The 57,671-nt window shown below is 53.3% G+C and carries 48 protein-coding genes (2 of these 48 running past the window's edge); 29 read left to right on the top strand and 19 right to left on the bottom strand.

What is annotated here, in order from left to right:
• Positions 1–372, bottom strand: partial view of a peptidylprolyl isomerase SurA gene (gene surA / locus ACO0U8_RS07705; protein ID WP_056776857.1) — the 5' portion only. It extends 924 nt beyond the left edge of the window; 372 of the gene's 1,296 nt are visible here — the first part of the coding sequence; its start codon is at positions 370–372; the stop codon falls past the left edge of the window.
• A 67-nt stretch (positions 373–439) separates the two neighbouring features.
• Positions 440–2,815, bottom strand: a complete 2,376-nt coding sequence (gene lptD / locus ACO0U8_RS07700; protein WP_136376934.1) for an LPS assembly protein LptD — start codon at positions 2,813–2,815, stop codon at positions 440–442.
• 181 nt (positions 2,816–2,996) lie between these two features.
• Between lptD and djlA the strand changes: the two genes are divergently transcribed.
• Complete coding sequence (gene djlA, locus ACO0U8_RS07695) at positions 2,997–3,818, top strand: co-chaperone DjlA (RefSeq protein ID WP_056776863.1); 822 nt, start codon at positions 2,997–2,999, stop codon at positions 3,816–3,818.
• A gap of 63 nt (positions 3,819–3,881) precedes the next feature.
• On the opposite strand, the gene rluA is transcribed toward djlA, so the two are convergent.
• The 3 genes from rluA to ACO0U8_RS07680 form a co-directional block, all read right to left on the bottom strand.
• Positions 3,882–4,583 (bottom strand): bifunctional tRNA pseudouridine(32) synthase/23S rRNA pseudouridine(746) synthase RluA, encoded by a 702-nt coding sequence (gene rluA / locus ACO0U8_RS07690; protein WP_056776867.1) that lies wholly within the window; start codon positions 4,581–4,583, stop codon positions 3,882–3,884.
• A gap of 61 nt (positions 4,584–4,644) precedes the next feature.
• Positions 4,645–7,542, bottom strand: a complete 2,898-nt coding sequence (rapA, locus tag ACO0U8_RS07685) for an RNA polymerase-associated protein RapA (RefSeq protein ID WP_122094201.1) — start codon at positions 7,540–7,542, stop codon at positions 4,645–4,647.
• Between the two features lie 223 nt (positions 7,543–7,765).
• Positions 7,766–10,171 carry a DNA polymerase II gene (locus ACO0U8_RS07680; protein WP_338019854.1) on the bottom strand — a complete coding sequence of 802 codons (2,406 nt, stop codon included), beginning with the start codon at positions 10,169–10,171 and terminating at the stop codon, positions 7,766–7,768.
• A gap of 244 nt (positions 10,172–10,415) precedes the next feature.
• Between ACO0U8_RS07680 and ACO0U8_RS07675 the strand changes: the two genes are divergently transcribed.
• The gene (locus tag ACO0U8_RS07675) at positions 10,416–11,183 is read left to right on the top strand and encodes a DedA family protein (RefSeq protein ID WP_183848560.1); all 768 of its coding nucleotides are present in this window, start codon (positions 10,416–10,418) and stop codon (positions 11,181–11,183) included.
• Here ACO0U8_RS07675 and thiQ read toward each other — a convergent pair.
• From thiQ to sgrR, 4 genes are all read right to left on the bottom strand, one after another.
• Entirely contained in the window at positions 11,173–11,898 is a 726-nt protein-coding gene (thiQ, locus tag ACO0U8_RS07670) for a thiamine ABC transporter ATP-binding protein ThiQ (protein ID WP_421670562.1), read from the bottom strand. The two genes, ACO0U8_RS07675 and thiQ, sit on opposite strands and share 11 nt — an antisense overlap.
• Positions 11,882–13,492: a thiamine/thiamine pyrophosphate ABC transporter permease ThiP gene (gene thiP / locus ACO0U8_RS07665; RefSeq protein ID WP_421670561.1), complete on the bottom strand. Its 1,611-nt coding sequence runs from the start codon at positions 13,490–13,492 to the stop codon at positions 11,882–11,884. Before thiP ends, thiQ begins: the two co-directional genes overlap by 17 nt.
• Complete coding sequence (gene thiB, locus ACO0U8_RS07660; protein WP_421670560.1) at positions 13,468–14,451, bottom strand: thiamine ABC transporter substrate binding subunit; 984 nt, start codon at positions 14,449–14,451, stop codon at positions 13,468–13,470. The genes thiP and thiB overlap by 25 nt, the downstream gene beginning before the upstream one ends.
• Before the next feature lie 336 nt (positions 14,452–14,787).
• On the bottom strand, positions 14,788–16,449 hold the full coding sequence (gene sgrR, locus ACO0U8_RS07655) for an HTH-type transcriptional regulator SgrR (RefSeq protein WP_421670559.1): 1,662 nt from the start codon (positions 16,447–16,449) through the stop codon (positions 14,788–14,790).
• A 102-nt stretch (positions 16,450–16,551) separates the two neighbouring features.
• Here sgrR and sgrT point away from each other — a divergent pair, with 102 nt between their 5' ends.
• Together sgrT and ACO0U8_RS07645 are read left to right on the top strand one after the other, a co-directional pair.
• On the top strand, positions 16,552–16,737 hold the full coding sequence (sgrT, locus tag ACO0U8_RS07650; protein ID WP_056776895.1) for a glucose uptake inhibitor SgrT: 186 nt from the start codon (positions 16,552–16,554) through the stop codon (positions 16,735–16,737).
• 169 nt (positions 16,738–16,906) lie between these two features.
• Entirely contained in the window at positions 16,907–18,070 is a 1,164-nt protein-coding gene (locus tag ACO0U8_RS07645) for an MFS transporter (protein WP_056776898.1), read from the top strand.
• A 62-nt stretch (positions 18,071–18,132) separates the two neighbouring features.
• Here the strand turns inward: ACO0U8_RS07645 and leuD are convergent, their stop codons facing one another.
• From leuD to leuA, 4 genes are read right to left on the bottom strand one after another with little or no spacing between them, the layout of a single operon-like run.
• A complete protein-coding gene (gene leuD, locus ACO0U8_RS07640; RefSeq protein ID WP_056776901.1) occupies positions 18,133–18,735 on the bottom strand; it encodes a 3-isopropylmalate dehydratase small subunit in 603 nt (200 codons plus the stop codon).
• Between the two features lie 10 nt (positions 18,736–18,745).
• Positions 18,746–20,146, bottom strand: coding sequence for a 3-isopropylmalate dehydratase large subunit (leuC, locus tag ACO0U8_RS07635; RefSeq protein ID WP_122094189.1), 1,401 nt, complete (start codon positions 20,144–20,146; stop codon positions 18,746–18,748).
• Between the two features lies 1 nt (position 20,147).
• Positions 20,148–21,239: a 3-isopropylmalate dehydrogenase gene (leuB, locus tag ACO0U8_RS07630; RefSeq protein ID WP_056776907.1), complete on the bottom strand. Its 1,092-nt coding sequence runs from the start codon at positions 21,237–21,239 to the stop codon at positions 20,148–20,150.
• Between the two features lie 2 nt (positions 21,240–21,241).
• Complete coding sequence (leuA, locus tag ACO0U8_RS07625) at positions 21,242–22,828, bottom strand: 2-isopropylmalate synthase (protein WP_056776911.1); 1,587 nt, start codon at positions 22,826–22,828, stop codon at positions 21,242–21,244.
• 750 nt (positions 22,829–23,578) lie between these two features.
• Here leuA and leuO point away from each other — a divergent pair.
• The 21 genes from leuO (at position 23,579) to lpxC (ending at position 48,925) form a co-directional block, all read left to right on the top strand.
• Positions 23,579–24,526: a transcriptional regulator LeuO gene (gene leuO / locus ACO0U8_RS07620; RefSeq protein WP_122094185.1), complete on the top strand. Its 948-nt coding sequence runs from the start codon at positions 23,579–23,581 to the stop codon at positions 24,524–24,526.
• 288 nt (positions 24,527–24,814) lie between these two features.
• Entirely contained in the window at positions 24,815–26,611 is a 1,797-nt protein-coding gene (locus ACO0U8_RS07615) for an AMP-dependent synthetase/ligase (RefSeq protein WP_421670558.1), read from the top strand.
• A gap of 408 nt (positions 26,612–27,019) precedes the next feature.
• A complete protein-coding gene (ilvI, locus tag ACO0U8_RS07610; protein ID WP_056776924.1) occupies positions 27,020–28,738 on the top strand; it encodes an acetolactate synthase 3 large subunit in 1,719 nt (572 codons plus the stop codon).
• 2 nt (positions 28,739–28,740) lie between these two features.
• The gene (gene ilvN / locus ACO0U8_RS07605) at positions 28,741–29,232 is read left to right on the top strand and encodes an acetolactate synthase small subunit (protein WP_013577020.1); all 492 of its coding nucleotides are present in this window, start codon (positions 28,741–28,743) and stop codon (positions 29,230–29,232) included.
• A gap of 167 nt (positions 29,233–29,399) precedes the next feature.
• Entirely contained in the window at positions 29,400–30,404 is a 1,005-nt protein-coding gene (cra, locus tag ACO0U8_RS07600; protein WP_056776928.1) for a catabolite repressor/activator, read from the top strand.
• A 698-nt stretch (positions 30,405–31,102) separates the two neighbouring features.
• Complete coding sequence (gene mraZ / locus ACO0U8_RS07595; RefSeq protein WP_056776931.1) at positions 31,103–31,561, top strand: division/cell wall cluster transcriptional repressor MraZ; 459 nt, start codon at positions 31,103–31,105, stop codon at positions 31,559–31,561.
• 2 nt (positions 31,562–31,563) lie between these two features.
• The gene (gene rsmH, locus ACO0U8_RS07590; RefSeq protein ID WP_217203565.1) at positions 31,564–32,505 is read left to right on the top strand and encodes a 16S rRNA (cytosine(1402)-N(4))-methyltransferase RsmH; all 942 of its coding nucleotides are present in this window, start codon (positions 31,564–31,566) and stop codon (positions 32,503–32,505) included.
• The gene (ftsL, locus tag ACO0U8_RS07585; protein ID WP_056776937.1) at positions 32,502–32,822 is read left to right on the top strand and encodes a cell division protein FtsL; all 321 of its coding nucleotides are present in this window, start codon (positions 32,502–32,504) and stop codon (positions 32,820–32,822) included. The genes rsmH and ftsL overlap by 4 nt, the downstream gene beginning before the upstream one ends.
• A 27-nt stretch (positions 32,823–32,849) precedes the next feature.
• Positions 32,850–34,613 carry a peptidoglycan glycosyltransferase FtsI gene (locus ACO0U8_RS07580; protein WP_056776939.1) on the top strand — a complete coding sequence of 588 codons (1,764 nt, stop codon included), beginning with the start codon at positions 32,850–32,852 and terminating at the stop codon, positions 34,611–34,613.
• Positions 34,600–36,087 (top strand): UDP-N-acetylmuramoyl-L-alanyl-D-glutamate--2,6-diaminopimelate ligase, encoded by a 1,488-nt coding sequence (gene murE / locus ACO0U8_RS07575; RefSeq protein ID WP_136375822.1) that lies wholly within the window; start codon positions 34,600–34,602, stop codon positions 36,085–36,087. Before ACO0U8_RS07580 ends, murE begins: the two co-directional genes overlap by 14 nt.
• On the top strand, positions 36,084–37,445 hold the full coding sequence (gene murF, locus ACO0U8_RS07570) for a UDP-N-acetylmuramoyl-tripeptide--D-alanyl-D-alanine ligase (protein WP_217203563.1): 1,362 nt from the start codon (positions 36,084–36,086) through the stop codon (positions 37,443–37,445). Before murE ends, murF begins: the two co-directional genes overlap by 4 nt.
• Complete coding sequence (mraY, locus tag ACO0U8_RS07565; protein WP_056776950.1) at positions 37,439–38,521, top strand: phospho-N-acetylmuramoyl-pentapeptide-transferase; 1,083 nt, start codon at positions 37,439–37,441, stop codon at positions 38,519–38,521. Before murF ends, mraY begins: the two co-directional genes overlap by 7 nt.
• A 2-nt stretch (positions 38,522–38,523) precedes the next feature.
• Positions 38,524–39,840: a UDP-N-acetylmuramoyl-L-alanine--D-glutamate ligase gene (murD, locus tag ACO0U8_RS07560; protein WP_183848581.1), complete on the top strand. Its 1,317-nt coding sequence runs from the start codon at positions 38,524–38,526 to the stop codon at positions 39,838–39,840.
• Between the two features lie 5 nt (positions 39,841–39,845).
• Positions 39,846–41,048 carry a cell division protein FtsW gene (ftsW, locus tag ACO0U8_RS07555; protein WP_122094590.1) on the top strand — a complete coding sequence of 401 codons (1,203 nt, stop codon included), beginning with the start codon at positions 39,846–39,848 and terminating at the stop codon, positions 41,046–41,048.
• A complete protein-coding gene (gene murG, locus ACO0U8_RS07550) occupies positions 41,045–42,112 on the top strand; it encodes an undecaprenyldiphospho-muramoylpentapeptide beta-N-acetylglucosaminyltransferase (protein WP_421670557.1) in 1,068 nt (355 codons plus the stop codon). The genes ftsW and murG overlap by 4 nt, the downstream gene beginning before the upstream one ends.
• Before the next feature lie 78 nt (positions 42,113–42,190).
• Entirely contained in the window at positions 42,191–43,666 is a 1,476-nt protein-coding gene (gene murC / locus ACO0U8_RS07545) for a UDP-N-acetylmuramate--L-alanine ligase (protein WP_056777225.1), read from the top strand.
• A complete protein-coding gene (locus ACO0U8_RS07540) occupies positions 43,659–44,579 on the top strand; it encodes a D-alanine--D-alanine ligase (RefSeq protein WP_421670556.1) in 921 nt (306 codons plus the stop codon). Before murC ends, ACO0U8_RS07540 begins: the two co-directional genes overlap by 8 nt.
• Position 44,580: 1 nt before the next feature.
• Positions 44,581–45,423 carry a cell division protein FtsQ gene (ftsQ, locus tag ACO0U8_RS07535; protein WP_056776967.1) on the top strand — a complete coding sequence of 281 codons (843 nt, stop codon included), beginning with the start codon at positions 44,581–44,583 and terminating at the stop codon, positions 45,421–45,423.
• Positions 45,420–46,676, top strand: coding sequence for a cell division protein FtsA (gene ftsA, locus ACO0U8_RS07530; protein ID WP_056776972.1), 1,257 nt, complete (start codon positions 45,420–45,422; stop codon positions 46,674–46,676). Before ftsQ ends, ftsA begins: the two co-directional genes overlap by 4 nt.
• 71 nt (positions 46,677–46,747) lie before the next feature.
• Positions 46,748–47,902, top strand: a complete 1,155-nt coding sequence (gene ftsZ / locus ACO0U8_RS07525) for a cell division protein FtsZ (RefSeq protein WP_013577005.1) — start codon at positions 46,748–46,750, stop codon at positions 47,900–47,902.
• 105 nt (positions 47,903–48,007) lie between these two features.
• Entirely contained in the window at positions 48,008–48,925 is a 918-nt protein-coding gene (lpxC, locus tag ACO0U8_RS07520; RefSeq protein WP_056776976.1) for a UDP-3-O-acyl-N-acetylglucosamine deacetylase, read from the top strand.
• 20 nt (positions 48,926–48,945) lie between these two features.
• Here the strand turns inward: lpxC and ACO0U8_RS07515 are convergent, their stop codons facing one another.
• The gene (locus ACO0U8_RS07515) at positions 48,946–49,470 is read right to left on the bottom strand and encodes a DUF721 domain-containing protein (protein ID WP_056776980.1); all 525 of its coding nucleotides are present in this window, start codon (positions 49,468–49,470) and stop codon (positions 48,946–48,948) included.
• Positions 49,471–49,496: 26 nt separating this feature from the next.
• Between ACO0U8_RS07515 and secM the strand changes: the two genes are divergently transcribed.
• The 3 genes from secM to mutT all read left to right on the top strand — a co-directional run bounded on the left by secM (position 49,497) and on the right by mutT (position 53,336).
• Positions 49,497–50,021 carry a secA translation cis-regulator SecM gene (gene secM, locus ACO0U8_RS07510; RefSeq protein ID WP_056776984.1) on the top strand — a complete coding sequence of 175 codons (525 nt, stop codon included), beginning with the start codon at positions 49,497–49,499 and terminating at the stop codon, positions 50,019–50,021.
• An 80-nt stretch (positions 50,022–50,101) separates the two neighbouring features.
• On the top strand, positions 50,102–52,819 hold the full coding sequence (secA, locus tag ACO0U8_RS07505; protein WP_056776988.1) for a preprotein translocase subunit SecA: 2,718 nt from the start codon (positions 50,102–50,104) through the stop codon (positions 52,817–52,819).
• A 121-nt stretch (positions 52,820–52,940) separates the two neighbouring features.
• Entirely contained in the window at positions 52,941–53,336 is a 396-nt protein-coding gene (gene mutT / locus ACO0U8_RS07500; protein ID WP_217203586.1) for an 8-oxo-dGTP diphosphatase MutT, read from the top strand.
• Positions 53,337–53,407: 71 nt separating this feature from the next.
• Here mutT and yacG read toward each other — a convergent pair whose 3' ends face one another.
• The 3 genes from yacG to coaE are packed head-to-tail and all read right to left on the bottom strand — an operon-like array spanning position 53,408 to position 55,023.
• Entirely contained in the window at positions 53,408–53,605 is a 198-nt protein-coding gene (gene yacG, locus ACO0U8_RS07495; protein WP_056776990.1) for a DNA gyrase inhibitor YacG, read from the bottom strand.
• Between the two features lie 9 nt (positions 53,606–53,614).
• The gene (gene zapD / locus ACO0U8_RS07490; protein WP_183848583.1) at positions 53,615–54,367 is read right to left on the bottom strand and encodes a cell division protein ZapD; all 753 of its coding nucleotides are present in this window, start codon (positions 54,365–54,367) and stop codon (positions 53,615–53,617) included.
• A gap of 44 nt (positions 54,368–54,411) precedes the next feature.
• Entirely contained in the window at positions 54,412–55,023 is a 612-nt protein-coding gene (gene coaE, locus ACO0U8_RS07485) for a dephospho-CoA kinase (RefSeq protein WP_217203560.1), read from the bottom strand.
• Positions 55,024–55,265: 242 nt separating this feature from the next.
• Here coaE and ACO0U8_RS07480 point away from each other — a divergent pair, with 242 nt between their 5' ends.
• Entirely contained in the window at positions 55,266–56,309 is a 1,044-nt protein-coding gene (locus ACO0U8_RS07480; protein WP_056777001.1) for a GMP reductase, read from the top strand.
• Between the two features lie 79 nt (positions 56,310–56,388).
• Here the strand turns inward: ACO0U8_RS07480 and hofC are convergent, their stop codons facing one another.
• Both hofC and gspE read right to left on the bottom strand, forming a co-directional pair.
• Positions 56,389–57,609, bottom strand: coding sequence for a protein transport protein HofC (gene hofC, locus ACO0U8_RS07475; protein ID WP_217203559.1), 1,221 nt, complete (start codon positions 57,607–57,609; stop codon positions 56,389–56,391).
• Positions 57,606–57,671: the end of a type II secretion system protein GspE gene (gspE, locus tag ACO0U8_RS07470; RefSeq protein ID WP_421670689.1), read on the bottom strand. The gene runs 1,419 nt beyond the window's last position; the window shows 66 of its 1,485 coding nt (coding positions 1,420–1,485); its start codon lies off the right edge, out of view — the gene reads right to left on this strand; its stop codon occupies positions 57,606–57,608. The genes hofC and gspE overlap by 4 nt, the downstream gene beginning before the upstream one ends.

The raw sequence follows: 57,671 nt of genomic DNA, 5'->3' as shown, positions 1-57,671 counted from the left end.
GTTCAGACCGTCATAGGCCAGACGACTGCGCAGTTGATCGACGGTGATGTTGTTCTGCTGAGCAATACCGGCGATGGCTTTATCCACGTCCTGATCGGTCAGTGTGATGCCCATCTTCGACGCCATCTGGAGTTGGATCTGATCCATGATCAGACGGTCGAGGATCTGGTGGCGCAACGTTGCATCATCGGGCAACTGCTGTTTAGCCTGGGCTGCCTGCTGTTTAACAGACTGCATTAAGCCATCGACATCACTTTGTAACACGACGCCGTTGTTCACAACGGCGGCGACTTTATCAACTTCCTGAGGGGCTGCAAACGCAGTGCTGGCACAAAGCGTCACGCCGAGGAGAAGTGTTCTCCAGTTCTTCATACTTTTTCCATTTGTCTAATCCGCAAGCGCGGGTTTCAAGTTCACTGAGTTAATCGTGTCGTCTGGCTTAGAAAGCGCGTTGATAAGGCAGTATGCCACTGGCCAACATTTCTTTCGTTCCGAGAGTTTGATTACTTCCCAGGCCTCTAAGTTCAATGTTGAAACCAATCTTATTGTCATACTTACTTTCAGACTTAACGGAGTCGTAGTTGGTGATCTTGCGTTCGTAACCGACATTGATTGCCCAGCAGCAGGTGTTGTATTGCAGGCCGATCAACTGATCTGCAGGCTGCTGTGCTTTGGTGTCGTAATAGTAAGCACCGACAATCGCCCAGCGATCGGCGATTGGCCAGCTGGCGATACCACCGACCTGAGAAATCCCATCCTGATAACCCGGGTTTGTCACGCTAGGTAAGGTAGCCTGAATATATTCCGGGCTGGCGTAACGGTAGCTCAACTGAATCATTCTTTCTGAATCAGCTTTGTACTCGAGAACGGCATCGCCCACGGCCAGCGAATCCAGACGCGTGTCGTACTGCACACCGCCACGAATACCCCAGAAGTTGTTGATTTTATAATAAGTGTCACCCGCCCAAACCAGGCTGCCGGTGTCATCATTTTTATCCAGTGCGCTGTTCTGGTCGCCCGTACGTGGCGGCTGGAAGTAATAAATCTGACCAGCGGACGCATTAAAGCGCTCAACCAAACCATCATCATAAATACGGGTTGTTAAACCACTTGCGACCTGGTTGGCGGAGGCAATGCGGTCAAGGCCACTGTAGCTCTTATCGCGGAACAGGCCGGTATAGTCGGACTGCAACAGCGTTGAGTCATAGGTGTTAATGGAGCTTTGATTACGGTATGGGATGTACAGATACTGCACGCGCGGTTCAAGCGTTTGCGTGTAATCACTGTTCCAGTCCATCGTGCGGTCGAAGACCATTTTGCCGTCGCTTTTAAACTCAGGCATGACACGGTTTACCGAGGAGCGCAGCTTGGTATTCGGATTGGCCTCGTAATAGTTATCCGAAATGTCCTGCTGATAGTGGGTCGCCATCAGCTTCACTTCGTTATCCAGGCTTCCCCAACCGTTACTGAGCGGCAGGCTGATGGTTGGCTCAATGTGCGTACGAATGGCTTCCGGGTTATCCGGGTTTACGCTGGTAAATTTGGCTGCCTGACCGTAAATGTGCAGATCGAACGGGCCGACGTCATTTTGGTAATAGTTGACATCAAGCTGTGGCTGAGCACGGTAGGCATTGGTATTTCCGTAATCGGAGAACACCTGGAACTGCTTGCTGGCCAGGGTGGCATTCCAGTTTTCGTTGAAATAACCGACGCTGAATTTTTGGGTAGCATAGCCATCTGTACTTGAACCGTATTTCGAATCGAAATCGGTGAAGTAGTAAGGATCGCTAACTTTGGTGTAATCGACATTGAAGCGCCACACCTGATCATACACACCCGAATGCACCCAATAGTACATCCAGCGCTTCGTCTTATCGCTGATGCGGTTTTCATCTGCGACATACTGATCGTCAATTTTCTTGTCATTACCCAGGAAGTCAAACTCCATCAAACCTGCACCGGCAACGGTCAGATAACGGAATTCGTTCTGCAATTGCAGACCACGGGTACTCATGTAATTTGGCGTGATAGTGGCATCGTAGTTTGGTGCGATGTTCCAGTAATAAGGAACCGTGACACCAAAGCCATTGTTGCTGCTGTATTTCGCGTTCGGGATAAGGAAACCGGAACGGCGGCGGTCACCGATAGGCAACTGCATATACGGGCTGTAGAACACCGGCACCGGGCCGATGTGGAAGCGGGCATTCCAGATTTCAGCCACTTCTTCCTGACGGTCCTGAATCACCTCAGAACCCACTACGCTCCAGCTGTTATCGCCGGGCAGACAGGTCGTGAAGGTGCCGTTGTCCATGATGGTGTAGCGGTTATTATCACGCTGCTTCATCTTGTCGGCATCACCACGGCCCTGACGGCCTACCATCTGGTAATCACCGTTCTCAACATCCGTATCTTTGGTGGTCAGGTTGGCGAAACCTTTCGGCCCGTTCAGCTTGATTTGGTTATCGTTATAACGCACGTTGCCGGTCGCCGTGGCGGTACGGGTCGGTGTGGGCTGATTGGGATTGGCGATTTGGTTCAGCTGAACCTGATCGGCATCCAGCGTGCTGTTGCCCTGTACGACGTTAACGTTTCCGCTAAACAGCGCGCTATCAGGATAGTTACCGGTGGCTTTATCGGCATTGATGGTGACAGGCAGTGAGTTTGGGTCACCCTGTACCAGAGGTTTGTCATAGGTCGGAACGCCGAGCATACATTGTGCAGCAAGGTCGGCCATTGCGCCGTGACTGTACAATGCTGACCAGATTGTGGCGGCCAGCATTGTGGGTAAGCGTGTATTCAGACGTCTGTTTTTCATACGTAAAATGGTGTTCCGTCATCAGAGGCATCATGCCGGCAAACGGTCAGAGACTATCTCACTCATCATGGTTGCGCTAGTGTTAAATCCCACCTGTTACGTTGCCGCCGTTAGGCACAACGATAAATGCCGGTTATGATAAAGCAATTTTTAAGCGACGGCATGGCGAATTGAGGAGTATATGCAGTATTGGGGAAAACTGCTCGGACTTATCCTTGGCTATATGTCAGGGACGGGATTCTGGGGGATCGTATCAGGTCTGCTGATTGGACATATGTTTGACACGGCGCGCGCTGCAAAACGCCGGGGTTATTTTGCCGATCAACAGACGCGTCAAACCATCTTCTTCCGCACCACGTTTGAGGTGATGGGGAATCTGACTAAATCAAAAGGCAGAGTAACAGAGGCGGATATCCAGATCGCCAGCCTCTATATGGATCGTATGCAGTTGCATGGTGAGCAGCGTGAAGCCGCGCAGCGCGCCTTCCGCGACGGGAAAGAGGCAAACTATCCCCTGCGTGAGAAAATGCGTGAGTTACGCAGTGCGTGTTTTGGTCGTTTCGACCTGATACGGACTTTTCTGGAAATTCAAATCCAGGCTGCGTATGCCGACGGTTCATTGCATCCTAACGAACGCGAAGTGCTGTATGTGATTGCCGAAGGGCTTGGCATCTCACGGATGCAGTTCGATCAGTTCCTGCGCATGATGGAAGGCGGCCAGCAGTTTGGCGGCGGTCAGCAGGGCGGTCGTTCTTATGGCGGCGGTTATCAGCAGGCACAGCAGGGCCCGACCCTGGCCGACGCCTGCAAAGTGTTGGGCGTCAATGCGACTGATGATGCGACCACCATCAAACGCGCCTACCGCAAGCTGATGAGTGAGCACCATCCGGATAAACTGGTGGCAAAAGGCTTACCGCCAGAAATGATGCAAATGGCGAAAGAGAAAGCGCAGTCGATTCAGGCCGCGTATGACCTCATCAAACGAGAGAAAGGCTTTAAATAAGTCTGGTTGATGCAAAAGCAAAAGGCGCTGAATTCAGCGCCTTTTTTGTTTTTAGCCGCCGCATTAAAAATCCGGCTCGCAGTTAAAGACCAGCGGCTCATCGGTGAGCGGATGGTAAAACGACAATTCCTGCGCATGCAGTTGCAGGCGATCCACGGCGGCCAGCGCGGCGGGGTGGGCGTAAAACTTATCCCCCAGAATCGGATGTCCGAGCGCCAGAAGATGCACGCGTAACTGATGTGAACGTCCGGTGATTGGTCGCAGCCGGACGCGGGTCGTGCCATCGTCGTCCCACGACATCACTTCGTATTGCGTCAGCGCCTTTTTGCCCGTCTCATGACAAACCTTCTGCTTGGGCCGGTTCGGGTAATCGCAAATCAGCGGTAAATCGATAATGCCGTAATCTTCTTCCATCCGTCCCCAGACCCGCGCGATATACACTTTCTTGGTTTCGCGTTCGCGGAACTGGCGTTTGAGCTCGCGCTCGGCGTCTTTGGTCAGTGCCACCACAATCACGCCGCTGGTCGACATATCCAGACGATGTACGGATTCCGCCTCAGGAAATGCCTGCTGAATACGGGTCATCAGGCTGTCCTGATGTTCAGCTAACTTGCCCGGCACCGAAAGCAGACCGCTTGGCTTATTGACCACCATGATGTGTTCATCCTGAAAAATCACCTGCAACCAGGGATCGGTCGGCGGATTATAGTTTTCCAGCGGCCGGGTGTTTGAAGGGACAGGCATGTTCGGTTGATGTTCGCTCATAGCGGTTTCAGTCTGTGTCGGGGTTAAAAGAGGGGTGCAGACCGGCTGCACCCCGTCGGGCTTACTGATGGCTGACCACCACCAGGCGGATCGCATCCAGACGCCAGCTGGCATCGTTCAGGTTCGCCAGCACTTGCTTACGGTTAGAGTCTACCGATTCCAGTTCGTCATCACGAATGTTCGGGTTCACTTCCTTCAGCGCTTTCAGTCGGGCGAGTTCCTGCGTCAGTTGCGCGTCGGCTTCTACCTTAGCCGCTTCAATCAGCGCACGCGCCTGTTCTGCAATCTGCGGTTCGGCCTGCTGCAACATGTTATGCACATCCTGCTGCACTGCGTTCACCAGTTTGCTGGAATTATGACGATTGATGGCATTTAACTGACGGTTAAAGCTCTCGAACTCTACCTGAGCGGCCAGATTGGTGCCTTTGCTATCCATCAGCATGCGCACCGGCGTTGGTGGCAGGAAGCGGGTCAGCTGGAGATGCTTAGGCGCCTGACACTCGACCACGTAGATAAGCTCGGCCAGCATGGTGCCCACCGGCAGCGCTTTGTTTTTCAGGATAGACACCGCACAGCTGCCGGTATCGCCGGACAGGATCAGATCCAGACCGTTACGCACGATCGGGTGTTCCCAGCTAATGAACTGTGCATCTTCACGCGACAGCGCCTGCTCACGATCGAAGGTCACGGTACAACCCTCTTCCGGCAGACCTGGGAAATCCGGTACCAGCATGTGATCGGACGGCGTCAGAACGATCAGGTTATCACTGCGATCTTCCTGATTAATCCCCACGATATCGAACAGATTGAGCGCGAAGTTAACCAGATTCACGTCGTTATCCTGCTCGCCGATCTCTTTTGCCAGCTGCTGCGCACGCTCGCCACCGTTGGAGTGCATCTCCAGCAGACGGTCGCGGCCATTTTCCAGCTTCTCTTTCAGCGCATCATGTTCCGCGCGGCATTCGAGAATAAAGTCGTCCAGACCTTCCTGTTCAGCCGGCGTGGCGAGGAACGCGATCAACTGCTCATAGGCGCTGTCATAAATGGTGCGTCCGGTCGGGCAGGTGTGTTCGAACGCGTCCAGCCCCTCATGGAACCAGCGAACCAGCACCGACTGCGCGGTCTGTTCGAGGTAAGGCACCATAATGTCGATGTTGTTTTGCTGGCCGATACGATCCAGACGGCCAATACGTTGTTCCAGCAGATCCGGGTTGAACGGCAGATCGAACATCACCATTTTGCTGGCGAACTGGAAGTTACGGCCTTCGGAGCCGATTTCAGAACACAGCAGAACCTGTGCGCCATCTTCCTGCGAGGCGAAATAGGCGGCAGCGCGGTCACGCTCGATGATCGACAAACCTTCATGGAACACAGCGGCGCGGATCGCTTCACGTTCACGCAGTACCTGCTCCAGCTGTAATGCGGTGGCCGCTTTGGCGCAGATCACCAGCACTTTTTCGTCGCGGTTGGCGGTCAGATAACCGAGCAGCCATTCAACGCGCGGATCAAAGTTCCACCAGGTGGCGTTCTCGCCTTCGAATTCCTGATAAATCTGCTCCGGGTACAGCATGTCATGTGCACGGGCTTCGGCGGATTTCTTCGCGCCCATAATGCCCGAGACTTTAATGGCGGTCTGATACTGCGTCGGCAGCGGCAGTTTCACCGCCTGCAGATGACGCTCAGGGAAACCTTTCACGCCGTGGCGGGTGTTACGGAACAGCACGCGGCTGGTGCCGTGGCGGTCCATCAGCATGGAAACCAGCTGTTTGGCTGCGGCTTCATCACCTTTATTGGCGGCGGCCAGCAGGGCATCGGTATCGGCGTTGCCGACACTTTCACCCAGCAACGCCAGGGCTTGTGGCGTCAGCGGCTCTTTATTCAGTAACAGCGTGACGGCATCTGCCACCGGCTGATACTGCTGTTGCTCTTCGATGAATTCTTCGTAATCGTGGAAACGATCCGGATCCAGCAGGCGCAGACGCGCAAAGTGGCTTTCCTGACCGAGCTGCTCAGGCGTAGCGGTCAGCAACAGAACGCTGGGGATTTGCTGAGAAAGTTGTTCGATAACCTGATATTCACGGCTTGGCGCGTCTTCGCTCCACACCAGATGGTGCGCTTCATCGACCACCAGCATGTCCCACGCCGCATCTGAAAGCTGCTCAAGGCGGGATTTATTGCGGCGCACGAAATCGAGGGAGCAGATCACCAGCTGTTCAGTTTCAAACGGGTTGGTCGCCTCATGTACAGATTCGGCGTAGCGGTCATCATCAAACAGAGAGAAACGCAGGTTGAAGCGGCGCAGCATTTCCACCAGCCACTGGTGTTGCAGGGTTTCCGGCACCACAATCAGCACGCGTTCGGCGCGGCCTGACAGCAGTTGCTGATGAATGATCATGCCTGCTTCGATGGTTTTACCCAGACCCACTTCATCGGCCAGCAATACTCGCGGAGCATGACGCTGACCGACTTCATAAGCGATGTGCAACTGGTGCGGGATCAGGCTGGCGCGCATACCGCGCAGGCCGCCGAACTCCAGGCGGAACTGCTCGCGCTGATATTTACGGGCGCGAAAGCGCAGGGCGAAACGATCCATACGGTCGATCTGGCCGGCGAACAGGCGATCCTGCGGTTTGCTGAAGGTCAGCTTGCTGTCGAGCAGCACTTCACGCATGGCGACGCCGGTTTCTTCTGTATCAAGACGGATGCCGATGTAGGTCAACAGACCTTTGTCTTCAACGACCTCTTCGACCTGCAACTGCCAGCCTTCGTGGCAACTGATGGTATCACCGGGATTGAACATCACACGGGTGATCGGGGAATCATTTCGGGCATACAAACGGTTTTCACCGGTGGCGGGGAAAAGCAAAGTCACCATGCGTACATCCACTGCTACCACGGTTCCTAATCCTAATTCGCTTTCCGTATCGCTTATCCAGCGTTGACCCAATGTAAACGGCATAATCTCTCTCTGTGTTGTGTGTTCCAGATATTGCAACTGTGACGCCAACTGCGCAATGCTTGCTATGCCTCTGATGAAGCGTGGGCAATAGTCTTCTTTCCCCGCCCGAAGGGACGGAGTGATTCACTGTGTGAGGATGATTCAGAAATGGGAAAGGGCGCTATGGTAATGGAAGGTAAACGATTCGTCACCTGCGAATCACCGGGCGCGCATCAACTTTTGCTTAAAATAGCCCCATCTGACCCGTAATGAGTGTAGCAAAATCATCGTGAAGGAAAGGCAGAATGCCATCGGCCACCGGTTCAAGCTGGCGCTCAATGTAGTGGTCATAATCGACAGGTGACTGGCGGTTTTCCAGCGGTTCCGGCCCGGACGTGGTCATGACGTAGCTGATCCAACCGCCGTTCTGGTACTGCTTCGCACGGCCGTGCAGGGCGTTATATTCATCGGCAAGCCTCGCGGCGCGCACGTGCGGCGGCACATTTTTCTCATAATCGCTGAGTTTACGGCGCAGGCGTTTGCGATACACCAGTTTGTCATCGAATTCGCCCGCCAGCGTGCGCGCGACATAATCACGGACGTAATCCTGATAAGGCTGGCGGTGGAACACGCGCTGATACAGTTCCTGCTGGAACTCCTGCGCCAGTTTCGTCCAGTCGGTGCGCACGGTTTCCAGCCCTTTATAGACGATGTGCTCGCCATCGGCATCTTTCACCAGACCGGCATAACGTTTTTTACTGCCTGTCTCTGAGCCGCGAATGGTCGGCATCAGGAAGCGCTGGTAGTGCGTTTCGAACTCCAGCTCCAGCGCACTCTCCAACCCGTACACCTGCCGGATATGGTTTTTCCACCAGGCATTCACCTGTTCCACCAGATGGCGGCCAATGACGTTCGCGTCTTCCTGCGAATGGGCCTTGTTCAGCCAGACAAAGGTGGAATCGGTATCGCCGTAAATCACCTGATAGCCTTCGGCTTCAATCAGTTCGCGGGTCTGACGCATGATGTCGTGTCCGCGCAGGGTAATCGACGAGGCGAGACGCGGATCAAAGAACCGGCAGCCGCTTGACCCCAGCACGCCGTAAAAGGCGTTCATGATGATTTTCAGCGCCTGAGACAGCGGTTTGTTTTTCTGCTTTTTGGCTTCTTCCCGACCCATCCAGATTTGACGGACGATCTCCGGCAGGCAATGTTTTTCCCGCGAGAAGCGGGCGTTGCGGTAACCGGGAACCGAATGCTCATCGTCCGGTTGTTGCAGCCCGGCGACCAGCCCGACCGGGTCGATCAGGAAGGTGCGGATAATTGACGGATACAGACTTTTATAATCAAGCACCAGCACCGAATCATACAGGCCGGGCCGTGAATCCATCACAAATCCGCCAGGGCTCATTTCCCCTTCCAGTTCGCCCATGTTGGGTGCGACATAACCCGCGCGGTGCATACGTGGTAAATAAAGGTGAGTAAATGCCGCCACCGATCCCCCGCTGCGATCTACCGCCAGGCCGGTGACCGAGGCGCGCTCGAGCAGGAAGGGCATCAGTTCGGTTTTGGCGAAAATACGCGTCACCAGCTCGCAGTCTTTCAGGTTGTAGCGCGCCAGCATCGGTTTATCTTCACGAAAACGCTGCTCGATTTCTGCCAGCCGCTGATAGGGATTGTCGCTGGCCTTGCCTTCGCCCAGTAAACTTTGCGAGACGAATTCCAGGCTGAATGAATTGAAATTCCAGAACGCCGATTTCAGTGCTTCTATGCCGTCAATAATCAGACGGCCCGCCGCAGCGGCAAAAAAGTGCCCCTGCTTAAAGCCGTGCTCGCGCCACTCCAGCTCCCCGCCGCCGCGCCCGAATTTTAGCGGGATTTTGTAGCGGTCAGCGTGTTTTTGTAAAACCCGCAGATCAAACTGCACCACGCTCCAGCCGATAATGGCGTCGGGATCGTAGGTTTCCAGCCACTCATTGAGTTTTTCCAGCAACTGCGGACGGCTGTCGACATACACCAGATTGAAATCAAACTGCGCGTGCGGATCGCCATTGGGCGGCCCGAGCATATACACGTGGCGCTGCCCGCAGCCTTCCAGCCCGATGCAGTAAAGCTCGCCGTTACCGCTGGTTTCGATATCCAGGGAGCAGAGCTTCATGGGCGGGCGGTAGCCTTCGGCAGGCTTCATTTTAGTGTCGAGCAGAAGATTTCCTGCTCCCGGTTTCCCGCTGAACCAGACGGGCGCGGTGATATACCGCTCCATCAGAAAGCGCTCCGGCGGGCGGATATCCGCCTCATAAACCTGAACGCCGCCTTCTTTTAGCAATTTCTCGATGCGCATCAGCTGACGGTGTTGCGGGCAATACAGCCCGAGAACCGGGCGGGAATGGAAATCCTGCATCGGTAATTCGCGCAAACTGACATTTTTTTCATCGGCCAGCAGGCGTTCTGCGGCGTGGCGCTGTTCCGCCGGAATAAACGCGACGGATTCCTGCAATGGCAGACGGATTTTCTGTGCGCCTTCGTCGGTTGCCAGCCACAGTTCCACCTCGGTGCCGCGCGGCGTGTCGCGCCAGTGGCGGGTCAGCACAAATCCCTGACGCGGCGGGGTATCAGTGGCAGCAGGAGCGGGACGAACAAAGGTGGAAGTAATAAGCGCCTCGAAACGGTACAGATGAAGATATCGGGATCCAATACAGAGTATGGTTATTTATACAGTCTTTGTCTATGGCTCAGGTTTCTGCCAAATACGCATACAATTACCCGGTTGACTGTGATAGTTCATGCACTGACAATTCAGCCGCTTAATGTATTTACTACAATGAGAAGGCAGAAAACTCACACTTGTCTCATTTATCTGCGCAATTGGCGCAGGCGAAACTGAATTCTGGGAATATATGGAAGCCTATCTACAACATCTGGTCGCTCAGTCGGTGGGCTTCGCGTTAATTATTGTCGCCGTGGTGGCTTTCTTCGAGTCGCTGGCGCTGGTGGGGCTGATCCTGCCGGGTACCGTCATGATGGCGACGCTCGGCACGCTGATTGGCAGTGGTCAGGTGGGATTATACGAAGCCTGGCTGGCCGCCGGTCTGGGGTGTTTCCTGGGAGACTGGGCCTCGTATTTCATTGGCCGTGGTTTCAAGGAGCCGCTGCATCGCTGGCGCTTCCTCAAACGTTACCAGTCATTACTGGATAAAACCGGTTATGCGCTGGATCGTCACAGTTTTGCCACGGTGATTTTAGGCCGTTTTATCGGTCCGACGCGTCCGCTGGTGCCGCTTGTCGCCGGTATGCTCAATCTGCCGCCGTATAAATTCGCCCCGCCAAATATTGTCGGCTGCATCACCTGGCCGCCGGTGTATTTCCTGCCGGGGATCCTGGCGGGTGTGGCGATCGACATTCCTGCCAGTCACAACAGCGGCGTTTTCAAGTGGATGTTGTTTATCAGCGTGATGCTTATCTGGCTCAGTGCGTGGCTGGGGTGGCGCTGGTTCCGTGCCGGTAAAAGCTCACCTGACTTCATGAGCAAATGGCTGACGCTGCCAAGATTACGCATTGTCTGCATCCTGAGCGTGGTGGCGACGGTGGTCAGTCTGGTGATGCTCAGCAAGCAACCGATGATGCCGGTTTACGGCCATCTGCTGTGGAACGTCATTACGCGCTGATATCAGGTTTACTTCCTGAAGCGTTGATTCCTAATACTCTGGCCTCCGGCGCACTGCCGTTTACCAGCGCCTGCGTCGGGCCATCGTAGAAAATCCTGCCATCGACAATCAGCAACGTGCGCGGCGCAATCCGCGCTGCGTCATCCAGATTATGCGACACCATCAGCAACGTGAGATGACGTTGCCCGCAGACCTTATCCAGCAAACTCAGCATTTCACTGCGCAGCGCCGGATCGAGCGCCGAAAACGGCTCGTCGAGCAGTAAAATCGGCTGGCTGCGCAACAGGCAACGTGCCAGGGCGACACGCTGACGCTGACCGCCGGAAAGCTGCGACGGCAACCGCGCCAGACAATCACTCAACCCCACCTGCCGGGCGATCTCCTCCAGTTCCTGCTTTTGTTGTGCCGTCAGTTTCAGCCCCGGATGCAGCCCCAGCCCCATGTTCTGACGCACGGTCAGATGTGAGAACAGATTGTTTTCCTGAAACAGCATCGATACCGGGCGCTTAGCCGGTGGCGTTGCGCTGTGATCGGCGCCGTTAAGCAGGATCTGCCCGCTGACCGGCGACAGAAAACCGGCGGTCAGGCTGAGCAGGGTACTTTTCCCCGCGCCGCTTGGGCCGAGGATGGCCACGCGCTCACCGGCGTCGATCTGTAAATCGAAGCGCATCGGCAGATGTTCGTACAAATACGTCAGTTTATTCAGCGTCAGCATGGCGGCCCGGCAGTTTCTCAATCAGGGTGAATAACAGGAAGCATAACAACAGAAGTAACAGCGCCGTCACCGCACCGTCCTGGCTGCGATAGGCACCGATCTGCTGATACAGATAAAACGGCAGGGTGCGGAAATTCTCATTGCCGAACAAGGCGATCACGCCGAAATCTCCCAGCGACAGCACGCAGGCAAACGCCAGCGCCTGCGCAATAGGGCGTTTCAGCGCGCGGAGTTCCACCCAACGCAGGCGCTGCCAGCCGCGCATATCCAGCGAAAGGCACAGCGGGTTATAGCGCTCGGCGACGTCGCGCATCGGGTTATCCAGCACTTTTAATGCGTAAGGCACTGCCATCAGCGCATTGGTCATGATCACCAGAGGCCACGGCGATTGCGGCAACCCGGTAGTATCGCCGAGCAGCAGGAAAAAACCGGTCGCCAGCACGATACCGGGCATCGCGAGGATCAGCATGCCGCTCAGATCCATCGCCTGCGCCCAGCCGTTTCGCTGACGTAAACGCAGCTCGCGGCTGCTCCACAACAGCATCATGGTCAGCAAGACGCACACGACTCCGCTGCCGAGCGCGATGCGCACTGAGGTCCATAATGCCTGCCAGAGCGCGGTTTGTTGCAGTACGCTGACCGCCGCGCGGTTGACACCATCAAACATCACGGCCAGCAGCGGCGGCAGGATCAGCAACAATGCCAGACCAATCAGTACGCCATCGGCGATACGGCGCAGCAGAGAATCATCGGGATTTCGCCAGCGTTGAGCATGCGTCTGCCCGACCGGCAATGCCTGACTGAGTTTCTGACTGAGCAACACCAGCGCCAGACAACAGAACAGCTGCACCAGCGCCAGCGTGGCGGCACGGCTTAAATCGTAGTCGTAGCTCAGCGCCTGATAAATGGCCAGCTCAATGGTGGTCGCCTGCGGGCCGCCGCCCAGTGAAAGCACGGTGGCGAAGCTGGCAAAACACAGCATGAAGATTAACGCAGCCGCGGGGAAAATCTGCCGGCGCAGGGCAGGCCATTCAACAAAACGGAATTGCTGCCAGACGTTCATCCCGAGCTGTGCGGCAAGCTGGCGCTGTTCCACGGCGATATTTTCCAGCGCCTGCACTAACAGACGCGTCGCCAGCGGCAGATTGAAAAATACGTGCGCCAGCAAAATGCCCTGTAAACCATACGGTGAGAAACGGTAATCCACGCCCAGCCAGCCGCATATCTGTGCCAGCCAGCCCTGTCGCCCGTAGACGCTGAGAATGCCAAACACGGCGACCAGAACCGGCAGCACCAGCGTCATTGCGCACAAACGTAATAACAGCTGACGGCCGGGGAAACGGCGGCGAAACAGCGCACGCGCCAGTAAAATCGCGGGCAGCACGGAGCAGAGCGCCGAAAGCAGCGCCTGCCAGAAGGTAAAGCGGATCACGTGCCAGAGATAGGGATCCTGCCAGAGTGAGGTGCCGCTCATCTGCGGCGCATGACGCCACAGAGAACCTAACGCCAGTGCCGCCACCAGCAACATAGCCAGCGAGGCGACGGCACCCGGCCACAGCCAGCGCGGGATCAACGGCTGACGGCGTTCTGCCATGCCTGGATCCATTGTGAACGGTGGGTGGCAACATCCTGTGCGCTGTATTGCAGGGATTTGGCCGGTACGGTCAGTTGTTTAAAGGCGTCAGGCAGCGGCGTGTTAATCACCGGATACATCCAGTTGCCGGACGGGATCACTTTCTGGAAATCTTCCGTAGTGACGAATTTCATGAACGCTTCAGCCAGTTTAGGTTGCTTGCTGTTGGCCAGCTGGCCCGCCACTTCAACCTGCATGTAATGGCCTTCGGTGAAATCCGCTGCCGCGTAATTGTCTTTCTTCTCTTCCACGATGTGGTACGCCGGAGAGGTGGTGTAGCTCAGCACCAGATCGCTTTCGCCTTTGAGGAATAACCCGTAGGCCTCGCTCCAGCCTTTGGTCACGGTGACGGTTTTCTTCGCCAGTTTTTCCCACGCTTCTGGCGCTTTATCACCATAGACTTTTTGCATCCACAGCATCAGGCCCAGACCCGGCGTACTGGTGCGCGGATCTTCATAAATCACTTTCCAGTTCTGATTGCTGTTGATCAGTTCATCGAGGCTTTTTGGCGGATTCTTCAGTTTGTTTTTGTCATAGACGAACGCGAAATAGCCGTAATCGTAAGGCACGAAAGTGGGGTCTTTCCAGCCGCCCGGCACGGTCAGTTTGGCGTCGGTTTTCGGTGCTTTGGCGAATAAACCGGTTTGCTCAGCGGCCTGCAACAGGTTGTTGTCCAGCCCGAGCACCACGTCCGCCTTGCTGTTCTTGCCTTCCATCCGCAGACGGTTCAGTAAAGACACGCCATCTTCCAGCGCAACGTATTTCAGCTCGCAGCCGCATTGCGCCTCAAAGGCTTTTTTGATCGCCGGGCCAGGGCCCCAGTCGGCAGAGAAAGAGTCGTAGGTGTAAACGGTCAGAACAGGTTTTGCAGCCAGGGCGGGTGCAGAAAGTAACAGCAGACAGGACAATATTTTTTTCAACTTTGCGCTCCAAAAAAATGAAAGGGCAAAGGATTTTGAGTAAGCATCGCGCAGTCTCAAATCCCTCCGCCGGGATTAACCGGATCAGGTTCGACGGGTTTCAAATCTCAGCCTTTTAAACTTGCTGTGCGTGTGTTGATCGGGCGTCGTGCAGTGCTCGAAATGCTCACGTACTGTGTGTACGCTCTGCTTTCTGTGCGCTGGACTTCACCCGCTGAACACGCGCTCGCGGCGTTTAAAGATCGAGCTCATTCTTTATTAAAAAAGAACGCACTCGGGCACCCCGTTGAGAACGGATGTCATTCTAGAGATTAACGGCGCGATGCGATAGTCCGATTAACTGTCCGGTGGCGCAAACCAGGCGGATTTGAAGTCGAACCAGCCGAGGGTGTTCATGCGCACGCCGCGCATACTGCGCTGCCCCTGCAAGACCAGCCAGTGGTGAAACAGCGGATGGATCTGATGGCTGACCGTTTTTTTCTGGCTCCAATTGGCGATGGATAAATTCCCCGCGTGCCACTGCGCGGCGTCCTGACTCATGTCTTCGCTAAAGCAATGTTTTGCCAGCGGTAATTCGTAGAAATGCGCGAACAGCGAAAACTCCAGCGGCAGGGTGAAGTTGGCGCTGCCGAGCCACACATCGCTGTTGGCGTCGCCGCGATGCCAGACCGCGTAATCCACCACCTGAATGATCAGTTCGATACCTTCCGCCGTCAGCAGCGGGCGCAGCGCATTGCAGATGGCGTGATGCTCGGAGTGCTCACCGTAGAACGTCAGCGTCACCTCCGTCAGATTTTGCGGTTTGGGCGGTCGCGGCTGTGGCGCCTTATGGTGCCAGCGCGGCAGCAGGCCGTAAGCCGGGGACCAGTAGCGCTGAAAAATCGGCTCTGCATTACTGAGCAGTGCGATGGGGTTGAGTAAGTCGCACAGCCACCGGCGCGTTTCCTCTGACTGGCCGACCGGCGAACGCTGGTCAAATAACAGGAAATAGCAGCCTTCCTCGAGGCGGCTTTCCAGCTCGCTTTTACCGGATTCATCCGCCTGTAGCTGAACACCGGAATGCACCAGTTCTTCACTCAGCTCCGGCAACACCCAGATATTCACTTCGTCGATCAGCGCCCGGAACCCGAAATAATCATCAAAGGCGCGAATACGCAGCTGCGTTTTCAGATTACGCACCACGGCGTAAGGGCCGGTGCCAACCGGATGACGGGCGAAATCGGGCAGTGATTGCCATTCCTGCGGCAAAATCATTGCGTGAACATTGCCGAACAACCACGGCAGCCAGCGGTCAGGCTCATTCAGATGGACATCAATGACATTCGGCGTGGGCGTGGTGACGGATTTCAGGTTGCTGAACAGCGGATGCGAGGTCAGGCGGGTAAAGGTGGCGATGATATCGGCCATCTCCAGCTCCCGGCCATGATGAAAATGGATGGCAGGCCGCAGATAGAAACGCCAGTGCAGCGGTGAAATTTCCTGCCAGTGGTGGGCTAAATCACCTTCCACTTCCCCTTTTTCCTCATTTATGCGTGTCAGACCGCTGAAGATTTGCCGGGCGATGTGTGTTTCTGAACGGCGCAGCATGGTGCCGGGCAGCAGGTTAAACAGCGGACGGTAGTAGAGCACCCGCAGGATATGTTTACCCTGTCGAAAGCTGCGGCCGAGCTGTGATAACAGCATCTGGCGCACCTGCGTTTTATCGCCGACCAGTTGCACCAGTTGATCAATATGATCCTGCTCCAGCAGTTCTTCGGCCCGCTGTTGCCGCAGTGCCAGCCCGGTATACAGAAAACGCAGCGTGGATCGTTTGCCGCGCCCGGCCTCGGCGTCCCACGTCAACCAGCCCTGTTCCTGCATGGTGCTGAGCAGCGAGCGCATGTGCCTGCGCGAACAATTCAGGACTTCCGATAACGCCTGTAATGTCGTGTCGGTTTCTTCACCGTGGCAGCTTTGCCATAAACGAATGAACTGTTGTTGCAGTCGGGGCGAGGACATAAAAGAGGAACTCCGTGGGCGATCTTCATCAATTTATCTTTCCTCATATTACTCCGATACTGTTTCTCAACGAAAGCCTGTTGTGAACACCCGGAGGTCAGCATGAAACGCAGTCTGAACGCCCGTTTTTACCAGCGTTATTTTGAAGCCATAAAGAGGAACGCCTCTAAAAATCATGCAGACTGGCTTTCCTGGGTTCCGGTGCAATATCGTCTGGATATTCTGTCCCGTCTCACCCAGTGGGATATCGACTCCGTGGATGAAAAAGAGTATCGCCAGCGTCTGTAATCTTTTCACGGCAGGTTTGATCCGAATTCGATTTTCTGAGTAATGGTGTAATTTCACCAGCCAGTGGGGCGACTCACTGGTTTTTTTATGCTCATTTTCCAGAACCGCCTGAAACTTCGCTACACTGTCTGTCTTGCTTTATCTGCTTTCATTTCTCAGGGACGACGTTATGTCAAAACCTCGTATTAATGCCATTTATGTCACCTTTCTGGTGGTTTCCTTACTGTGTGGTATTGCAGGCGCACTGCAGGCGCCGACGCTCAGTCTGTTTCTGACCAACGAAGTGAAAGTGCGGCCGCTGTGGGTCGGCTTCTTTTATACCGTCAATGCGATTGCCGGAATCGCGATTAGCTTTCTGCTGGCTAACCGCTCGGATAACAAAGGCGACCGGCGCAAGCTGTTGATTTTCTGCTGCCTGATGGCGCTCGGTAACAGCCTGGTGTTTGCTTTCAGCCGTGATTATCTGGTGCTGATCACCGTCGGCGTGCTGCTGGCGGCGATCGGGAATGCCTCGATGCCGCAGCTGTTTGCGCTGGCGCGTGAACATGCCGATCGCTCATCGAGCGAAGTGGTGATGTTCAGCTCGATGATGCGTGCGATGTTGTCGCTGGCCTGGGTGCTCGGCCCGCCGCTCTCGTTTATGCTGGCGCTCAATTATGGCTTCACCCCGATGTACCTGAGTGCCGCGGCGGTGTTTGTCGGCAGCATTCTGATGATCATTTTCTTCCTGCCTTCTGTGCCGCGCGTCGAGCAACCGGTGGACGAAAAAGTGGTGCCGGTCAGCGCGTGGCGCAACAGAGACGTACGGCTGCTGTTCTTTTCATCCCTGCTGATGTGGACCTGCAACATCATGTACGTCATTGATATGCCGCTTTATATCACCAGCGATCTGGGATTGCCGGAAGGGCTGGCAGGGTTGCTGATGGGAACGGCCGCCGGGCTGGAGATCCCGGCGATGCTGCTGGCCGGCTATCTGGTCAGGCGCACTGGCAAACGCAAGCTGATGCTGTATGCCGTGGCGAGCGGGGTGGTTTTCTATGCCGGACTGGTGGCGTTTCAGTTCAAAGCGGCGCTGATGATCCTGCAACTGTTCAACGCGATTTTCATCGGTATCGTGGCCGGGATCGGCATGCTCTATTTTCAGGATCTGATGCCGGGGCGCGCAGGTTCAGCGACCACGTTGTTCACCAACAGTATCTCGACCGGCGTCATTTGCGCGGGTTTGTTACAGGGTTTCATCGTGGAAAACTTCGGGCATTATCCGGTGTACTGGGCGGCGACGGTGCTCGCGGTTCTGGCACTGGGGCTGATGTATAAAGTGAAGGATGTCTGAATCTTGCTGATAAGAAAAAACCCGCGAATGTCGCGGGTTTTTTTATAGCGGCGAAACCGTCATCACTGCATAAAGGCAGGCTGATTCTTTTCGTAGCTGGAGATATTGGTTTCGTGTTGCAGCGTCAGGCCGATGCTGTCCAGACCGTTGATCATGCAATGACGGCGGAAACTGTCAATCACAAACGGATAGCTTTTATCGCCCGCTTTCACGGTCTGCGCTTCCAGATCCACCACAAACGTGATGCCCTCGTTCGCTTCAACCAGCGCAAATAATTCGTCTATTTCTGCATCGCTCAGGGTAATCGGCAGCAGCTGATTGTTGAACGAGTTGCCATAAAAGATATCGGCAAAACTCGGCGCAATCACTGCGTGAAAACCGTAATCGGTCAATGCCCACGGCGCATGTTCGCGGGAAGAACCGCAGCCGAAGTTTTCGCGTGCCAGCAAAATACTTGCGCCTTTATAACGCGGTTTGTTCAGCACGAAATCAGGATTAGGTACCTGACCGGCATCGTCCAGAAAACGCCAGTCGTTGAACAGGTGCTGACCGAAACCGGTACGCGTCACTTTCTGTAAAAACTGTTTTGGGATAATGGCATCGGTATCGACGTTTGCTGCATCCAGCGGAACCACCAGACCGATGTGTTGGGTAAATTTAGCCATGGTGTTTTCCTCAGTTCAAATCACGAATGTCAGCGAAACGACCGGTCACCGCGGCAGCCGCAGCCATCGCCGGGCTGACCAGATGCGTGCGTCCGCCACGGCCCTGACGGCCTTCGAAGTTACGGTTGCTGGTGGACGCGCAACGTTCGCCCGGTTCCAGACGGTCGTTGTTCATCGCCAGACACATTGAGCAGCCTGGCAAGCGCCATTCAAAGCCGGCTTCGATGAAGATCTTATCCAGACCTTCTTCTTCCGCCTGAGCTTTTACCGGGCCGGAGCCTGGCACCACAATCGCCTGTACGCCGGTGGCGACTTTGCGACCTTTGGCAACGGCGGCGGCGGCGCGTAAATCTTCAATACGCGAGTTGGTGCAGGAACCGATAAACACTTTGTCGATCGCGACGTCGGTCAGTTTTATGCCCGGTTGCAGATCCATATAGGCCAGTGCTTTTTCCGCGGAAGCGCGCTCAACCGGATCGGCGAAGGAAGAAGGATTTGGGATCACCTGATTAACGCCCATCACCTGACCCGGATTCGTTCCCCAGGTGACTTGCGGTGCGATGTCTGCGGCATCCAGCGTTACGATGCTGTCGAACTGAGCCGTTTCGTCGGTTTTCAGGGTCTTCCAGTATTCTACTGCGGCATCCCAGTTCTGGTTTTTCGGGGCAAACTGACGGCCTTTCAGATAGGCAAAAGTCGTTTCGTCCGGTGCAACCAGACCGGCCTTAGCCCCCATCTCAATCGCCATGTTGCACAGGGTCATACGACCTTCCATGCTCAGCGCTTCAATGGCTTTACCGCAGAATTCCACCACATGGCCGGTACCGCCGGCGCTGCCGGTTTTGCCGATGATCGCCAGCACGATATCTTTTGCGGTGATACCGGCAGGCGCATCGCCGGTGACTTCGATTTTCATGGTTTTGGCGCGGCCCTGTTTCAGGGTTTGCGTCGCCAGCACGTGTTCCACTTCTGATGTCCCGATACCGAACGCCAGTGAACCAAATGCGCCGTGGGTGGCGGTGTGTGAATCGCCGCACACGATGGTCATGCCCGGCAAGGTCATGCCTTGTTCAGGGCCAATGACGTGAACGATGCCCTGGAACGGGTGGTTCAGGTCATACAACTGCACGCCGAATTCTGCGCAGTTCTTGATCAGTTCCTGCATCTGAATGCGCGCCATCTCGCCGCTCGCATTGATGTCTTTGGTTTGCGTGGACACGTTATGGTCCATGGTCGCGAAGGTTTTACCCGGCTGACGCACCGGACGCCCCATCGCACGCAGGCCGTCGAAAGCCTGCGGAGAGGTGACTTCATGCACCAGATGACGGTCGATGTACAACAGTGGCGTTTCGTTTGGCGCTTCGTAAACGACGTGCGCGTCATACAATTTTTGATACAGAGTCTTCGCCATGTTATGCCCCTTCTTTCACAAAGCGGGCAATAATGTCGCCCATTTCACTGGTGCCCAACGCCTGCTGACCGTTCGCCAGATCGCCGGTGCGGTGTCCCGCTTCCAGTGCTTTATTAACGGCCTGCTCGATAGCGTTAGCGGCATCATCCGCACCCAGGCTGTAACGCAGCAACAGCGCGGCAGACAGGATTTGTGCAATCGGGTTCGCGATGTTTTTACCGGCGATATCCGGCGCTGAACCTCCCGCTGGCTCGAACAAACCAAACGCCTGCTCGTTCATGCTGGCAGAAGGCAACATGCCCATTGAACCGGTGATCATCGCGCATTCGTCAGACAGGATGTCGCCGAACAGGTTGGAACACAGCAGCACGTCGAACTGCGACGGATCTTTAATCAGCTGCATGGTCGCGTTATCGATGTACATGTGGCTCAGGCTGACATCCGGGTAATCTTTAGCGATTTCGTTTACCACTTCGCGCCACATTATTGAGGTCTGCAACACGTTCGCTTTATCGATGGACGTCACTTTGCTGCGGCGTTTGCGCGCAGATTCAAAAGCAATACGGGCGATGCGTTCAATCTCAAAGCGGTAATACACTTCGGTATCAAAGGCTTTCTCATGCATGCCCTGACCTTCGCGGCCTTTCGGCTGACCGAAATAAATGCCACCGGTCAGTTCGCGGACGCACAGAATATCGAAGCCTTTGGCCGCGATGTCTGCACGCAGCGGGCAGAACTCTTCCAGCCCCTGATACAGACGGGCAGGGCGCAGGTTGCTGAACAATTTGAAGTGCTTACGCAGCGGCAATAATGCGCCGCGCTCAGGCTGATCGTTTGGCGGCAGATGTTCCCATTTCGGGCCACCGACCGAGCCGAACAGGATTGCATCCGCGTTTTCGCAACCGGCGACGGTGGCTTCCGGCAGCGGGCTGCCGTGTTTGTCGATGGCTGCGCCACCCACATCGTATTCGCTGGTGGTGATGTTCAGACCAAAACGCTGACGTACTGCGTCCAGCACTTTGTATGCCTGGGCCATGACTTCCGGGCCAATTCCGTCTCCGGGTAAGACGGCAATATGATGGGACTTGCTCATGTTCACACCGTTTCCTGATTATTTTGAATGTTGTGTTGCTGACTTTCCTGCTGCAAACGTTGTTTTTCAATCTCAACTTGTTTGCTGCGCCAAATGTTATTCAGTACATGGACCATCGCTTTCGCGGAGGATTCGACGATGTCTGTTGCCAGACCGACACCGTGGAAGCGGCGGCCATTAAAGGAAACCACCACGTCAACCTGACCCAGCGCATCGCGGCCTTGGCCTTTCGCGCTCAGCTGATATTTCACCAGTTCGATCTGATAGCCGGTGATGCGGTTGATGGCCTGATACACGGCATCAACAGGGCCGTTGCCGGTCGCAGCTTCGGTGATGACCTCTTCGCCGCAGGCCAGATTGACTGATGCGGTCGCGGTAATGTTGGAACCGGACTGCACGCTGAAGTTATCCAGACGGTAGAATTCCGGCTCTTCCTGCTGCTTATTAATGAACACCAGTGCTTCTAAATCGTAGTCGAAAACCTGACCTTTTTTGTCTGCCAGCTTCAGGAACGCGGTATACAAATGATCCATATTGTAATCGGACTCTTTGTAGCCCATTTCTTCCATACGATGCTTCACGGCAGCACGGCCGGAGCGGGACGTCAGGTTCAGCTGAATCTGGTTCAGACCGATGGATTCCGGGGTCATGATTTCGTAGTTTTCGCGATTTTTCAGCACGCCATCCTGATGAATACCGGAGGAGTGCGCGAAGGCGTTAGAACCGACAATCGCTTTGTTGCCAGGGATCGGCATGTTGGTGATCTGGCTGACAATCTGGCTGGTGCGGTAGATTTCTTTGTGATTGATATTGGTATGGACGTTCATGTAATCCGAACGGGTGCGGATCGCCATGATCACTTCTTCCAGCGCGGTATTCCCGGCGCGTTCGCCGATACCGTTCAGGGTGCCTTCAACCTGACGCGCACCGGCCTGGATTGCGGCGATGGAGTTACCGACCGCCATGCCCAGATCGTCGTGACAGTGAACGGAGATAATCGCTTTATCAATGTTAGGCACGCGTTCATACAAATTGGTGATGATGCCACCGAACTGAACCGGCGTGGTGTAACCGACGGTGTCAGGGATGTTAATGGTGGTCGCACCGGCTTTGATTGCCGCTTCTACGACACGGCACAGGTTATCCAGCGGGGTACGGCCTGCGTCTTCGCAGGAGAATTCGACGTCATCAGTATAGTTACGGGCGCGTTTTACGGAATGCGTTGCCATCTCCAGCACCTGATCAAACGAACGCTTCAGTTTGGACTCAATGTGCAGGGTAGATGTGGCCAGGAAGACGTGAATACGGAAGGCTTCGGCAACGCGCAACGCTTCAGCTGCGGCATCGATATCACCGTCAACGCAGCGGGCCAGACCGCAAACACGGCTGTTTTTAATCTGGCGCGCGATAGTTTGTACAGACTCGAAATCGCCGGGAGAGGACACCGGGAAGCCGACTTCCATCACGTCAACGCCCATTCTCTCCAGCGCCATTGCAATCTGAATCTTCTCTTTAACACTCAGGCTGGCTTGTAACGCCTGTTCACCGTCACGCAGCGTGGTATCGAAAATAATGACTTGCTCGCTCATGGGTTGTTCCTTGTCTGTTTTATTATTCGCGCCCTGCGGGAGGTAAAAAAAAACCCGCGCATCGGCGCGGGTTTGTTGTCTGTGGAAGTTGAATCAGTTCTGATTTTCGCCCACTGGCTTACCGCGCAAATTTTCTGCGTTGAGTAGTAGGCCTAGGAGACGGGTGGTCATAAACATGTTTTCAGCTTCTCGTAATAGGGTTGTTAAACGGACGTCGTTTAAACAGTGCTTAAATTGATACGGGAATGCGCCAGGTATGTCAACCTTCAGCGTGTGGAAATACCGTGAAAACCCACAAATGAAACTGACTCTCATTTAGCATAAAGCTCTGTTTGTAAGAATGTGTTTAGCTTAAAGAATTCATGGCGAACTCCGGCATTTAATTGCACAAAAAAATGTCTAAATATGGACAATTGACGACCCATGCCTGTAAAAAATCAATGTAATACAATGGATTGCAGATGATTTACTGCTGCTTAATTTATTATTCATTTTTTGCATGTTGTTCGTGCAAGTATTTTAATGTCTTATATCATCAGTTTTTTTAGAAGGAAATGAATTTTATATTTTGCTTTCTTATTATTTAAAGTCGTATTCGCGTATCTTTCTAAAAATAATAATATTAAATGGCACGCGCTCATTGTCAGCTATTTGTTAATTAGTCTGATGTCACTGTGCCGATTTTTTTAATCATATCAATTAAAGATAATCATTCTTCTGCGAGTCTGATGCTCTTTAGTGAGGATTGTTATGTCAGACATCATTACCGAAAACTCAGTAAAAACTGCTGAACCTGAAACACATCTTCGTAACGTCGATCTGAATTTGCTGACAGTTTTTGATGCCGTCATGCAATTACAAAATATTACCCGCGCTGCAAATATGCTGGGTATGTCTCAACCGGCCGTCAGTAATGCGGTGGCTCGTTTAAAAATCATGTTTAATGATGATTTGTTTGTTCGCTATGGCCGTGGCATTCAACCGACAATGCGTGCCCGCCAGCTTTTTGGCCCGGTGCGTCAGGCGTTGCAGCTGGTCATGAATGAATTACCCGGTGCAGGTTTTGACCCTACCGTCAGCATGCGCCAGTTCAACGTGGCGATTTGCAGCCCGCTGGATAAGCGCCTGACATCACAGGTTCTGCATGCAGTAGATACCTTAGCCAGCAGCGTCAGTATTAAATTACAAACCATTGTTAATGATAATATTGAACATCAGCTGCGCTACCAGAATATCGAGTTTATGATCAGCTATCGTAAATTTGAACGTGCTGATTTCTGTAATGAGCCTTTATTTAATGATGAGCTGGTTTTGGTGGCTTCGCAAAATCATCCGCGAATCAGTCCATATATGTCAGATGAGAAATATCTGAGAGAAAAACACGCGGTGATGATGATTGATCGTTTCTACTCTTTCAGCGGACCTTATTATGATGATCCAGAATTACAATCTTTAATTGCTTATCAGGGCACTGATCTTTACAGCGTAATGGAAGTGGTTTCAAAAACAGACATGGTGGCGCTGGTTCCTCGCTGGTTAGCGCAGGCCAACGCCGGAATACTGAATTTATCTGTCATTCCTTTACCCTGGATGAAAAATCAGCTGACCTGTTATTTGTCATGGCATGAGTCATCCAGCAAAGATCGCGGCAATATGTGGATGAAATCTTTATTGAGCCAGTGTGTTGCCACGGCCTGATCCCGTATAGAACATCATTTTTACTTCGGCGCGCGCTGTAGTGATAATGGCTTATTATGATTTAATTTGAAGTGCTTTATCCTGCATGGTTTTTTTCCCTCGTTAAGGCTATGCAGGTTTTTTTCCTCTCTCCGTTCACCCATCGCGGTTGCCAGCCGGCATTTTCTCACCCGCTATAATTTCGTTTCGCCGCACAATATTTGCCGGTAGACTGCGTTAAATCTTTGTAACAGAGCAATACAGTCAGCCGCCCCGGTGAGCTGCGCTGGACGCCGGTATAGACGCTGAATGAATCCAACCTTAAATGACTATCATCTGATCACCCGTTTTCGCCAACAGGTGATGACGCGTGCCGACCAAATAGCCTTTCGCGAATGGTCGCCAGCTGCGCACACTGCACTGACCTGGCGTCAGCTGGGGGAGAACGTGGATGCGTTATCTCATCTTCTGTTGCAGGAGCAGGCAGGGATTCAGGAGCGGATCGCCATCTGCGGCAATAATTCCATCGCATGGGCGACGGCGGATCTGGCGATTTTGCAGGTGCGTGCGGTCACGGTGCCGGTATATGCCACCAATACGCCTGCGCAATCGGCATACGTGCTCAATGATGCGGATATCCGCATTTTGTTTGTTGTGGGTCAGAAGCAATATGATGCCGCCCTGGCTTTGCGTGAATTATGCCCGCAGCTCAAACATATTCTGGTGCTGGATAACGACGTCGATTTACAGGGCGTTTCTATCGCCAGACACGTTTCTCAGACGGTTGCCTCGGATCCGGCATTATCTGCCGGGCTCATCGGGCGGATTGGCGGCTGCGATCTCAACGATCTCTTCACCCTGATTTACACCTCGGGTACGACCGGGGAAGCAAAAGGCGTGATGCTGGATTATCGCAGCATGGCAACTCAGCTGAAACAACATGAAAAACGCCTGACGATTTCCGACAGCGATGTCTCCCTGTGCTTCCTGCCGCTGGCGCACGTATTTGAACGCGCATGGAGTTTCTTTGTGATGCACAGCGGCGCGCAGAATGTCTTCCTGCGCGAAACGGATTTGGTGCGTGATGCTCTTGCGGCGGTGAAGCCCACCGTGATGTGCGCCGTGCCGCGTTTTTATGAAAAAGTGTTCAGTGCGATTCATGACAAAGTGGCCCGCGCGGGCACGGTCAAAAAGCGCTTATTCCACTGGGCGGTGGCGCAGGGTAAAGAGAAGTTTCTTCTTGAGCGCCGTGGCGAACGTTACCCTTTCTGGTTATCCCCGGCGCATTTTCTGGCCGATAAGCTGGTGCTCAAAAAGCTCAGAGGTCTGCTCGGCGGCAACTTACGTTTTCTGCCCGCAGCCGGTGCGAGCCTGGATGACAATGTGATCCTGTTTTTTGAATCCCTCGGTCTGCACATCAAATACGGGTACGGTCTGACGGAAACGTGCGCGACCGTCACCTGTTGGGAAGAGCAGAATTTTCGTTTCGGCTCAGTGGGGACAGCGCTGCCGGAAATCGAAGTGCGCATTGGTGATGAAAATGAGATCCAGGTACGCGGGCCGACGCTGTTGCGCGGATACTTCAATAAACCGGAAGAGACTGCCGCCAGCTTTACCGCCGATGGCTGGTTCAAAACCGGTGATGCAGGAAAAATGGACGCAGAAGGAAATGTTTTTATTACCGAACGTCTGAAAGACCTGATGAAAACGTCGGGGGGTAAATATATTGCGCCGCAGCGTATCGAAGGCACACTGGTGCAGGATCGGTATATCGAACAGGCGGCGGTCATTGCCGATGAGCGTCACTTCGTATCCGCGCTTATCGTGCCGGATTTTGATGTGCTGAATATGTATGCGCAGACGCACCATATCGATTATCTCAACCGCAGTGGCCTGGTAAAAAACGAACAGATCCTGTCATTGTTTGCCCATCAGTTACGTGAAATCCAGCATGATCTGGCCGGATTTGAGCAGGTGAAAAAATTCGTACTGCTGATTAAACCGTTCACGATGGAAGCGGGCGAGCTGACACCCACGCTCAAACTGCGTCGCAAGGTGATTTTCAGCCGCTATAAAAAGGAAATCGACGAACTTTACGGCGAGTAGCGCCAGCCGTTGCTGTCTTATTTTTCACCGGCGAACGCCTGTTCGCCGGTTTACCCTTCATGCTGATGACAGCCTCAGACATAATTTAATCCTGTAATTTTTCCCGCCTTCCTGATATTTCTGACTGGTTGCCCTCTGCAGGCAGTGTTTTGTAGCGAACGGGTGAGGGCAGGCAGCGCGTCGCAATAATCAGAACGTGTCATCCCTATTTTGGCGTTTGCCTGACCTAAATTCTCACGCTAAGGTACTGAGTTGAGTTAGCAACGCCAATAACAACAGCAGGGTTATCATCAATCTTGTGCAAAGGCCTAAAATTCAGCGATTTAACGTGAGATTGCTGCTTGATAGAACAGTTTGCTGAAATAAAAGTCATCCTATAGAAGAAATAAAAAGCCTGGAGGCAAAACCATGGAGATGTTGTCAGGAGCCGAGATGGTCGTTCGATCGTTAATCGATCAGGGCGTTAAGCAGGTATTCGGTTATCCCGGCGGAGCGGTGTTGGATATCTATGATGCACTGCACACGGTCGGCGGGATTGATCATGTACTGGTGAGACATGAGCAGGCTGCTGTTCATATGGCAGATGGTTATGCGCGCGCCACGGGCGAAGTGGGCGTGGTGCTGGTGACGTCCGGTCCCGGTGCAACCAATGCGATCACGGGTATTGCGACGGCTTATATGGATTCCATTCCGCTGGTGGTGCTGTCCGGCCAGGTACACAGTTCACTGATCGGTTATGACGCGTTCCAGGAATGCGACATGGTGGGGATCTCCCGTCCGGTGGTGAAACACAGTTTTCTGGTAAAACGTGCCGAAGATATTCCCGGTGTGCTGAAAAAAGCCTTTTATCTGGCCTCGACGGGCCGTCCGGGTCCGGTCGTGGTCGATTTGCCAAAAGACGTCGTCAATCCGCAGATCAAGCTGCCGTATGCCTACCCCGAGCAGGTGTCGATGCGTTCGTACAACCCGACGGTGCAGGGGCATCGCGGGCAAATTAAACGCGCCTTACAAACATTGCTGGCTGCAAAAAAACCGGTGCTTTATGTCGGCGGTGGGGCGATTAACTCTGAGTGTCACGCTGAAATTCTGGAGCTGGCGGAGAAACTGAATCTGCCGGTCACCAGTTCCCTGATGGGGCTGGGCGCGTTTCCGGGAACACATCGTCAGAGCCTTGGCATGCTGGGTATGCACGGCACTTACGAAGCCAATATGGTGATGCACAATGCCGATCTGATCTTCGGCGTGGGCGTGCGTTTCGACGACCGTACGACCAATAATTTGGCGAAATACTGTCCGAATGCCACCGTGATGCATATCGATATTGACCCGACGTCGATCTCGAAAACAGTCAATGCTGACATTCCGATTGTCGGCGATGCGAAGCAAACGCTGGTTCAGATGCTGGAATTGCTGGGGCAAAGTGAAGACAAGCAGGAATTTGACGCACTGCGTGACTGGTGGACAAGCATTGAAAACTGGCGTGCGCGTGAGTGTCTGAGCTTCGACAAAAATAGCGGTAAGATCAAACCTCAGGCCGTCATCCAGATGCTGCATCGCCTGACCAAGGGTGACGCCTACGTGACCTCTGACGTCGGTCAGCACCAGATGTTTGCGGCGCTCTATTATCAGTTTGATAAGCCGCGTCGTTGGATCAACTCCGGCGGCCTCGGCACGATGGGTTTTGGCTTGCCTGCCGCGCTGGGTGTGAAACTCGGCCTGCCGGAAGAAACCGTGATTTGTGTGACCGGCGATGGCAGTATCCAGATGAATATTCAGGAGTTGTCCACTGCGCTGCAATACAATCTGCCCGTGATTGTCATCAACCTGAACAACGGTTATCTCGGTATGGTTAAGCAGTGGCAGGACATGATTTATTCCGGCCGCCATTCGCAATCTTATATGGAATCGCTGCCTGACTTCGTCAAACTGGCGGAAGCTTACGGCCACGTTGGCATCGCTATCCGCACGCCAGATGAACTGGAAAGCAAACTGACGCAGGCACTTGAACAGAAAAATCGTCTGGTATTCGTGGATATCAGCATTGATGAAACAGAACACGTTTACCCGATGCACATCCGTGGCGGTGCGATGGACGAAATGTGGTTAAGCAAAACGGAGAGGACCTGATCATGCGCCGGATTTTATCAGTATTACTGGAAAACGAATCGGGCGCGCTGTCCCGCGTAGTCGGCCTGTTCTCTCAGCGTGGCTATAACATTGAAAGCCTGACCGTCGCGCCAACCGATGATCCGACGCTGTCCCGCATGACCATTCAGACCGTCGGTGATGCCAAGGTGCTGGAACAGATCGAAAAGCAACTGCACAAACTGGTCGATGTGCTGCGCGTGACTGAACTGGTGCAGGGCGCTCACGTTGAGCGTGAAATTATGCTGGTGAAGGTTCAGGCTTCCGGCTATGGCCGTGAAGAAGTGAAACGTTCGACAGAAATCTTCCGCGGCCAGATTGTGGATGTGACAGCGACGCTTTACACCGTTCAGCTTGCGGGAACCAGCGACAAACTCGACGCCTTCTTAGCCAGTATTCGTGATGTGGCTGAAATCGTTGAAGTCGCGCGCTCTGGCGTAGTCGGCGTTTCGCGTGGCGACAAAATCATGCGCTAAAGCGTAAAAAATCAGCAAGATGTAAATATTGTCTGCCTGATGAAAGCCCAACTTTTTAGTTGGGCTTTCTTTTTTGTGTTTCAGGTGAAGCGATTCGGTAAAACACCTTGCCCGGCAGGGTCTTCTGGGGTTAGATAAAGCATTATCTTTCTTAAGGGGTTATCTCAGTGAAGCTGGATGAGATCGCGAGGTTAGCGGGCGTTTCGCGTACCACGGCCAGTTATGTGATTAATGGCAAAGCGAAACAGTATCGTGTCAGCGATAAAACAGTCGAAAAAGTCATGGCTGTTGTGAAGGAACATAACTATCACCCGAACGCGGTGGCGGCGGGGTTGCGCGCTGGCCGAACCCGATCTATTGGCCTGGTGATCCCCGATCTGGAAAATACCAGCTACACCAAAATCGCCAACTTTCTTGAGCGTCAGGCGCGACAGCGTGGGTATCAGTTGCTGATTGCCTGCTCTGAAGATCAGCCGGATAACGAAATGCGCTGCATCGAACATCTGCTGCAACGACAGGTTGATGCGATCATCATTTCCACCTCTTTACCACCGGAACACCCTTTCTATCAACGCTGGGCCAACGGGGATTTCCCGATCATTGCGCTGGATCGCGCGCTGGATCCGGAACATTTCATCAGCGTCGTGGGCGCCGATCAGGAAGATGCCCTGATGCTGGCGCAGGAGCTGCGAACGTTCCCTGCTGAATCGGTATTGTATCTGGGCGCGCTGCCGGAATTGTCGGTGAGCTTCCTGCGCGAGCAGGGGTTCCGTCAGGCCTGGGCGGATGATGCACGTCAGCCCGAATATCTTTATGCCAACGCTTACGACCGCGAATCGGCGGCGGTTGTGTTCGCTGAATGGCTGAAAACCCACCCGATGCCGCAGGCGTTATTCACTACCTCGTTTCAGCTTTTGCAGGGCGTCATGGATGTCACGCTGAAGATGGAAGGGCGTTTGCCTGTCGATCTGGTGATTGCGACCTTTGGCGACAATGAACTCCTCGACTTCCTTGAATGTCCGGTGCTGGCGGTCGCGCAGCGCCATCGCGATGTGGCTGAGCGCGTACTGGAGCTGGTTTTGGCTTGCCTCGATGAGCCCAAAAAACCTAAAGCAGGCCTGACCCGTATTCGTCGCAATCTTTTCCGTCGTGGCCGTTTAAGCCGCAAGTAAATCTCTGACGGGCATTCTGTGGGGTGCCCGCGATTTTCCCTCAACCGCTCTTTTCCTTTCTCAAATTTCACCAGGACACGTATTCCCTTCGCTAAAAACAATCCCTTGCGGGATAAGCGGGTATTTTAAGAGCATTCCCAGAGCGCTGAATTATTAACAAATGTGTTCTCATTTTTTTCGCTGATATAAACCCGTAAATCAATTTCAAAATACGTTAATGCAGTCTGCAAAAGTGCTGTAGAATTCCCGGCTTAATTTCTCTGGGTATGCGTGCGGACCGCGACTCGTGGTTTTTAAATGCGCTGAAAGGCTTGTGCCACGCGGGCTGGCATTCTTAATGATGATGATTTAGCAGTGATAGCCGAAAAAAAATCGGAAATGATTTTTCTTAAGGCATAAAGACCCGGAAAACTGAGTCATAGAGCAGAAGAATATAAATAGTTAAATAATGTTCATTTTGGTTTTTTTTTAAACGAAATTATTAACCCTCCGAAATTTCTTCAACTAATCATGACGTTATTTTCTATTTCACCTCTAAATCACCTCGCTTACCTGGGGCGGGCTTTCCTGTCCCTGCGTAAATATTACCAAACCGCCTCCGCTCTGGCTTGACAAGGTTTTAAAACCATCCGTAAACTCCTTTAAGTGGGAATTTGTGGAGGAAAGTGGTGAATAAGGTCAAAGGGGAGTAGAGCGCCATGTTTCGTGGCGCGACGATGGTTAATCTCGACAGCAAAGGGCGACTTGCCGTACCCACCCGATACCGGGATTTGCTGAGCGAGGAATCGCAAGGTCAAATGGTTTGCACCATAGATCTCCATCACCCCTGCCTCCTCCTTTACACCCTTCCCGAATGGGAAATTATCGAACGAAAATTGTCCCGTCTGTCGAGTATGAACCCTGTAGAGCGCCGTATTCAGCGCCTGCTTCTGGGACATGCCAGTGAATGTCAGATGGATAACGCCGGGCGTCTGTTGATTGCGAACACACTGCGTCAGCACGCCGGGCTCGCAAAAGAAGTGATGCTGGTTGGGCAGTTCAACAAGTTTGAACTGTGGGATGAACAGACCTGGTATCAACAAGTTAAGGAAGACATAGACGCTGAACAATCGTCTCAGGAACCCCTTTCTGATCGATTACAGGACTTGTCATTATAAGCATGGTTGAAAACTACAAACACACTTCCGTTTTGCTGGATGAAGCCGTTAACGGCCTGAACATCCGCCAGGACGGCATTTACATAGACGGAACTTTTGGTCGCGGTGGCCACTCACGTCTGATTTTGTCACAGCTTGGGCCTGAAGGCCGTCTGCTGGCGATTGACCGCGATCCGCAAGCGATCAAAGCCGCAGAGTCTATTGATGATGCCCGTTTCTCTATTATCCACGGACCTTTTTCCGATCTCGCTGATTACGTCCGCGAGCGGGGTCTGGAAGGTAAGATCGACGGTGTGCTGTTGGATTTAGGCGTTTCTTCTCCGCAACTGGATGATGCTGAGCGCGGATTCTCCTTTATGCGCGACGGACCTCTGGATATGCGCATGGATCCTACACGAGGTTATTCAGCGGCTGAATGGCTGATGAAAGCGGAAGAAGAAGACATTATTTGGGTTCTGAAAACGTTTGGTGAAGAGCGTTTTGCGAAACGCATCGCGCGCGCAATTGTCGAGCGCAACCGCGAGTTGCCGATGACGCGAACCAAAGAGCTGGCTGATTTAATTGCGAATGCCTCGCCGTTTCGCGAGAAGCACAAGCATCCCGCGACGCGCAGCTTCCAGGCGATTCGTATCTACATCAACAGTGAACTGGAAGAAATCGAACGTGCGCTTGATGGCGCGCTGGAGATTCTTGCCCCGGCCGGACGGCTGTCGGTAATCAGCTTCCACTCACTGGAAGACCGCATTGTGAAGCGCTTTATTCGTCAGCACAGTCGCGGTGCACAGGTACCGGCCGGTATTCCAATGACGGAAGCGCAGATCGCCGAGCTTGGCGGGCGTTCATTAAAGTCAGTGGGAAAAATGATGCCCTCAGATGCGGAAGTGTCAGAAAACCCGCGGGCCCGCAGTTCTGTACTGCGTTTTGCTGAGAGAACGGCATCGTGATCGGCAACGAACGCCACGGTTTAGTGGGGGTCATTGCCAGCGACATTTTGCGCAATGGCAAAATCCCGATGATTTTGCTGATCGCTGTTTTAGTCAGCGCAATTTTCGTGGTCACCACCGCTCACCGTACGCGTTTACTGACGGCACAGCGGGAACAGTTAGTGCTGGAAAGGGATGCGCTGGACATTGAGTGGCGCAACCTGATCCTTGAAGAGAATGCCCTCGGCGATCACAGCCGGGTAGAACGCATCGCAACGGAGAAATTGCAGATGCAGCACGTTGATCCATCTCAAGAAACTATTGTGGTTCAGCCTTAAAATGCGCACGGAGAATACAGGCAGCTAATGAAAGCAACACGCACCGCGAAGTTAAAGCGTCCAGAAGATCAAGCCAGCTTTATAAGCTGGCGTTTTGCGTTGTTGTGCGCCTGTATTTTGCTGGCATTACTGGGGCTGATGTTGCGGGTAGCTTATCTGCAGGTGATTAACCCGGACAAGCTGGTCAAAGAAGGGGACTTACGCTCCCTGCGCGTTCAAACCATTCCGACCTCCCGTGGGATGATTACCGATCGCTCAGGCCGCCCTCTCGCGGTCAGCGTGCCGGTCAATGCTATCTGGGCGGATCCGAAAGAAATCATCGACCGGGGCGGCATCACGGTTGATACCAAATGGAAAGCGCTGGCTGACGCGCTGAATATGCCGCTCGACCAACTTTCTGCCCGTATCAATGCCAACCCTAAAGGCCGTTTCGTCTATCTCGCCCGTCAGATAAACCCTTCTGTCGGCGAATATATTCACAAACTCAAACTTCCGGGGATTTCCCTGCGCCAGGAGTCACGTCGTTACTATCCGGCAGGCCAGGTCACCTCGCACGTCATTGGTGTCACTAACATTGATGGTGAAGGTATCGAGGGTGTTGAGAAAAGTTTTGACCGCTGGCTGACGGGAAAACCGGGCGAGCGCACCATCCGTAAAGACCGTTTCGGTCGCGTTATCGAAGACATCTCCTCAGTGGATAGCCAGGCAGCACACAATCTGGCGCTCAGCATCGATGAACGTCTTCAGGCGCTGGTTTATCGCGAGCTGAACAATGCGGTAGCCTTCAACAAAGCCGAATCAGGCACTGCCGTGCTGGTGGATGTGCAAACCGGCGAAGTGCTGGCGATGGCGAACAGCCCGTCTTACAACCCAAACAACATGCCGAATACGCCGAAAGACGTGATGCGTAACCGGGCGATCACCGACATCTTCGAGCCAGGTTCCACGGTAAAACCTATGGTGGTGATGACGGCGTTGAAAAATGGTGTCGTGCGTGAGAACAGCGTGCTGAACACCTTGCCGTACCGGATTAATGGTCATGAGATTAAAGATGTGGCCCGTTACGCGGAGCTTTCCGTCACGGGTATCTTGCAGAAGTCGAGTAACGTCGGTGTTTCACGACTGGCGTTATCGATGCCGTCCGCAGAGCTGGTAGACACTTACTCGCGATTCGGATTGGGAAAACCGACCAATTTGGGGCTGGTTGGAGAAAGCAGTGGCTTATACCCTAAAAAACAACGGTGGTCTGACATAGAGAGGGCCACCTTCTCTTTCGGCTACGGGCTAATGGTGACACCTCTCCAGCTGGCGCGAGTCTACGCAACGATTGGCAGCATGGGCATTTATCGTCCGCTGTCGATAACCCGGGTTGATCCCCCGGTATCCGGTGAACGCATCTTCCCTGAGCCTGTTGTGCGCAGCGTCGTTCACATGATGGAAAGCGTCGCGCTGCCTGGCGGCGGTGGCGTGAAGGCCGCGATCAAGGGTTACCGCATTGCGATTAAAACCGGTACCGCGAAGAAAGTCGGTCCCGATGGGAAATACGTAAACAAATACATTGCCTACACCGCAGGCGTTGCACCGGCAAGCAATCCAAGATTTGCACTGGTGGTTGTAATCAACGATCCGCAGGCAGGGAAGTATTACGGTGGGGCCGTTTCCGCACCGGTGTTTGGCGCCATCATGGGCGGCGTATTGCGCACCATGAACGTTGAACCGGATGCGCTGACTGCCGATGAAAATGCAGACATAGTGAATAATCAAAAAGAGGCTTCAGGTGGCAGATCGTAATTTGCGCGACCTATTAGCGCCCTGGGTGAGTGATGCCCCGGCAGTAGCGCTAAAAGAGATGATTTTAGACAGCCGCGTGGCGGCTGCCGGAGATCTGTTTGTCGCGATTTCAGGCCATACCAGTGATGGGCGTCGTTTTATTCCCCAGGCAATTGCCCAGGGCGTCGCTGCCGTCGTGGCCGAAGCACAGGGTGAGCAAGAGCACGGAACGGTCTGCCAGATGCATGGTGTACCGGTAATTTATCTCGAGAATCTGAATGTCCTGCTTTCTGAACTGGCCGGGCGTTTTTATCATCAACCAGGCAATGCTTTGCGCCTGATTGGCGTGACCGGCACCAACGGCAAAACCACGACCACGCAGTTGCTGGCGCAGTGGAGCCAGTTGCTGGGCGAAACCAGTGCCGTCATGGGCACCGTCGGAAATGGTTTGCTGGACAAAGTGGTTCCGGCAGAAAATACCACCGGCTCTGCCGTGCAGGTTCAGCACATTCTGGCTGACCTGGTGAAACAGGGTGCAACCTTTGCCGCAATGGAAGTCTCTTCCCACGGACTGGTTCAGCATCGTGTCGCCGCACTGCCGTTTGCGGCAGCCGCATTTACCAACCTGAGCCGCGATCATCTTGATTACCACGGTGACATGCAAAGTTACGAAGATGCCAAATGGCAGCTGTTCGCTTCGCATCAGGTCGGCCAAAAAATTATTAATGCTGACGATGACGTCGGGTTGCGCTGGCTGGCTAAAACCCCTGACGCTATTGCCGTCACCATGGAAGATAAAATTCCGGCAGGCTGGAAAGGCCGCTGGCTGGCGGCGCGCAGCGTGAATTATCACGACAACGGCGCCACCGTAAACATCGATTCAAGCTGGGGCGAAGGGCTGCTGGAAAGCCGTCTGATGGGCGCTTTCAACGTCAGCAACCTGCTGGTGGCGCTGGCGACCCTGCTGTCTCAGGATTACCCGCTGGCACAACTGCTGGCAGTGAGCTCGCAACTACAACCGGTGTGCGGCCGCATGGAAGTCTTCAATGCGCCGGGCAAACCGACAGCAGTCGTGGATTATGCCCACACGCCGGACGCGCTGGAAAAAGCGCTGGCGGCAGCCCGCTTGCATTGCCGTGGCACGCTGTGGTGTGTGTTTGGCTGCGGCGGTGACCGTGATAAAGGTAAGCGTCCTCTGATGGGCGGCATTGCAGAACAATACGCTGACCGCGTAATCGTGACTGACGATAACCCGCGCAGCGAAGAGCCTCGCGCTATTGTCGCAGACATCCTTGCCGGGCTGCTCGATGGCGGGCGTGCTCAGGAAATTCATGGCCGCGCAGAAGCGGTGACCAGCGCGATTATGCAGGCAACGGAAAATGACGTTGTGCTGATTGCGGGTAAAGGTCATGAGGATTATCAGCTTGTCGGTAATCAGCGTCTTGATTACTCCGATCGTGTCACCGTTGCCCGTTTACTGGGGGTGATCGCATGATCCGCGTTTCCCTGCAAACGTTGGCGGCGGCACTCAATGCTGAACTTATCGGCAACGATACCCAAATTGACAGCGTCACAACCGATACCCGTCAGGTCACGCCGGGCTGTTTGTTCATTGCCCTGAAAGGCGAGAAGTATGATGCTCATGACTTTGCTGCAGAGGCTGTCAAGGCCGGTTCAGGGGCGTTGCTGGTAAGTAAGCGCTTACCGGTGGACGTCCCGCAGTTAGTGGTGGCTGACACCCGCATCGCGCTGGGACAACTCGGCGGCTGGGTGCGTCAGCAGGTCCCTGCACGCGTGGTTGGCCTTACGGGTTCTTCCGGCAAAACCTCGGTGAAAGAGATGACCGCCGCGATTTTGCGTGAGTGCGGCAATGTGCTGTATACCGCAGGCAACTTCAATAATGACATCGGCGTGCCGCTGACCTTATTACGTCTGACCGCAGAACACGATTTTGCAGTTATCGAAATGGGCGCAAATCATGCGGGTGAAATCGCCTACACCACTGCGTTGGCACGTCCTGAAACGGCGCTGATAAACAACCTCTCTGCCGCACATCTGGAAGGTTTCGGTTCACTGGCCGGGGTTGCCCAGGCGAAAGGCGAGATTTTCGAAGGGTTGCCGGACGACGGCATCGCTGTGATCAACGCAGATAATAATGACTGGGCAAACTGGCAGCACAAGCTTACCGGTAAAAAGGTCTGGCGTTTCTCTGCGACCCAGCGTGCTGACATAGACTTCAGCGCCTCGGATGTCAGACTCAGCCCGCTGAATACCGCATTCACTTTACATTCCCCTCAGGGCAGCATTGATGTCTCGCTGCCTGTTCCTGGTCGTCACAATATCGCTAACGCGCTGGCCGCTGCGGCGCTGGCACTCTCAGTCGGTGCCTCGCTGGATAACGTGCGCGCAGGGCTTGCGACGCTGCAATCAGTGAAAGGGCGCTTGTTCCCGATTGTGCTGAGCGAAGGTAAAACTCTTCTTGATGACAGCTATAACGCCAATGTCGGTTCCATGACCGCTGCCGCGCAGGTTTTGGCCGAGATGCCTGGCTATCGCGTGATGGCAGTGGGCGATATGGCAGAGCTGGGTGCGGAAAGCGAAAGTTGCCACCGTCAGGTTGGCGAAGCCATCCGCGACGCAGGTATCGACAAAGTATTCAGTATTGGCCATGACAGCCGCATCATCAGTGATCTCAGTGGCTGTGGTGAGCATGTAGAGGATAAGGCAGCCCTGACGGCCCGTTTAACGAGCTTACTGTCTGAACATGCGGTAATTACCGTTTTGATTAAAGGTTCACGTAGTGCCGCAATGGAGCAGGTAGTACGCGCGTTACAGGAGAATGCAACATGTTAGTTTGGCTGGCCGAACACTTGGTCAAATATTATTCCGGCTTCAACGTCTTTTCCTACCTGACGTTTCGCGCCATTGTCAGCCTGCTGACTGCACTTTTCCTGTCATTGTGGATTGGTCCACGGATGATCGCCCGTTTGCAAAAAATGTCATTTGGTCAGGTTGTTCGCAACGACGGACCGGAATCACATTTCAGTAAACGCGGTACGCCAACGATGGGCGGCCTGATGATTTTGGCCTCTATCACTATTTCAGTGCTGATGTGGGCATATCCGTCGAACCCGTATGTCTGGTGCGTGCTGTTTGTTCTTATTGGCTACGGCGTTGTCGGTTTCATCGATGATTACCGGAAAGTCGTGCGTAAAGACACCAAAGGGCTGATAGCCCGCTGGAAATACTTCTGGCAGTCCGTCATCGCGCTGGCCGCGGCATTTACCATGTATGCCATCGGCAAAGACACGCCCGCGACTGAATTGGTTGTTCCGTTCTTTAAAGACGTCATGCCACAGCTTGGTCTGCTGTACATCCTGCTGAGCTATTTCGTGATCGTGGGCACCAGCAACGCGGTAAACCTGACGGACGGTCTGGACGGTCTGGCGATTATGCCTACGGTCTTTGTCGCAGCAGGTTTTGCGCTGGTCGCATGGGCGACGGGTAACATGAATTTTGCCAGTTACCTGCATATTCCCTATCTGCGTCATGCGGGGGAACTGGTGATCGTGTGTACCGCCATTGTCGGTGCCGGACTTGGATTCCTGTGGTTTAACACCTATCCGGCACAAGTGTTCATGGGCGATGTCGGCTCTCTGGCTCTGGGCGGCGCGCTGGGTACCATCGCCGTTCTGCTGCGTCAGGAATTCTTACTGGTGATTATGGGCGGTGTGTTCGTCGTCGAAACACTGTCGGTTATCCTGCAAGTCGGGTCCTTTAAGTTACGTGGGCAGCGTATTTTCCGTATGGCGCCTATTCATCATCACTACGAACTTAAAGGCTGGCCGGAACCGCGTGTCATCGTGCGCTTCTGGATTATTTCGCTGATGCTGGTGTTGATCGGCCTCGCTACGCTGAAGGTGCGGTAATTATGGCTGACTATCAGGGTAAAAAAGTTGTCATTATCGGGCTGGGGCTGACCGGCCTCTCCTGTGTTGATTTCTTTGTGGCACGTGGTGTTACGCCGCGTGTTATTGATACCCGCGTCAGCCCGTCAGGACTGGACAAACTTGCGGATAACATTGAGCGCCATCTCGGTTCGCTCAATGAAGAGTGGCTGCTGGACGCTGATTTGATCGTCGCAAGCCCAGGCATCGCCCTGGCGACGCCAGCACTGAGCGCCGCCGCAGAAGCCGGAGTGGAAATCGTTGGTGATATCGAACTGTTCTGTCGGGAAACCGATACGCCGATTGTGGCGATCACCGGTTCAAACGGTAAAAGCACAGTGACCATGATGGTGGGTGAAATGGCGAAAGCCGCCGGATGGCGCGTCGGCGTGGGGGGCAATATCGGTTTGCCGGCGCTGACCATGCTGGATCACGAATACGATCTGTTCGTGCTTGAGCTGTCGAGTTTCCAGCTGGAAACCACGGAAAGTTTACATGCTGCTGCGGCCACGATCCTGAATGTGTCCGAAGATCATATGGATCGTTATCCGTTTGGCTTGCAGCAGTATCGGGCTGCAAAACTGAAAGTCTATGAAAACGCCGCGCTGTGCGTCGTCAATGCGGACGATGCACTGACCATGCCGGTGCGGGGCGCAGATAAACGTTGCGTGAGCTTTGGTGTGGATGTCGGTGATTACCACCTGACCCGTCAGCAGGATGACATCTGGCTGCGTGTGCGTGGCGAGAAAGTTCTTAATACCCATGAGATGCCGCTGACTGGCCGTCACAATTATACTAATGCGCTGGCTGCGCTGGCGCTGGCAGATGCTGTCGGCGTGCCACATGCCTCCAGCCTGAAAGCACTGACCACGTTTACCGGTCTGGCTCACCGTTTCCAGATTGCCTGGCAACATAACGGCGTGCGCTGGATAAATGATTCCAAAGCGACCAACGTCGGCAGTACCGAAGCGGCGCTGAATGGCCTGCAGGTTGAGGGGACGTTGCACCTGCTGTTAGGCGGTGATGGCAAATCGGCTGATTTCTCTCCGTTGACCCGTTATTTGCAGGGCGACAATCTGCGCGTTTACTGCTTTGGCCGTGACGGTGCAGAGCTGGCTGATTTACGGCCCGATGTCTCTTCATTGTTTGACACCCTGGAGCTGGCGATGCGTGACATCAGCACGCGTGTGGTTTCCGGCGATATGGTGCTGCTTTCTCCGGCCTGTGCGAGCCTCGATCAGTTCCGCAGTTTTGAACAACGGGGTGATGTCTTCACCGCGCTGGCGAAGGAGCTTGGCTGATGCGGATCCGTATGCCGGGGCTGGGTCTCGTTAGAAAGTTTAACGACTGGGTGATGGGCGCCAAAGAAAATGACGCCGTGACGCTGGTGCTGTATGACCGGACTCTGCTGTGGCTGACCTTTGGTCTGGCGATTGTCGGTTTCGTGATGGTGACCTCGGCATCGATGCCCATTGGACAGCGTCTGGCCGATGACCCGTTCCTGTTTGCCAAACGTGATGCGATTTACCTCGCACTGGCATTTGGGATGTCACTGGTTACGCTGCGCGTTCCCATGGCGGTCTGGCAGAAATACAGCAATGTGCTGCTTTTGCTCTCAGTGGTCATGCTGCTGGTGGTGTTAGTAGTGGGGAGTTCCGTTAACGGGGCATCGCGCTGGATTTCCTTTGGTCCTCTGCGTATTCAGCCTGCTGAGTTTTCCAAGCTATCACTGTTCTGCTATCTCGCCAGCTATCTGGTGCGCAAGGTCGATGAGGTGCGCAGCAATTTCTGGGGATTTTGTAAGCCGATGGGTGTGATGGTTGTGCTGGCCGTGTTGCTGCTGGCTCAGCCTGACCTCGGTACGGTGGTTGTACTGTTTATCACCACGCTGGCGATGCTGTTTCTGGCGGGGGCAAAAATGTGGCAGTTTTTGGCCATCATCGGCTCCGGAGCCTTTGCGGTTGTGCTGCTGATTATCGCCGAACCTTACCGTATGCGCCGCGTGACATCCTTCTGGAATCCGTGGGCCGATCCGTTTGGCAGTGGCTACCAGTTAACCCAGTCACTGATGGCGTTTGGCCGTGGTGAATTCTGGGGGCAAGGCCTCGGTAACTCGGTGCAAAAACTGGAGTATTTACCGGAAGCACATACCGATTTTATCTTCTCCATTTTAGGCGAAGAACTGGGGTATTTCGGTGTGGTTTTAGCCCTGTTGATGGTATTCTTCGTCGCTTTTCGCGCGATGTCCATTGGACGCCGTGCTTTGGAGCTTGATCAGCGATTTTCCGGCTTTTTGGCCTGCTCAATCGGCGTGTGGTTTAGTTTCCAGGCGCTGGTAAACGTTGGGGCTGCAGCGGGAATGTTGCCGACCAAAGGTTTGACCCTGCCGCTCATCAGTTACGGTGGTTCGAGCCTGATCATTATGTCGACGGCAATCGTGTTATTGCTGCGAGTGGATTTTGAAACGCGGCTGGCTAAAGCCCAGGCGTTTGTAAGGAGTGCCCGATGAGTGGCAATACCCGGCGGTTAATGGTGATGGCAGGCGGTACCGGTGGGCATGTTTTCCCGGGGCTGGCTGTGGCACATCATCTGATGGGGCAAGGCTGGGAAGTTCGCTGGCTGGGAACCGAAGATCGTATGGAAGCAGATCTGGTTCCTAAACACGGTATTGGGATTGATTTTATTAAAATCTCAGGATTACGTGGGAAAGGTCTGAAAGCGCAACTCACAGCCCCAATTCGCATATATCATGCGTGGCGCCAGGCAAAAGTCATCATGAAACGTTTCCAGCCTGATGTAGTGCTTGGCATGGGCGGATACGTTTCTGGTCCCGGCGGATTAGCCGCCTGGTCGCTGGGGATCCCGGTGGTGCTACACGAACAAAACGGTATTGCGGGCATGACCAATAAAGGTTTGTCGCACATTGCCAAAAAAGTATTGCAGGCATTTCCCGGCGCATTTCCTCATGCAGACGTAGTCGGTAATCCGGTGCGTACCGACGTACTGGCGCTGGAGTTGCCAGAAACCCGACTGGCTGGGCGTGAAGGGCCGATTCGCGTTTTAGTCATTGGCGGAAGTCAGGGCGCCCGAGTGCTTAATCAGAGCATGCCGGAATTGGCGGCGCTGATGGGTGAAAAAATTACGCTGTGGCATCAGGTCGGTAAAGGTGCGCTGGAGTCAGTGAACCAGGCTTATGAAAAAGTCGGCCAGACTCAGCATAAAGTTACTGAATTTATTGATGACATGGCAGAAGCATACGCATGGGCGGATGTGGTGGTGTGCCGTTCCGGTGCCTTAACGGTCAGCGAAATTGCTGCTGCGGGTTTACCGGCGATATTTATCCCCTTCCAGCATAAAGATCGTCAGCAGTACTGGAATGCGCTGCCACTGGAGAAAGCCGGTGCAGCAAAGATTATCGAGCAGAAAGATTTTAGTGCCGCCGCAGTGGCCGATCTGATGGCCGGATGGGACAGAACCCATCTTATGGAAATGGCACGCGCTGCACGCGCAGCGGCCATCCCTGATGCGACAGAACGCGTGGCTGCCGAAGTGGTTGCCGCCAGTAAAAAATGAAATTGAACGGGCCATGCATTGCGTGGTCCCAGCCGTAAGAAACGGATTAATCAGTAACCTGAAATAGTGAATAAAAACGTGAATACACAACAATTGGCGAAACTGCGTACCTTCGTGCCCGAGATGCATCGTGTCCGGCACATTCACTTTGTTGGCATCGGTGGTGCCGGCATGGGTGGTATCGCCGAAGTGTTGGCCAATGAAGGCTATCAGATCAGCGGTTCAGACCTGGCACCGAATGCGGTGACGCAGCAACTGACCGCGCTGGGTGCGACGATTTATTTCAATCACCGCCCGGAGAATGTGCTCGATGCCAGCGTAGTGGTGGTTTCTACGGCGATCTCATCCGATAACCCGGAGATTGTCGCCGCCCGCGAAGCGCGGATCCCGGTGATCCGTCGTGCAGAAATGCTCGCCGAGCTGATGCGGTTTCGTCACGGTATCGCCGTGGCAGGTACGCACGGTAAAACCACGACGACAGCGATGGTGACCAGTATTTATGCCGAGGCCGGACTGGATCCGACCTTTGTAAACGGTGGTTTAGTGAAAGCGGCAGGCACGCATGCGCGTTTAGGCTCAAGCCGCTTCCTGATTGCAGAAGCCGACGAAAGCGATGCGTCGTTCCTGCATCTGCAACCGATGGTGGCGATTGTTACCAATATCGAAGCAGACCACATGGACACGTATCAGGGTGATTTTGAAAACCTGAAACAGACTTTTGTGAATTTCCTGCACAACCTGCCGTTCTATGGCCGTGCGGTGATGTGTATCGATGATCCGGTGATCCGTGAGTTGATCCCCCGTGTTGGCCGTCATATCACTACCTACGGCTTCAGCGAAGATGCAGATGTGATGATCGAAAGTTATCGTCAGGAAGGCGCGCAGGGGCACTTTACGTTGCGCCGTCATGATTTGCCGCAGATTACGGTGACGCTGAATGCGCCGGGCCGGCACAACGCCCTTAACGCTGCCGCCGCTGTTGCGGTAGCAACCGATGAAGGCATCAGCGACGACGCCATACTGCGCGCGCTGGAAGGTTTTCAGGGCACCGGGCGTCGTTTCGATTTCCTCGGCGAATTCGCGCTGGAAAATGTGAACGGCAAATCCGGCAGCGCCATGCTGGTTGATGACTACGGTCACCATCCGACAGAAGTGGACGCGACGGTCAAAGCCGCACGCGCGGGCTGGGCGAATAAACGCCTGGTCATGATTTTCCAGCCGCACCGGTATACGCGTACCCGTGATTTGTACGATGATTTTGCCAATGTGCTGTCTCAGGTTGATGTGCTGATCATGCTTGATGTTTACCCGGCTGGCGAAGCGCCGATCCCGGGTGCTGACAGCCGCTCGCTGTGCCGTACCATTCGCGCGCGTGGCAAGCTGGATCCCATTCTGGTGTCTGATATTGACGCTGTGCCTGAAAGCCTGGCGCAGATCCTCGAAGGGGACGATTTAGTTCTGGTTCAGGGCGCTGGCACCATTGGCAGAGTGGCCCGCAAATTGGCTGACCAAAAATTGCAGCCAGTGAAAAAAGGTGAAGAACATCATGTCTGAGAAAGTAGCAGTTTTATTTGGTGGTACTTCCGCAGAACGCGATGTGTCATTGCAGTCCGGCGCTGCGGTGCTGGCTGGCTTACGTGAATCCGGTGTGGATGCCCACGGCATCGACACCAAAACCTTTAATGTTGCACTGCTCAAAGAAGAAGGTTTCAGCAAAGTCTTTATCGCGCTACACGGTCGCGGGGGTGAAGACGGCACATTGCAGGGGCTGCTGGAGCAAATTGATTTGCCTTATACCGGCAGCGGCGTGATGGCATCCGCACTGACCATGGATAAGTTCCGCACCAAACTGGTGTGGCAGGCACTCGGTTTACCGGTTGCTCCGTTCGTGGCACTGCATCGCTCACAAATTGAAGCGGCAGGGCAGGGCGCGTTAGCGGCAAAAATCGCTGAATTAGGCCTGCCGGTGATCGTCAAACCCAGCCGTGAAGGCTCCAGCGTGGGTATGAGCAAAGTGACGACTGAAAATGAGTTGTTACCTGCCTTGCAGGAAGGCTTCCGCCATGACGATAACGTATTGATCGAAAAATGGCTGAGTGGTCCTGAATACACCGTGGCTATCGTGGGCGAGCAAATTATGCCTTCGATCCGTATTCAGCCTGCCGGAACCTTTTATGACTATCAGGCGAAGTATCTGTCTGATGAAACACAGTATTTTTGTCCAAGCGGTTTAAGCCAGGAACAGGAAGAGCAATTGTCTGCACTGGCATTGCAGGCTTATCAGGCGCTCGATTGCAGTGGCTGGGGGCGTGTTGATGTGATGCAAGACAGCGATGGCAGTTTTAATCTGCTGGAAGTGAATACCTCACCGGGCATGACCAGTCATAGCCTGGTGCCGATGGCCGCGAAACAATTCGGGCTGAGCTTCCCGCAATTAGTTTTCCGTATTCTGGAACTGGCTGACTGATATGTCTCAAGCCGCCCTGAATACCCGAGAGCGAGAGACGGCCGAGAGCAATAATGGCGGCCGTCGCAGTAACGGCGGTCAACTGGCAGGGATCGTATTCCTGCTGCTGGTTGCAGGCACTATTTTGTGGAGCGCGTGGGCAGTTGTGGTCTGGATGCAGGACGCAAACCGACTGCCGCTGTCTCAGCTGGTGGTGACTGGCGAGCGTCATTACACCACTAACGACGATATTCGCCAGGCGATCTTGTCCTTAGGGGCGCCGGGCACGTTTATGACGCAGGATGTGAATGTCATCCAACAGCAGATTGAGCGATTGCCGTGGATTAAACAGGTCAGCGTCCGTAAGCAATGGCCGAATGAACTGAAGATTCACCTGGTGGAATATGTGCCGGTCGCACACTGGAATGATTTGCACATGGTTGATGCTGACGGCAAGTCATTCAGCATACCTGCTGAACGTGTCGTCAATCAAAAAATGCCGTTGCTCTACGGTCCGGAAGGCAGTGAACAGGATGTTTTGCAAGGCTATCAAACGATGAGTCAGGCGCTGGCCGCCGGCAAGTTCACGTTGAAAGCCGTGGCAATGAGTGCACGCCACTCGTGGCAGTTAACCCTGGATAATGATATCCGGCTGGAATTGGGGAGAGATGACCGGATGGGGCGCTTACAGCGTTTTATCCAACTTTATCCGCGTTTCCAGCAACAGGCTGACGCCGACAAAAAGCGCATCACTTATGTCGATTTACGTTATGACAGCGGTGCATCAGTGGGTTGGGCGCCAGAGTTTATTGACCAGCAAAACAGTAATCAGCAACAGAATCAGGCACAGGCTAAACAACAATGATCAAGTCGACGGACAGAAAACTGGTAGTTGGGCTGGAAATCGGTACTGCAAAAGTCGCCGCATTGGTGGGAGAAGTTCTGCCCGATGGCATGGTCAACATTATCGGTGTGGGCAGTTGCCCATCCCGGGGCATGGATAAAGGTGGCGTTAACGATCTGGAATCGGTGGTGAAATGCGTGCAGCGTGCCATCGATCAGGCCGAATTGATGGCTGATTGCCAGATTTCCTCTGTTTACCTTGCTTTGTCTGGTAAACATATCAGTTGTCAGAATGAAATAGGGATGGTTCCTATTTCAGAAGAGGAAGTGACGCAGGAAGATGTAGAGAACGTTGTGCATACCGCTAAGTCGGTACGCGTACGTGATGAGCATCGGGTATTGCACGTCATTCCTCAGGAATATGCCATCGATTATCAGGAAGGCATTAAAAATCCGGTCGGATTATCTGGCGTGCGTATGCAGGCTAAAGTCCACCTGATCACCTGCCATAACGATATGGCGAAGAACATTGTCAAGGCGGTTGAACGGTGCGGCCTGAAAGTTGATCAGCTCATTTTTGCCGGTCTGGCCTCCAGTTATGCCGTTCTGACCGAAGATGAACGCGAATTAGGTGTCTGTGTCGTCGATATTGGTGGCGGAACCATGGATATCGCTGTTTATACCGGTGGCGCACTGCGTCATACTAAGGTAATCCCTTATGCCGGGAATGTGGTCACCAGTGATATCGCTTACGCGTTCGGCACACCACCTACCGATGCCGAAGCGATCAAAGTTCGCCACGGTTGTGCATTAGGAGCGATTGTCGGCAAAGACGAAAATGTCGAAGTGCCGAGCGTAGGCGGACGTCCGCCACGCAGTCTGCAACGTCAGACACTGGCTGAAGTTATCGAGCCTCGTTATACAGAATTGCTGAATCTTGTGAACGACGAAATTTTGCAATTGCAGGAGCAGTTACGTCAGCAGGGCGTAAAACATCATCTGGCCGCAGGTATAGTTTTGACAGGCGGCGCAGCACAAATTGATGGTCTGGCAGCTTGTGCGCAGCGGGTATTCCATACCCAGGTGCGTATCGGGCAACCTCTGAACATCACCGGGCTGACAGATTATGCGCAGGAACCTTACTACTCAACTGCTGTAGGGCTGCTGCACTACGGGAAGGAGTCTCACCTCAGCGGTGAGGCAGAAGTGGAAAAACGCGCCTCAGTGGGCAACTGGTTCAAACGAATCAATAGCTGGCTGAGAAAAGAGTTTTAATGTTTTAACAACGGGATCATGCTTTTAAGTATTTCGATCCCGACGCGACAGGCACAAAACGGAGAGAAACTATGTTTGAACCTATGGAACTGACCAACGATGCGGTGATTAAAGTCATCGGCGTCGGCGGTGGCGGCGGTAACGCTGTCGAACACATGGTGCGTGAGCGCATCGAAGGTGTTGAATTCTTTGCCGTTAACACCGACGCTCAGGCGTTGCGCAAAACGGCAGTAGGCCAGACGATTCAGATCGGTAGCGGTATTACCAAAGGTCTGGGTGCTGGTGCGAACCCGGAAGTGGGTCGCAATTCTGCTGAAGAAGATCGTGAAGCCCTGCGTGCTGCGCTCGAAGGCGCTGACATGGTCTTTATCGCAGCGGGCATGGGCGGCGGTACCGGTACCGGTGCAGCGCCAGTGGTTGCTGAAGTAGCAAAAGATTTAGGTATTCTGACCGTTGCTGTCGTGACTAAGCCATTCAACTTTGAAGGCAAAAAACGCATGGCATTCGCGGAGCAGGGTATCGCTGAACTGTCCAAACACGTGGACTCCTTGATCACCATCCCGAACGACAAGCTGTTGAAAGTTCTGGGTCGCGGTATTTCTCTGTTGGACGCCTTCGGTGCGGCCAACGACGTGCTGAAAGGCGCGGTGCAGGGTATTGCTGAGTTGATCACCCGTCCGGGTCTGATGAACGTCGACTTCGCCGATGTGCGCACCGTTATGTCCGAAATGGGTTATGCCATGATGGGCTCCGGTGTGGCATGTGGTGAAGACCGTGCTGAAGAAGCGGCTGAAATGGCGATCTCCAGCCCGTTGCTGGAAGATATCGACCTGTCAGGCGCGCGCGGCGTTCTGGTCAACATTACTGCGGGCTTCGATTTGCGTTTGGATGAATTCGAAACAGTGGGTAACACCATCCGTGCTTTCGCCTCTGACAACGCCACCGTGGTTATCGGGACTTCTCTTGACCCGGAAATGAATGACGAACTGCGCGTAACAGTAGTGGCAACGGGTATCGGCATGGACAAACGTCCTGAGATCACCCTGGTGACCAACAAGCCAGCCAGCCAGCCTGTTATGGATCATCGCTACCAGCAGCACGGGATGTCTCCGTTGCCGCAGGAAACGAAGCCAGCTGCCAAAGTGGTCAACGATCAAAGCGCGCAATCTAATAAAGAGCCCGACTATCTGGACATCCCAGCCTTCCTGCGTAAGCAGGCAGACTAGTCTGAATTGTAGGATCTCCGCTCTTTGTGCTAAACTGTCCCGCCAACCTTAATGTACTATGCAAAGGTTGGCAGGATAGATGGATAACATTGCGAGATAAAAACGATGATCAAACAACGTACATTAAAACGTATCGTTCAGGCGACGGGCGTCGGTTTACATACCGGCAAGAAAGTCACCCTGACTCTGCGTCCTGCACCGGCCAATACCGGGGTCATCTATCGTCGCACTGACTTGAATCCACCGGTCGATTTCCCGGCAGATGCCAAATCCGTGCGTGATACCATGCTCTGTACTTGCCTGGTCAATGAGCATGACGTACGTATTTCTACGGTAGAGCACCTTAATGCGGCCCTCGCAGGTTTAGGCATCGATAACATCGTTATCGAAGTCGACGCGCCTGAAGTGCCAATTATGGACGGTAGTGCTGCTCCTTTCGTCTATCTGTTGATGGATGCAGGGATTGAAGAGCTGAACTGCGCGAAGAAATTCCTGCGCATCAAGCAGACTGTGCGTGTTGAAGACGGTGACAAGTGGGCAGAGTTCAAACCATTTAATGGTTTCTCTCTGGATTTCACTATCGACTTCAATCACCCGGCGATTGATTCCAGCTCACAGCGCTACAAAATGAACTTCTCTGCAGAAGCATTTGTTCGCCAAATCAGCCGTGCGCGCACATTTGGTTTTATGCGTGATATCGAGTACCTGCAGTCACGTGGTTTGTGCCTGGGTGGCAGCTTTGATTGTGCGATTGTTGTAGATGATTACCGCGTACTTAACGAAGATGGCCTGCGTTTTGAAGATGAATTCGTTCGTCACAAAATGCTTGATGCTATCGGCGACCTGTTCATGTGCGGCCATAACATTATTGGTGCGTTTACCGCATTCAAATCTGGTCACGCTCTGAACAACAAGTTACTGCAAGCGGTATTGGCGCAGCAGGAAGCCTGGGAACTCGTTACATTCCAGGATGAAGCTGAAGTGCCATTGGCTTTTAAAGCCCCTTCTACCGTATTGGCATAATCGGTACAGATATTACTGTTTTACTTATTACGACTGGTTGTTCTGGCACTCTCTCCGGCCAGGTCAGCCAGTCGTTCTAATGCCTTCCTCAGTTTTTCCGGGCTTCGGCTCGCCAGTCCTCTCAATTCATTAGCACTCTGCGAACTCAAATGCCGTACCGGCATAGACTCTGCTGCGATCGTTTTATTTTTCTGAGCAATTTGCGAAGCATTTTCCATTTTAGCCATCAACGAGGGATTAATCCTGATGTCGATTGATGACAATGATGGTAGAATTTGCGCTCGAAGTGCAGAGAGTAATGCGGGTTGTTCATAGCGTAATCGCATCATCCAGCTGGCATTAGCAATTTCCAGCACTAAAACTCCCTGTCGATAATTACCGACACGACACCATGGTTGCATGGGTGACGGTAAAAGCCCCTTCACTGCGCGGTTTAGTTTTAATAAAGCCGCAGCGCGCTGTTGAACAATTCGCAGCGGGCTTTGTTCCGTTGAAGAGGCGTCATCGAACAGGATATCTAATAATTGTGGGCGACTATCGCGCATGATGGGCTCCGGCGGATTGTAAACGTGTGATTGGTATTCTAAATCGTTGGCGACAATTTGGCAGAAGGTATTTTTGGCCGCATCTCCTCCTGGGGATGGTCGCGGCTAGCCTTGGCGTGTCGACGAATCTCTCACAAACTGAACTGGTTGCCGTTCCTAATACGTCTTCAAGTCTAAACCGTCTCAATATCGGTAGTACAGGGCTGAGTAATCTGGCATTACTCCAGGCGCATCGCCGCCCGTCTTTCGGTGTCGATTACTGGCAGCAGCATGCACTACGTACCGTTATTCGTCATCTTTCTTTTGCTCTGGCACCGCAGGTTGTTTATACCGCTGCACCGGAAGTCGTTGCTAAAGACGCAGAGCCGCTGCATGTTCAGCAACTCGCTTTACTGGTCACCCTGAATGCCTTACTGACACATGAATCCAAACCTCCGGTTATCATTCGTCATACGCAACAGCCTTTCCTCTCTCATGCTTCATCGCATCAAACCGGCCTGTGGTTAGCACAGGTGCAAGGCATTCGTGCCGGCCCGGCCTCTCTGATTTAACAGACTGTAATTGTAAACTCTATTTATAAATCAATAAATTAGTGGCTACCTCAGGTGGCCTCCAAGAGATATTAAGCACTATGTTAATCAAATTATTGACCAAAGTTTTTGGTAGCCGTAATGATCGTACCCTGCGCCGTATGCGCAAAGTGGTTGACCTTATCAACCGCATGGAACCTGAAATTCAAAAGTTGACCGATGAGCAACTGCAAGCGAAAACCAACGAGTTCCGCGAGCGTCTGGCGAAAGGTGAAGTGCTTGAAAATCTGATCCCTGAAGCTTTTGCTGTCGTACGTGAATCCAGTAAACGTGTCTTTGGCATGCGACACTTCGACGTGCAGTTGCTCGGCGGTATGGTACTGAACGAACGCTGCATCGCAGAAATGCGCACCGGTGAAGGTAAAACACTGACCGCAACGCTGCCTGCTTATCTGAACGCATTGAGCGGTAAGGGCGTTCACGTTGTTACCGTCAACGATTACCTGGCACAGCGTGACGCCGAAAATAACCGTCCACTGTTTGAATTCCTGGGTCTGAGCATCGGTATTAACTTACCGGGCATGCCTTCTCCGGCTAAGCGTGCGGCTTATGCTGCAGATATCACCTACGGTACCAACAACGAATACGGTTTTGACTACCTGCGTGACAACATGGCGTTCAGCCCTGAAGAACGTGTTCAGCGTAAGCTGCACTATGCGCTGGTGGATGAGGTTGACTCCATCTTGATCGATGAAGCGCGTACTCCGCTGATCATCTCCGGCCCGGCCGAAGACAGCTCAGAAATGTACACCCGCGTTGATAAGCTGATTCCAAAACTGATCCGTCAGGAAAAAGAAGACTCCGATTCCTTCCAGGGCGAAGGCCACTTCTCAGTGGATGAAAAAGCGCGTCAGGTTCACCTGACTGAGCGCGGTCTGATTCTGATCGAAGAACTGCTGATGGAAGCGGGTATCATGGAAGAGGGCGAATCCCTCTATTCCCCGACTAACATCATGCTGATGCACCACGTGACCGCCGCGCTGCGTGCACACGTGCTGTTTACCCGCGATGTGGATTACATTGTGAAAGACGGTGAAGTTATCATCGTCGACGAACACACTGGCCGTACCATGCAGGGCCGTCGTTGGTCAGATGGTCTGCATCAGGCGGTTGAAGCGAAAGAAGGCGTTGATATCCAAAACGAAAACCAGACGCTGGCTTCCATTACCTTCCAGAACTACTTCCGTCTGTACGAAAAACTGGCCGGTATGACCGGTACTGCGGACACCGAAGCATTCGAATTCAGTTCCATTTATAAACTCGATACCATTGTTGTGCCAACTAACCGCCCGATGGTGCGTAAAGACATGGCCGATCTGGTCTACATGACAGAAATGGAAAAAATTGGCGCAATCATTGAAGACATTCGCAATTGCACCGCGAATGGCCAGCCGGTATTGGTGGGGACTATCTCAATTGAGAAATCAGAAGTTGTCTCAAATGAGCTGACCAAAGCCGGTATCGCACACAGCGTACTGAACGCGAAATTCCACGCTAAAGAAGCGGACATTGTTTCCCAGGCGGGCCAGCCAAGTGCGGTAACGATCGCCACCAACATGGCCGGTCGTGGTACGGATATCGTATTGGGCGGCAGCTGGCAGGTTGAAGTTGAGAATCTCGGCGAAGAAGCGACAGACGAGAAAATCGCAGAAATTAAAGCAGCATGGCAGATTCGTCACGATGCCGTGCTGGCTTCCGGTGGTTTACACATCATTGGTACCGAGCGTCATGAATCACGCCGTATCGATAACCAGCTGCGTGGCCGTGCGGGTCGTCAGGGTGATGCGGGTTCATCACGCTTCTATCTGTCCATGGAAGATGCTCTGATGCGTATCTTCGCGTCTGACCGTGTAACTGGCATGATGCGTAAACTGGGGATGAAACCAGGCGAAGCCATTGAGCATCCTTGGGTGACCAAAGCGATTGCTAATGCGCAGCGTAAAGTAGAAAGCCGCAACTTCGATATTCGTAAGCAATTGCTGGAATATGATGATGTGGCAAGCGACCAGCGTCGTGCGATCTACAGCCAGCGTAACGAACTGCTGGACGTGTCCGACGTGAGCGAAACCATCGCCAGCATTCGTGAAGACGTGTTCAAAAGCACTATCGACAGCTACATTCCGCCACAGTCTCTGGAAGAAATGTGGGATGTTGAAGGTCTGGAACAGCGTCTGAAAACCGATTTCGAGCTGGAAATGCCGATTTCGGAGTGGCTGGATAAAGAGCCAGAACTGCATGAAGAAACACTGCGCGACCGTATCATGGAAATCGCGAAAGAATCTTACGCCCGTAAAGAAGAAGTCGTTGGCGCTGAAATGATGCGCAACTTCGAAAAAGGCGTGATGCTGCAAACCCTTGACTCCCTGTGGAAAGAGCATCTGGCCGCAATGGATTACCTGCGTCAGGGTATTCACTTACGTGGCTATGCGCAGAAAGATCCGAAGCAGGAGTACAAACGTGAATCCTTCGCCATGTTTGCTTCTATGCTGGAATCGCTGAAATACGAAGTGGTCAGCGTACTCAGCAAAGTACAGGTACGTATGCCTGAAGAAGTAGAAGCGATGGAGATTCAGCGTCGTGAAGAAGCTGAACGTCTGGCGCGTCAGCAACAGCTGAGCCATCAGGATCAGCAGGAAATCGAAGTGGCCGAAGCCGCGCGTCTTGCTTCTTCTGGCGAACGCAAAGTAGGTCGTAACGATCTCTGCCCATGCGGTTCCGGCAAGAAATACAAACAATGCCATGGCAGCCTGCAAAAGTAAGATCTCAGGCTAAGTCATCGTGTTAATCTTAAAGGCGGCTAATCACCGCCTTTATTTTTGTCTTAAAAAGTACGGTTTCAGTACAGGATTCTTGGTCAGGAGAAAGGTGAGAACTGTGACGATTAAGCAACTGAATATCTCAGTCGGCATCATCCGCAATGAGCAGAAAGAAATTTTTATCACCCAGCGTGATGCCTCATCACACATGGCCGGATGTTGGGAGTTTCCCGGCGGTAAGATAGAAGCGGGTGAGTCGCCGGAACAGGCCGTCATTCGTGAGTTACAGGAAGAAGTGGGGATAAATGCAACATCTCCAGTGTTGCTGAAAACGTTAGAGCATCGCTTCTCCGATCGCATTATCACTTTGCATTTCTTTTTGGTACAAAGCTGGCAGGGCGAACCTTACGGCAAAGAAGGGCAGCCTAAGCGCTGGGTTGCACAGTCTGAGTTGGATGAAACTGAATTTCCACCAGCGAACGAAGAGATAGTCAAGGCACTGAAAAATAACCAGTTATAATGTTATACCTCTCGCAAAAAAGGGGCTGAAGCCCCTTTCTGTGTCATTCCTTTCTACGCTTGTTTGCTGCGTTAAATCTCTTCTTCGCTCCACTCATCCAGATCGTTGATATCCCCTTTGCTGGGAATACGTTTCTCTTCATCGGCCCATTCGCCGAGATCGATCAACTGGCAGCGTTTACAACAAAATGGGCGGTAAGGGCTTTGTTCGCCCCAGACCACTGTTTTGCCACAGGTCGGGCAATTTACTTCAATAATTTCGGGATCCATTTGCAACTCCTAGCAGCAGGCAAGATCAAAATTCAGTCGCGCGGGAACCACACCATGTTCGCTGTCGAGGGGTAAAAAGCGAATGGCATAACGGGTTTTGTGCCCGGACACTTGCGGGTAAAGCAGATTTTCCATCGACAGACGTAATCGTAACAGATCTGCGCCTTCCGCATTGTCCTGGAAAAAGCCGTTAAGGCTGATTTGATTGCGAAATACGCCTGACTGACGGATTAAATCCAGCACCATTGTGAGCGAGTTATTTAACGGAGCCAGAGTTTCCAGCCAGTTTTGAACTTCGCCATCCCTCTGAGATTGCGCCAAATGCAGCCAGATATGCAGCGTCGGTAAATCAAAGCTGCAGCAACCGCCAGGAATACTCAGGCGTTGACGAACCAGCGCGATCATCCGGTCTTCTTTCAATGCCTGACCAATTCTGGGGGCTTTCATCAGGATGCCTGCGCACTGCTTTAGCTCTGCCCGAATTCCTTCAATGCGAGATATATCTACGCCAGGGACATCCTGCCACTGGGAGAGTTTCTGTTGCTGTCTTTCCAGCTCTTTCAGCAAATCCGTACGTACTTCCCCGCGCTCTAAAACATCCAGCAGATCGGATGCAGTGCGGAAAAACAGCAACGCAGAAGAAATATCAGTAACTTGCGCATTGGCATGCAGTTGCTGTAACAAAAACTCAATGCGTAGCCAGGTACGCATTTTTTCATTTAGAGGATGTTCAAAAAGAACGGTGGCTGCTGCTTCACTCATGCTTGGCAATATCCTGTCTGTTTTCCCCTTGATATTCTGATGAATTATTCAGGGGATACTGATGCCGCAAATGTTAAATAGCGGCTATGTAATTGGGCAACACGCGATTCAATCGTTTCAGGATCGCCGCTGTTATCAATAATGTCATCCGCGCAGGCCAGTCGTTTTTCACGGCTCACCTGCGCAGCAATAATACTTTCAGCCTGCTGACGGCTGATGCCATCGCGCTGCATTGTGCGCACAAGCTGGGTTTGTGGATCAACGTCTACAACTAAAACGCGATTTGCCTGCGCCTGTAACCCATTTTCAACCAGTAACGGCACCACCCACAGCACGTAAGCCGTTTCAGCCTGCCTTATAAACTGCTGAGTACGCGCATGAATAACGGGATGGAGCAGTTGATTCACCCAGGCTTTTTCAGCCGGATGACTGAAAATGCATTCTCTCAAAGCGGCTCGATTTAACGAACCATCATCAAGAATAATATCTTTACCAAAGTGTTTGCTCAGTTCATCCAGCGCCGGTTCACCGGGAGCCACAACCTGACGTGCAATGATATCAGCATCGACAATGCTCACCCCGCGGCGGGCAAAGCTTTCGGCTACGGTACTTTTTCCGCTTCCTATGCCTCCGGTCAATGCAACGATATAGGCCATGCTGATGCTCTGATAGAATTAGTTGGGTAAATGATAAAGAGATTATGAGTAAGTGCAAGCCGCTCTCGTATTGGTTTTGGACTGGAAAAATTAATCAGCTACACAATCAAAAGTCTGTGATGTGCGCTGTAAAAGCCATCTTGCCGTTGTCATTTTCCTGTGTATGATAAAACCACTGGAAAGGGTGTCTAATTTTCTGCTGCCACCCTAGCGACCCGTCGCCAAACCAGGACAAACCCGTCATGCGCATTGAAGAAGATTTGAAGTTAGGTTTTAAAGACGTACTTATCCGCCCGAAACGTTCCACCCTCAAAAGCCGTTCCGAAGTAGAGCTGGAGCGCACCTTCACATTTAAACACTCTGCTATCAGCTGGTCTGGCACGCCAATTATTGCCGCCAATATGGATACCGTTGGTACATTCCGTATGGCGACTGTGCTGGCATCATTCGGGATGCTGACCGCAGTCCATAAGCATTACACCGTAGAGCAATGGCAAGCTTTCATCTCCTCTGCTGATGAATCAGTACTGCGCAATGTGATGGTTTCAACCGGAACGTCAGAAGCTGATTTCGTCAAAACCCTGCAAATTCTCGCGATGTCGCCTCTGCTGAAGTTTGTGTGTCTTGATGTTGCTAACGGCTATTCAGAACACTTTGTGGATTTCCTGCGGCGTGTGCGTGAAGCTTGCCCGGATAAAGTGATCTGTGCAGGTAATGTTGTCACCGGTGAAATGGTGGAAGAATTGATCCTCTCTGGCGCAGACATCGTTAAAGTTGGCATCGGTCCGGGTTCCGTTTGTACCACCCGCGTCAAAACCGGTGTAGGTTATCCGCAACTTTCTGCCGTGATTGAATGTGCTGATGCAGCCCATGGTTTAGGCGGACAGATCGTCAGCGATGGTGGCTGTGCTGTTCCGGGTGACGTAGCCAAAGCCTTCGGCGGCGGTGCCGATTTCGTTATGCTCGGCGGTATGCTGGCTGCGCACGAAGAATGTGAAGGTTCAGTGGTTGAAGAAAATGGCGAAAAATTCATGCTGTTTTACGGCATGAGTTCTGAATCAGCGATGAAACGCCACGTGGGCGGCGTCGCGGAATATCGCGCCGCAGAAGGCAAAACGGTGAAATTACCCCTTCGTGGTCCGGTAGAAAACACTGTCCGCGATATTCTCGGCGGCTTGCGTTCAGCCTGCACCTATGTGGGCGCCGACCGCCTGAAAGAGCTGACGAAACGCACTACCTTTATCCGCGTTGCGGAGCAGGAAAACCGGTTGTTCGGCGGCAAATAACCCATCGTCATTCAGGCTAAATAACGGCGAAATAATTTTCGCCGTTTTCTGTTTATGCACAGATTCAACATTGCCATCCTCAGCCCATCACCGAGCCCAGCTGGAATATCGGCAGATACATCGCTATCACTAATCCGCCAACAATCACGCCCATTACTGCCATAAGTACCGGTTCAATCGTTTGTGACAAGGTGTCTGCCAGCGAATTTGCTTTTTCATTATGCAGATGCGCCAGTTTTAGCAGTAACTCATCCAGCGATCCTGACTCCTCACCTATTTTGATTAGTTGCTGGCACAGCGATGGAAACAGCGGCGACTGTACAAAAGCTTTGTGTAAGGGCACACCCTGCATAATCTGCTCACGGATCTGACCGAGTGCGGTCTGAAAATGCAGGTTAGACATTGAGGCCGATGCGGCTGCCAGCCCTGCAATCAATGTCATACCCGCCTGCTGCGTCATCGCCAGAGTCTGAAATATCTGGCTCAGGCAGCTGTCGGTGACCAGCCGTGATGTTAACGGCAGCGTGAGCAGCAGCTTTTGTTCCCTCAGTTTCCACCTTTTTTGCGGATGCAATTTGCGCAGATAAGCAAAACAGCAAAGGGATAAAATACCTGCCAGCCACGGGCCAGTTCCAATCAAAACCTCAGAGGTGGCTACCAGCATGCGGGTAAACCAGGGTAACTGCGCATCGAAGGATGCGTAGATTTTGGCAAACTCTGGCAGAACCATCGTCAGCATCAGCAGCGTCACCAGGGTGGCGATAACGCTGACAATCAGCGGATAGCGCAATGCTTTTTTCACCTTCGCCTTCAGTTCCGCTTGCTGCTCCTGCTGGGCTGCCAGTTGTAAACAACACTGATCCAGTTGTCCTGTGAGCTCACCAATGGAGATTATCTGCCGGTAGATATCCGGGAAGACGTCCGGATACGCATTGAGCATTTCCGATAAAGGTTTACCTTCGCGTACCCCTTTGGCGATATTGTGCAGGACGCACTGCCATGCTGGTTTCGGATGTTCACCGGCCAGCAGCGTAAGGCTGTTAACCAGCGGCAGCCCCGCCTGCAACAATGTAGCGAGCTGCCTGATTATCGATACCCGCTCCTGATTCTTCCAGAAACGCCGGTGCAGGCTCTGCTTCATGTGAATCTTTAGCGGCTGCAAACCAGCAGCGAAAAGCTGCTGGTAAATGCCCTCTTTACTGACCTCAATGCTGTCGCCATCCTGGATACTTCCCTGGCTATCGATAGCCTGCCAGTGATAGAGCTTCCACGTTTGATGAAGCACTGACAAATCACTCATGCACCGGTTCCCTCGCCGGTGACGCGATAGAGTTCCTCAAGCGAGGTAATACCTTGTTCCAC

It is taken from the genome of Rahnella sp. EDr1-12 (assembly GCF_049206505.1).
Lineage (GTDB): Bacteria > Pseudomonadota > Gammaproteobacteria > Enterobacterales > Enterobacteriaceae > Rahnella > Rahnella rivi.
The sequence above is the reverse complement of the archived record's forward strand: the minus strand, read 5'-3'. Positions and strand labels throughout refer to the sequence as shown.

Bases quoted from the DNA above. Each gene is read 5' to 3' on its own strand.
- lptD (WP_136376934.1), bottom strand. From the start codon at position 2,815: ATGAAAAACAGACGTCTGAATACACGCTTACCCACAATGCTGGCCGCC.
- djlA (WP_056776863.1), top strand. From the start codon at position 2,997: ATGCAGTATTGGGGAAAACTGCTCGGACTTATCCTTGGCTATATGTCA.
- rluA (WP_056776867.1), bottom strand. From the start codon at position 4,583: ATGAGCGAACATCAACCGAACATGCCTGTCCCTTCAAACACCCGGCCG.
- rapA (WP_122094201.1), bottom strand. From the start codon at position 7,542: ATGCCGTTTACATTGGGTCAACGCTGGATAAGCGATACGGAAAGCGAA.
- ACO0U8_RS07675 (WP_183848560.1), top strand. From the start codon at position 10,416: ATGGAAGCCTATCTACAACATCTGGTCGCTCAGTCGGTGGGCTTCGCG.
- thiQ (WP_421670562.1), bottom strand. From the start codon at position 11,898: ATGCTGACGCTGAATAAACTGACGTATTTGTACGAACATCTGCCGATG.
- thiP (WP_421670561.1), bottom strand. From the start codon at position 13,492: ATGGCAGAACGCCGTCAGCCGTTGATCCCGCGCTGGCTGTGGCCGGGT.
- sgrR (WP_421670559.1), bottom strand. From the start codon at position 16,449: ATGTCCTCGCCCCGACTGCAACAACAGTTCATTCGTTTATGGCAAAGC.
- sgrT (WP_056776895.1), top strand. From the start codon at position 16,552: ATGAAACGCAGTCTGAACGCCCGTTTTTACCAGCGTTATTTTGAAGCC.
- ACO0U8_RS07645 (WP_056776898.1), top strand. From the start codon at position 16,907: ATGTCAAAACCTCGTATTAATGCCATTTATGTCACCTTTCTGGTGGTT.
- leuD (WP_056776901.1), bottom strand. From the start codon at position 18,735: ATGGCTAAATTTACCCAACACATCGGTCTGGTGGTTCCGCTGGATGCA.
- leuC (WP_122094189.1), bottom strand. From the start codon at position 20,146: ATGGCGAAGACTCTGTATCAAAAATTGTATGACGCGCACGTCGTTTAC.
- leuB (WP_056776907.1), bottom strand. From the start codon at position 21,239: ATGAGCAAGTCCCATCATATTGCCGTCTTACCCGGAGACGGAATTGGC.
- leuA (WP_056776911.1), bottom strand. From the start codon at position 22,828: ATGAGCGAGCAAGTCATTATTTTCGATACCACGCTGCGTGACGGTGAA.
- leuO (WP_122094185.1), top strand. From the start codon at position 23,579: ATGTCAGACATCATTACCGAAAACTCAGTAAAAACTGCTGAACCTGAA.
- ACO0U8_RS07615 (WP_421670558.1), top strand. From the start codon at position 24,815: ATGAATCCAACCTTAAATGACTATCATCTGATCACCCGTTTTCGCCAA.
- ilvI (WP_056776924.1), top strand. From the start codon at position 27,020: ATGGAGATGTTGTCAGGAGCCGAGATGGTCGTTCGATCGTTAATCGAT.
- ilvN (WP_013577020.1), top strand. From the start codon at position 28,741: ATGCGCCGGATTTTATCAGTATTACTGGAAAACGAATCGGGCGCGCTG.
- mraZ (WP_056776931.1), top strand. From the start codon at position 31,103: ATGTTTCGTGGCGCGACGATGGTTAATCTCGACAGCAAAGGGCGACTT.
- rsmH (WP_217203565.1), top strand. From the start codon at position 31,564: ATGGTTGAAAACTACAAACACACTTCCGTTTTGCTGGATGAAGCCGTT.
- ACO0U8_RS07580 (WP_056776939.1), top strand. From the start codon at position 32,850: ATGAAAGCAACACGCACCGCGAAGTTAAAGCGTCCAGAAGATCAAGCC.
- murF (WP_217203563.1), top strand. From the start codon at position 36,084: ATGATCCGCGTTTCCCTGCAAACGTTGGCGGCGGCACTCAATGCTGAA.
- mraY (WP_056776950.1), top strand. From the start codon at position 37,439: ATGTTAGTTTGGCTGGCCGAACACTTGGTCAAATATTATTCCGGCTTC.
- murD (WP_183848581.1), top strand. From the start codon at position 38,524: ATGGCTGACTATCAGGGTAAAAAAGTTGTCATTATCGGGCTGGGGCTG.
- murG (WP_421670557.1), top strand. From the start codon at position 41,045: ATGAGTGGCAATACCCGGCGGTTAATGGTGATGGCAGGCGGTACCGGT.
- ACO0U8_RS07540 (WP_421670556.1), top strand. From the start codon at position 43,659: ATGTCTGAGAAAGTAGCAGTTTTATTTGGTGGTACTTCCGCAGAACGC.
- ftsQ (WP_056776967.1), top strand. From the start codon at position 44,581: ATGTCTCAAGCCGCCCTGAATACCCGAGAGCGAGAGACGGCCGAGAGC.
- ftsA (WP_056776972.1), top strand. From the start codon at position 45,420: ATGATCAAGTCGACGGACAGAAAACTGGTAGTTGGGCTGGAAATCGGT.
- ftsZ (WP_013577005.1), top strand. From the start codon at position 46,748: ATGTTTGAACCTATGGAACTGACCAACGATGCGGTGATTAAAGTCATC.
- lpxC (WP_056776976.1), top strand. From the start codon at position 48,008: ATGATCAAACAACGTACATTAAAACGTATCGTTCAGGCGACGGGCGTC.
- ACO0U8_RS07515 (WP_056776980.1), bottom strand. From the start codon at position 49,470: ATGCGCGATAGTCGCCCACAATTATTAGATATCCTGTTCGATGACGCC.
- secA (WP_056776988.1), top strand. From the start codon at position 50,102: ATGTTAATCAAATTATTGACCAAAGTTTTTGGTAGCCGTAATGATCGT.
- yacG (WP_056776990.1), bottom strand. From the start codon at position 53,605: ATGGATCCCGAAATTATTGAAGTAAATTGCCCGACCTGTGGCAAAACA.
- zapD (WP_183848583.1), bottom strand. From the start codon at position 54,367: ATGAGTGAAGCAGCAGCCACCGTTCTTTTTGAACATCCTCTAAATGAA.
- coaE (WP_217203560.1), bottom strand. From the start codon at position 55,023: ATGGCCTATATCGTTGCATTGACCGGAGGCATAGGAAGCGGAAAAAGT.
- ACO0U8_RS07480 (WP_056777001.1), top strand. From the start codon at position 55,266: ATGCGCATTGAAGAAGATTTGAAGTTAGGTTTTAAAGACGTACTTATC.
- hofC (WP_217203559.1), bottom strand. From the start codon at position 57,609: ATGAGTGATTTGTCAGTGCTTCATCAAACGTGGAAGCTCTATCACTGG.